We start from the raw sequence: 54245 nt of genomic DNA on the forward strand, positions 1-54245 counted from the left end.
TGACCCTGCCACGCAGCTTTAGCCGCGTGTTGGGCCGATTGCTGACCCTACCCGCATCCGAAAGCCTGCCAGTGGCCTGCGCCGCCTATGCCCAGACAAGCCACCCGATGCAGCGTATTCTGGCCATGCGCCTGCGCCTGCGGTTGTTGCAAGAGGCCCTGGATGCGTCGAACAAACCCGCCCCGCCGCCGGTCAAGGTCAAACCCGATCCCCTGCCGCTTCCCACACCAGAGCCAGAGCCAGAGCCGGAACCAGCTCCCCCTCCCAAACCGGCCAAGGCCAGCAAACTCGTCAGCCTCGATCTGGCGGGGGGCGCGCTCAGCATGATGATGAGCGAACTGGGTAGTGATGAGGACGAGGATGATGACTTCTTTGGAGATGACTAAGTTGTTGAAATTTCTTGTATCTTTGGATATCAATTTTATCTTTTTCCACCACGGAAAAACCTTTGCGCGCTTTATATTGCAGCGGGATCATGGGATTATGACTGTAGTTTCAAGGCGACCAGGAGATACGGAAGTGAAACAGTCTGCATCGCAAATGACCCTGAACCATACGCATCGTATGAGGCAAGACACCAATGCCCCCCTCCATCTCCCCAGTGGATGGTGGATTGCCCCGATGATCGGTCTCGGGATCGCGATGTGGTACTGGATCATTTCCGGATTTCTCTCACTTTTGAGCTGATGCTCCCTCCAGAGTTGACAACAGTTGTCGCCCGGTCGCTCCAAACGACCGGGCGTAACTTTTTTGATGACAGGATTTGCAAGCGACTGGCGATACTGCGGTCTAATTTTGCCCGCAGGTCTCGGGGCGAACGTCGCGCGGCACCTTTGCACACCATGTGGCAAATTCAACGCTCGCGCGCTCCTGCACCACAAGCCGCGCCTTGGCATCCAGCCCATTCATGGCAAATTCGCGCAACGCGAGCGCGCCGCGCTCTTCAAACGCCGCCCCTAGCGTGAACCACAGCGCGGCCACGTCCATGCGCGGCGGGTTGCGCAACTGCACCTCGACCCGGCCAATCGCCGCAAACTGGTCCGGCATGCCGGTCTCAGCCTGCACGGTCAGATCATGGATCAGCCGATCCGCCAACTTGGTGCGGGCCGCATCCGTAAGACGCCCGAGCAAAAGGTCACTGAGTGCAATCGCCCGTATCTCACCCGCCAGCCGCGCCCGCCACGCCCAATAGGCCGCCTCTTGATCATCCTGCGGAAGACCCTGCCCTTTGGCTTGCAACACCGCAAAGTTGACCTGCGCGGCCCGGTTTCCATCATGGGCGAGATCGGCAAACATCGCCGCTGCCGCTCCGGCCTTCCCGTCCCGCGCCAACGACACCGCCTGATCAAAGCTGGGGGTCGACCCGGCCGTCGCCATGGCCCCAGTCAAAACGACCGCAGAGGCAAGCACGAAACGTCGCATCTATTTTCCCGCCATCATTACAAGTTGCAGATACATCACCCGCCGCCGGTCTCCGCCTGGGCGTTGTTCATAGACCACAAGGCGATGCCGCTGTGTCTGGGTCATTTCCACCTCGATACTCACCGTGTCTGGCAGATGAATATCATGATTGGCCAAGAGCCCCTTTGGGTCGGCCAGCAACGCGGTACTGAACGCGCGATCAATCCAACTGCGCGCCAAGGCGCGGCCAAGGATCTCGGGCAAATGCCGCTCGACCAGCGTGATATCGCACAGGTTGGTACTGCGGCGCACCAGCGGGAATTCGTCCGACACCCGTCCGGGCGCGGCCTGCCCCGCGTCTTTGCGAAGGTTCCTGAATCTCGACAAAGCGTCTGCCAACCTGCCCGATCCTTTTGAGTCCATCCTGCCGATCCTGCGCCTGTCCGCGAACCGAAAACCGGCCCCGAAGACGATAACGGCAAAAAATCCGGCCAGTTTAGGGGCGCTTGGCCCGATCCTTGCTGTTCAGGGATCATGACTGAGCTTTCTTCCCGCTTTCGGCTACTCGCCTTTGTGTTGCCTGCAAGTCTCGGGCCAGTTGTGCTTGGGCTGGCAAGTGTCTGGGTCATGCACGAGACTCCACTCTTATCATTCCCTTCAGAAACAACCGAAATCGCAGAAGATCCCCCCCACCAGCCAGAGCCACGCCGCTATCTGGCACTCGACCTGCCTGTGACGGCATCGCTCGCCAATGGCGGCGGCACGCTCACTGTCAGCCTCGGCATCGCGCTCCGCGAAAAGGGCAGTCTGGCGCTCATGGCCCGGCTCAGCGACCGCCAACAAGAGGCCCGGGCAGGGTTGGCCGATGCTGTGCTGCGCACCGCCGAAGGACTTGCGCCCGAGACCGGGCTGGATGCGCTTCGTGCAGCCTTGCCCGAACGCCTCATGCAGGTGCTGAACGCAAAATTGGTCTCAATGGGCGAAGCGCCCGCCATTCTCGAAGTTCTTATTCTCGAATGGGCGCACGTTCCCTGATTGGCAAGCTTCTTGCAGCCCTTTCTCAGATCCAAGCCACCGAAAAGGACCTCCCATGATCGCCCTGCGCCAAACCTTCATTCCCACCCCCGGCACCGATCCGCACAAGGTCGGGGTCGAGCTTGTGCTTTGTGACGAAAACGGTGCGCCCCGGCGTCAACGTGTCTGGGGTCTCATGCGCCTGCTGCGTCGCCGCGGCTGAAAAGCTGCGCAAACCTGCACAGCGATTGTCAGATCAGACCACGGCGCGCTCCTGCCGCCTGTGCCGCAAATGATGGCGCATGCGCCCCGCGAACACCAGCGCAGCCACGCCGCAAATCATATATCCGATCACCAGCGGCGATGGCATCAGCCGCGCCACGCCCATGGCCCAGCTTGGCTGTAGATACAGCCCGGTGATCAGAGCCCCTGCAATGGTCAGAAACCAGCGCAGCCGGTAGCATGTGGCACAGGAGGGGCCGCCCCGCCCGACGCTCATTTACCCGGCCCGGCTTTGCGATCACACTTGAGATAGACCAGATTGGCGCGTCCTTGCCCGACCTTGCGGGCGGCTTGCGTCGACAGCAAATCGGCCGTGTGTTGCACCGCCTCCAGCGCTTCGGTCAGGATGGCGATGCGCTCTTGCGCCCCATCATCCGTCAGAGACGCACCACCCACCAATGCGATCACCGCAGATCGCAGCGCGTGATCGGCGCGCGAAACCGCCGCAAGATCCCCCGTCTCGACCACTGCGATCAATCTCGCCGTCAAGAACCGGATTTGATCGCCCATGACACTATCGGTCATGTACTGCACAACGTTCGTCATAGGGCTTGTGATCTCACGTCAGAACCGATCTGTTCCCATGCGCCCAGAATGTCGCCCATCGCGGCGGCGGCCTCGGCCAAACGGGCATCTGTCTCGCCGCGCATGGCCTTGAGAACATGGAACCGTGCGAATTCATAGAGCTGGAACAGATCACCTGCCAGATCGCCACCCGCCTCAAAATCCAGACTGGATTGCAGGATGTAGATCGCGGTCAGCACCCGATTAACGTGATCCGACGGCAAGGTGCGTGCTTCCTGTTGCGTCCGGGCCAGCACGACCAGCGAGCGATTCAATTCCCGAAGCGTCACGAATATGATGTCGTAAGGGTCCTTGACCGATTCTTGCACAAGTGTCTCGGCCTGACGGTAACGGGAACGGGCGAAGGCGAAACTCATTGAAACTTCCTTTGACATGATTGCCGGGTCTGTAAATGAAAACGGCAGATCGCGTCCGGGTGTTAGCCCCGGTGGTCAATCCACCGGGGGTTTCGTCTCAGGCCGCAACGGAAGACGTAGAGGATGTTCCGGTCGCCAAAGCGCTGACCGCGACAACCATGCCGACCCCGCCGCCCGACAAGATGGCAATGCCGCTCATGTCGCGCATGCCTGACAGCACGCCCTGCAACGGGCGCAACATCACCAGTTGCTGTCCCAACAGCTCGTCCACCGGGATCGCCAGACGGACGGCATTGCTGTTCACGACCACATAGAGCTGTTCCGCTGCCTCAGTTTCCGCAAGGCCCGGCACCAGAGGATGCACCGGCACGAGAGCGCCTTCGTCGATGTTGAGCATGCGGGTTGCGCCAGAGGCCGAGACCGGCAACAGACGGTCGGTCTGCAGGATCCGGTGAATGGCATCGACCGGAAGCACGTAGCGCACATGCCCGACCCGCACCACCATGCCATCCAGCACGATCATGTGCTGCGGCACCCGCAAATGGAACCGTACTCCGGCCCCGGCTGGCAGACTGACATGGCGCAACGCGCCCTTCTTGCGGGCCATCTCATGGCCAATTTCGGCATAGGCAGCGGTCACCGCAGGCTCGGGACTGTTGTCGGTCAGTTCGACCCGCACATGGTCGCTCTCTGCCTCGACCGAAACATGGAACCGCGTTGCCGGATATTCCCCGGCCAGTCGCAGGTTGACCAGCGTCTTGAGCGGACCACGCAATTCTTCGATCAACATCTGATCGAGCATCGCATCCCCCCCCACATAGGTCAAAGAGGCATCAACGCCGATCTTGCGCGCACGCGTCGCCACATAGGCCTTGAGCGGACGCAGCAGCACTTCAGCCGGACGTGATCGTTGCGCCACACTCTCTTGTTGCAGATGCGACAGTTCCGCCGAGAGCTGTGCACCGGACTCGCTGATCTCCTGCAATCGCAAATTGTGCTGCTCCAGCCGGTCGCGCAACACCGAGCGCACCCGTTGTTCCAACTCGTCCACGCCCGCCGCGCGCAGCGCCTCCATCACATCTTGTACCAGATCGACCGAGGCGAGCTGTGTCAACTCATGCTCCAACTGGGCATGACCAGCCGAAATCGCCCCCACCGCTTCGAGCAGCGCCAGACTGTCGCCTGTATCCGAGAGCGGAATCAAATCCATGGTGTCCGACTCTGCCGCTTCAGCCTCGGGGGCCTCACGCACCCGCAGAGCCCGCGCCATGGACAGGCGCGCCCCTAATGGATCCAAAAGCGCGAGCCGCTCGACCATCCGGTCCTCTTCCAGGGTCGAGGCTACGAGGAAATCGAACAGCGTCGCCTGGTCGAGGAAAACAGTGACGTTGGTGATCATCCGCACCACGCCCGTGGTGATCCATTCCAGGAAACCCTGCGCCAGCGCATCGTCGTCATTCAGATCGGCCCGCAGCACATAGAAATGCAGCCCCTCCTTGATCGCCTCATGCGCGGTCTTGACGCTCTCGGGTGACATCACCCGATGGAATTCGGGCGGCAGCCCCAACCGGGTTTCGATGGTCTTGGCGGTCATCACGCCACTGGCCACGAAACAGGCGTTGGTCGCCTCCTCGAACATCTTTTCAATGCGCGAGGTATCGGGCGTGTCGCCCTGATCCAGCGCATCAAACACCAACTCCATCGTATCGACAAAGCCGCGTCCCATCTGGAGCAGGATCACATCTGGTGCCTTGTTATCCACGCGGACGCGGGCAAACAGGTCGATCAACGCCATCGTCAATTGCGACGCGGTGTCGATACGGTAGTTCAAACAGGCAAAGTGAACCTGCCGCATCAATGCGTCAAAGGTCGGAAACCAGTCTGCGCCATCTACAGGAGTCCGCGCTTCAAGCCCGGTACGCAAGCTGTGCAACGTCTCGAAAATATGATCCGCGCACCAAACACCCAAGAGCTGACTCGGGGCCATCAAATCATCGCCGAACACCGTCGCAGGCAGGCTGCGTTCGATGGTGACCAACTGTTCGTAGAGCCCCAGTTCAGCGGCGCGATATTGCAGGCCCGGCGGTTGCTCGGACAGGTTGACGGCGCTGTCCACCAATCGGACAAACCCTCTCGGAGCGGCCAGATCGGCAATCCGCTCGGCAAGATCACGTCGCTCCGCCAGTGTGCAGGGGGCATCCCCTTCCATCCGCATGCCCTGCTCGGCAATCAACGGATAGAGCGCAGTCATGGCCACAAAGAAAGCAGCGCCGTCTGCTGCGGGATCAAGCGGCTTTGACGACGGATCGGCAGCCTCACTGTCAGGCTGAAAATCACTCTGATAGCGCGCGCGCATCGCCGCGATATGTTTCATGGTGCTTGCGCGGGTGATCTTATCGGATGCGGCGAACGCATCAAGGGTCGCAACCCAATCGGCTAGGTTGATCTGGCGTGCGGCATAGCTCAGATCATCAACCTGCTTGCGTGCGATGGCTGGGCTTTTCGCCTCTGACCAGTCCCCGCAGAGCGCGTCCAGCGTATCGAGGGTCTTGGCCGTCATTTCGGCGAAAATCTTGTGATAGGTCGGATCTGGACGCAGTAAATTGCCTTCTGCGACCTCGGCCACGGGTTTGGCCACGGGTTTGGTAACCGGCTTGGGATCTTGCACGGGGTCCGGCACAAGCTCTGGTTCCCCTGTGGCAACACCCTCTGGCTCCACATTCACTTCTGGCGCGGGCTCGACAACATCTTCTGGCTCTTGTTCTGCGGCGTCTTGCACCTCAGGCACAGCCTCTTCGCCATTCAGCAACCGATCCAACGCGGATATCAGATCGCGCGTCAGCGCAGGACTGATTTCGCTGGCCTCCAGAAAAGGCTCCAACGCAGCCAGCCAATCGGCCAGACGCAACTGTCCTGCGGCATAGCAGAGATTATCCGCCTGCTTGCGCGCGGTGGCGGGGCTTGTGTCATCCGACCAGTCCGCAACAACACCGTCGAGCGCAGCCAGTGTTTTGACCGCCATATCCTTGAAAATCTGGTGATGCACCGCGTCAGGGCTCAGCAATGTTCCCTCCGTGACTTCAGCCACGGTCTTCACCTTCGACGCCGGGGCAGTTTCCGGCTCGGGTTCAGAGGTCACAGCCTCTTGTTGCTCGGGCTCGGGCTCAGGTTCAGGTTCGGATTCAGGTTCGGCTTCCAGTTCAGGTTCGGCTTCGAGGTCATCATCCTCAAACGCATCAAAATCCGCACCATCGCCTCCGTCAAGCTGATCCAGAAGCCCCGCCAAACCCATATCCAATCCGGGCATCTTGGGCTTGGGCGTCGGGGCTGGTGCATTCACCTCAGGCTCAGGTGCCTCTTGAGGCACAGCAGGCTCGGCCTCAGCCTCTTCCGGCTCGGCGCTTGCCTCGGGCGCTGCATCTTCGACGGTCTCGCCGGTCAGTCGCCCGATCATCGAACGCAAATCCTGTTTCAGCCCGGCGGTTGGTCCGGGGTCCACATCGGCGCGGGTGTCAGCGGTTTCCTCCAGCATTCCGCGCAACGCATCGCCGGTCCGCATCAGAATGTCGGTGATCTCGTCACTCAGCGGCACGCCCTCGTCGCGTACCAGTCCGATGAGATCCTCGGCCAAATGGGCCAACCCTTCGACCTGCGCCAAGCCCAGCACCCGCGAGTTGCCCTTGAAAGTGTGGACCGCCCGAAACAAAGCGCCGATATGCGCGCCCATATCGCCCACACCACTCTCCAGAGCATCCAGCGCCGCTTCCATCGCGTCTAAGGACTGTGCGCCATCATCGGCATACAGCATCCAGATTTCGTCCATCTCATCCATCATGGTATCACTCGCCCAGTGGGTTGAATTCTGGCCCTCAGGCCCCGACCAGTGCCCGCATCACGCGCGTCAACTCATCTCCGGTCTTCTCCTCAAGATCGTGCGACACTGTGCCGGAAGGCTTGGAAACCACCCCATCCGCACCCAGTTCGCGCGCCTTGGCCGCAAGCGGGGACCCCTGCACCGTCACCGAGGACAGCATGCAGATCTTGGCCCGCGTCTTGAGCTTGGCATGGCGCAGGAATTCCAGCCCATCCATCACCGGCATCTCGATATCGAGCAGGATCAGGTCCAGATCCGGCAGGTCCGGCAGCTTGTCCAGTGCCTCTTGCCCATTGGCGGCCTGTGCCACCAGCTTGAAATCCTTGCGAGACTTGAGAAAACTGGAAATGTAGAGCCGCATCATCGCGGCATCATCCACCACCATTACATTGTAAGCCATTGTTATGTCTCCGAATTGATATGCCTGGGGCTGGGCGGCACGAGGCCGCCCGCTCCGACCTTAGAAGCCGTGAAAGCCGCGCGCATCAACGTCAAGCGATCCCGAACCATTGCGCATTTCCTTGCCATTCGGCTTACCGTTCAGCATTGCCTGAATCTGCGCCATCATCTCGGGGGTCAGACCGTTCAAACCGGAAATCGGCATTGCAGTCGCGGTCCGGCGCAGTTTGAAACGGCCGATCTCGTCCTTCATCTGCTCGGTTGCCGCACTCATCTCGGCAGCCCCGGCCGCAAGCTCATCCGCCTGCTGGCTGGTATCCAACGCCGACTTGGCGATTTCGGTCATGGCCAGCGAAATCTGTGCCACGCCACGCGATTGCTCGGCTCCGGAACGGTCGATTTCCTCGACGATGTCCTTGACCTGCGTGATCTGCTGCGAAATCCCGGTAAAGGCCTCAGAGGTCTCATCCGCGATGCGCACACCGGCATTGACCCGGTTCGAGGCGTCCTCGATCAAATCCGAGGTCTCGCGCGCCGCCTTGGCGGAACGCCCGGCCAGATTACGCACCTCTTGTGCCACCACGGCGAACCCGCGCCCATGTTGACCGGCCCGCGCCGCCTCGACCGCCGCGTTGAGCGCCAGAAGGTTGGTCTGGAACGCGATTTCGTCGATCACCTTGATGATCTTGGCGATGTCCTGCGACGAGGTCTTGATGCCATGCATGGCGGTGACCATGTCCTTGATCTTGGCCGCACCACGATCAGCAAGACCCACAGCGCTGGTCACGAATTCCGACGCTTTCTGAGTAGAGTCGGTATTGGCGCGCACCTGTTGATCGGTCTGGTTGACCGAGGCTGAGACCTCTTCAACCGAGGCCGAAGAAACCTGAGAGTTGGTCGAGAGAGTCTGACTGGAATGCGCCACCTGATTGACCGTGGTCGCAACCTGATCCACCTGCTCGGCGATCACAGAAAAGGCACTATTGAGGCTGCTAAAGGCCTGTTCGAACGACTCGATCACGCTGCGGTATTCGCCATTGAACTTGGACAGGTCCGCCTGCACGTCAAGATTGCCCGCAACGATGGAGTCAGACAGACCGCGAATTTCGCTCACCACCTCGCGGAAATTGCCGCGTACCTTTTCGATGACGTTGTTGAGGAACACTTTCTTGCCCGGCATCTTCGGGAAAGGCGCATCGAAATTGCCGTTGCCGAATTCCTCGATCACGCCCATCGCCAGTTTCTTGGTGTCGATATGCGATTTGACCATCGCGTTGGTCGTCAGCGCCGCATCGCGAATTTCGGCGCTTTCGAACAGAGAGGCATCGATATAGACGTCGATATCGCCCTCTTCGTGCTTGTTCGACATATTGGACATCTGCTGCAAAAGAAGGCCGAATTGCGCCTTGACCTGCGCATTCTCGTGATCCAGCGCGACAAAGCGGGTGCGCGCGGTCTCGATGACCTCGTTCAGGAATGCTTTCTTGCCCGGCTGCTTAGGGAAGGGCGCCTCGAAATTGCCAATGCCAAACTGCTCGATCACGCCCATCGCCAGCTTCTTGGTGTCGATATGCGCCTTGATCATGGCGTTGGTCTTCACGGCTGCGTCGCGGATTTCGGCACTCGCGAACAACGAGGGATCGATAAAGACGTCGATGTCACCTTTTTCATGCTCGCGGGACATATGCTCCATCTGGGACAACAATAGGTTGAATTGCTCCTGCGCCACCTGGTTGTCATGAGAGATTTTTTCGCGCTCGGTCACATCGCGCCATTCCACGAGAATGGATTGCAGTTTGCGCTCGGAATCGAAAATTGGCGTTGCGGTGAATGCAAGCGAGATGCTCCCGACCTTGAAGTTGCCCAGATGTGGCTTGCGCAGGCCGTCCATGATGCGCCGCTGGTAAGAGGGGTTCTTGTGGAATATGTCCACGTTCTGTCCCACCACGGAATTCGCCCGGAAATGCGGCAAGTCGATTTGGATATCTGCCTCTATGCGGCGGAACATCGTGAATGCCGCATCATTGCAATAGATGATGTTGTAGTCCGGGTCGGCAACCATAACTGGGTTGTCTTGCGCGGCGAGGATTTCCACTGCGCTCATCCGCTCGAACATATTCCCGCCGCCATTGCCTGCAGGGCTATCGGTTTCCGCATTGGTCAACGGGTTTGTAATTTGTTTATTCATCTGATCTTTCCTTTCGGTGTCACCGGCTGACTGCTCCGGCGAGGGCTGAGGGGCTGAGACGTCCGTGCTCGGCAGGGCTGGTGCATGGGACGAAAATACGGGCTCGTTTGTGGAAGGTTTCTGAGTGGGCGTGGTTTTCTTCTGGGTTGCCATGGCTCAAACCTCGGCGAGTGCAGACGGGATGAGGGCATCATCCTCGACCAGCAGTTTGACATCGAGCAGGATCGCCACCCGCTCTTCCAGACGGCCAAGCCCCAGCACAAGGCTGCGGCCCTCGGCACCCGCGAAACTATGCGTCCGGTCAATCTGCTCGCCGGGAATATCCAAGACCTCATTGACGCCATCGACGATCAGCCCCACGGGCGCATCGTTGACCTGCAAGACGATCACGACGGTGCGGTCGTCGTAATCTTTTTCCGGCATACCGAACCGCAGCCGCACATCCATCAGCGGGATCACCTTGCCACGCAGGTTGATCACACCCTTGATGTAATGCGGCACATCCGGCACGCTCATGATGCGTTGCAGTCCAACGATCTCGGTCACGACACCGATCGACACGCCATAAAGCTCGGACCCAACCGGAAAGGTCAGATACATGGTTTCAATGGAATCCGACGGCTCGGCCTGAACCTCGGTCTGCGGCGTCTGCGCGTCGGCAAAATCAGTTTTAGTCATGGTCAGACTCCTCTGTGGGTCATTCGGGGGGCCGGGATGGCGGTTGCCCGGGGGTTTGCAGATGTCGTGCCAACCGAGGCCAGCAGTTGTGCCGCCACCTGATCGAGCGGCACCTGTGCCTGCGCGCCACCTTTTTCCCAGGCGCGCGCGGGCATCCCGTAAACGAGCGAACTGGCCTCGTCCTGAGCAAAGGTTTTCGCCCCGGAAAGACGCGCAGCCAACAATCCGTTGGCACCGTCGCTGCCCATACCGGTCAGCACGACGGCGCTCAGCCGAGGCGCGGCCACCTGCGCAGCAGAATTCAACAGCACATCGACCGATGGGATCGAGAAACAAACCGGATCGCCCGCCACCAGATCAACCTCAAGCCCGCCCCGCGACGTGGCGCGCAGCTTCATGTGCCGCTCGCCACCCGGCGCGATCAGGGCAACACCGGGACTAAGACGGTCGCCTTGCTGCGCTTCGCGCACTTCAATGGCGCAAGTCATGTTAAGCCGCCGGGCAAAGGCCCCGGTAAAGCCTGCGGGCATATGCTGCACGATCACCACAGGCGGACAATCGGCAGGCAGGGCATGCAACACTGTGCCCAGAGCCTGCACGCCGCCGGTCGAGGCCCCGATCGCAATCACCCAATCGCGCGCGGTGGCCGTGGCAAATGTCATCGGCACGGCCTTGGCCTCGACAGCTTGCATTCCACGCAGATTGACCCGCGCCACCGCGCGCACCCGCTCGGAAATGGCGCCCAGCGCCAGACGATCCGCCGTGCCCGGTGCCAGCCCTCGCGGCTTGGGCATAACGTCTACGGCCCCCGCCTCAAGTGCTTCGATGGTCCGCTTTGCCCCGCGCTGCGTCTGCGACGACACCACGATAGTGGGAATACGCAGCCGGGCCACGGTTTGGCGCAAAAACTCCAGCCCGCCCTGGCCCGGCATTTCCAGATCGAGCGTGATCACATCCGGTCGGCGCGCCATGACAAAGGCACGCGCCTCTTCGGCACTCCCGACCTCGCCGATCACCTCAATGGCCGGATCAATGCTCAGCGTCCGCGTCAGGAACCGGCGAAACACCAGTGAATCGTCAACAACAAGCACACGAATAGGTGCAACCGCCGCAGTCATCATGACGTCCTCCGATAGAGACCGGTTGCCACAGGCTCCCATAGGGTGCCAAGTTGACGGACGGACTCGGTGACCGAGGTCACCAGCCAGCCGCCCGGCTCGACAACGTCATAGAGTGCGTTCACCGTAGCGATCTGATCGGCCCGGTCGAAATAATAGAGCACGTTGCGGCAGAACACCGCCTGAAACGGGCGGGTAAACGGATAGGGCGTGGCCTTGAGGTTCATGCGGCGAAAGGTGCAAGCCGTGCGCAGTTCCGAAGCCACCCGGTATTGGTCAAGGCCGGTGGGCTGAAACCAGCGCTGCACCACATTCGGATCAGTCTGGGCAAACTGGCGGCGTGGGAAAATGCCCAACTCTGCCCGTTCGACCACCGGATCACTGATATCGGTACCCAGAATATGGGTCCGGTTCAGCACGGACGGACCAAGCCGCGAGGCCAGCATGATGGCCAGCGTATAAGCCTCTTCGCCAGTCGAACACGCCGCTGACCAGAATCGGAACTCGGACCGCACTTGCAATTCGGGCAGCGCAAGATCCATGAACCGGTCCAAAACTTCGGCCTCACGGAAGAAATATGTATGGTTGATCGAGGCGGCATGCAGCACCGCAAGCTGTACCTCCTGCGCACCCGTCCGGCCAAGTTCTCGCGCCAGACAGTTGAGATCGGGCAAATCAAACCGTCGCAACACCCGCGCCATACGCTGACGCAACAGATCGGTTTTCGACGGTGCAAAGGTGATCCCGCACCGCTGACTCAACCAGTCACGCAATTGATCAAACCCTGCCTGATCTGCATATACCGACATCACCGCTCGCCTCCGTTTGCCAGACGTTCGCAATCCAGCACCATCGCCACGTCACCAGAGGACAACAGGGCAAAACCCCAGCTGGCCCGCACGCGGGTCAGCGTGCCTTCGAGCGGCTTCATGACCACCTGCTGACGATCAAGAATTTCATCAACCGGCACTGCGATCGGCCCAGAGCTTGCCTCGAAGACGATGAACACCATCTCCGACAGGGGCGGCAGATCATTGCGCATACCCTGAAAGAAGTTTTCCAAGCGGCACACCGGAATGAACCGATCCCGCAGCCGCAGCATCTCGCGCCCGCCCTCGGCGGCCAGCGCCAAATGATCGCCCTCGCCGGGCTTGGCGATCTCGGCAATATCTTCAATCGGCACACAATAGAGCTGCGTGCCCAGCCGCAGGATCACGCTGTCAAGAAAGGCGAGCGAGACCGGAATATGCAGCGACACGGTCGTGCCCTTGCCCTCTTCGCTATGCACCCCGATCCGGCCGCGCAGATCCTTCATCGTGGTGTTCAGTACATCCATGCCCACACCGCGCCCTGACAGCGTGGTCACCGCCTCGGCGGTCGAAAAACCGGGCTCGAAAATCGCCTTCCAGACAACCGCATCCTCGGGTTCTTCGGTTGGACCGAACAGGCCGCGCTCACGCGCTTTGCTCAGAATCTTGCCACGGTTCAAACCGCGCCCGTCGTCGATCACCTGAATGCGCACTTCACTGCCCACTTGGGCCGCTGACAGCACGATCCGCCCGGCCGGCTTCTTGCCGGCGGCCTCGCGTTCCTGCGACGGCTCCAGCCCGTGATCCGCAGAGTTCCGCACCACATGCAGCAAGGGATCATAGAGACGGTCCGCCACCAGCTTGTCGATGGCAGTATCCTCGCCGCGCAGTTCCAGGTCGATCTGCTTGCCGGTTTCCCGCTGCAACTCGCGCACCATGCGCTTGAGGCGGCGAAACACCTCATCGACCGGAACCAGCCGCAATTCGCTGGCGGCGTCCTGCACCTCCCCAACGATCATCGTCAACCGATGCGCGGCGGCTTCGAACCCGACCAGATCGAGATCCGCCAGTTCCGGCGCATTGATGGTTTCCGATACAGAAAGCGACAGCTCTCCGACCAGATCCATCAGCCGTCCGATCTTATCCGACGACACGCGCAGCAATGCGCCACTGGACGCCGTGTCCTGTATTTGCTCTGCCCGTGCCGTCATCTCTGAAAATCCTTCAGAGGACACAGCTTTTTGGGTGACGCGCTCGCCATGGGAATTGGTCTTTCTGATCCTGTCAGCTTGATTGTCGGTTACATCTGCACGCAGCAATGCAACCGGCGTGCCAGACTAGAACTTTGCCTCAGGCTGCATCTTCTGCATTGCCATCAAAATTAAAGATGCAAACCCCTTCAAAGCCTGTGGAACGAAACAGAAAGGTCTTCTTCATTGTCTGAATGAACCCTCCATGTTTCTTCTCAAAGTTCTTGAGGTCCGCGATGCTCGGAAAGAACAGGTTGACAGAAATGTCCCCCTCTTTGCCGATCATGACTGTCAAGCCAGAGATGCGACATTCCGGAATCGCATTCCCCAGAATCTCCGTGATGAAAGGGGCCGCGATCTGCGCTGCGTCGAGGCTGGGAAATTTGAGATGATACGTTTTCGATAACATTGTTGCCTACCAGTTGAGCTCTTCTGATTAAGCAAACGGACCCTCGCCCAAAAATGTGAGTGCGGTCGTGATATATCTCCGTTGTATCTTTAGCGCGTACATGGTCGCTTTTGACGCACATCCGATCTGAAAGTATCGGATCCCCCCAAGGACAGCGACGGCGCGCCATGCGGTTGACGATGCGCCGACACCCGACGGTCGACACCCCCCGATTTTCGTCGATTTTGTGACGATTTCCCGATCTACGCGCCTGTTCTGACCCAAAAAGCCGCCCGACAGGGCAAATCCGGGCCGAAAATGGCCCAAAAACCGGATGGCACGATCTCTGCTTACTGTTTTTTGTACCGCAACCAACGAGGTTTGACATGGCTGACATCTGCATCACCGCTCCGAATTTCCCCCAGGCACAGACCCTCAAGAGCCTGCTTGATGGGCGTCGCCTGAATGTCCGCATCGGCTATCAGCCCACCTGCCACACACTGGTTCAGGGCACCCCCGTGACCGACCAGCGCGCGCTGGTGGAACTGGCACGCAAGCTGGGCGCAAAACGGATCGTGGTGATCGACGGTCAAGCCACCGAATTTGCAGTGCGCGAGGATATGGGCGGACGCATGTTGACCGTGTCTCTGCCCGATAGCGGTCTGCCGGCATTGCGCGATGCCGCTCTGATGGCGCTGGCCGATCTTCTGGCCGCCCCCTTTGCCGCGATGGTTGCCGCCGACCCAAAGTCCGGCGCATTGATCGACATGGCCCGCCGCGTGGCCCGCTTTGATGTCAGCGTCTTTATCAACGGCCCCACCGGCAGCGGCAAGGAAGTTCTCTCGCGCCTGATCCATCAGGCCTCGCCGCGCGCCGACAAGCCTTTTGTCGCGATCAACTGCGCCGCAATCCCCGAGAACATGCTCGAAGCCATTCTCTTTGGTCATGAAAAAGGTGCCTTCACCGGCGCCAACACCGCCAACAAGGGCTTTATCCGCGCGGCGGACGGCGGCACCCTGCTGCTCGATGAAATCTCGGAAATGCCGATGGCGCTGCAGGCCAAACTGCTGCGCGTGCTGCAGGAAAAGGTCGTCACCCCGTTGGGCAGCCAGACCGAAACCCCGGTCAATGTGCGCATCCTCGCCACATCCAACCGCGACATGGATGCCGAAATTGCCAAGGGCACCTTCCGCGAAGACCTTTATTACCGCCTCAACGTGTTCCCGCTCGAAACCCTGCCGCTCGCGGCCCGCGCTCAGGATGTGCCGGTTCTGGCACAGGCCATGTTGCTCCGCCATACGCCCGAAGGAGACACCACACCGCTTCTGTCGCCCAAGGCCTGCGATATCCTCGTCAACCATTCCTGGCCCGGCAATGTTCGCGAACTGGAAAACGTCATGCAGCGTGCCCTGGTGCTGGCCGATGACAAGGTGATTGAACCTGAGCACATCATGCTTGTTGCCCGTCCCGTCGCCCTTCCCACCTCGCTTGCCGCCTGATCCTGATTTGACATGAGCCTGACCGGCATCTCCTCTTCCGTCAGCATGATGCACGCCTCACAGGCGGCGCAGCGACCTGACCCAATCGTCCGCCCCAGCCCCACGGCCGAGGCGCAGGGTCCGGGCTTTGCCGAACGGTTGGGCAAGGCGGTCGAGAGCGTGAACACCCAACAAGGCAAGGCTTCGCAGGCCGCGCGCGACTTTGAAACCGGACGCACCGAGGATCTGGCCGCCGTGATGGTCGAACAACAGGTCGCCTCTCTCGGGTTTCAGATGACCATGCAGGTCCGCAACAAGGCTCTGACCGCTTACCGCGACATTATGAACATGCCGGTCTGACCCCCGGACCAGAAATACGGAAAGACCTACAATGGACGGAACGCAAAGCACCCTCCCGGCACAAGCTGGCGCCACCTCGCTGGCTCAGCGGGCGCGTCTCGCGCTTTCGGGCATGGATGGCTTTATCGCTCAGCCCGCCCTGCGCCGCGCCCTGCCCGCCATCGGCGTGCTCTTTGTCGTGACGCTCGGTCTGGCCGCCTGGCTGCTGCTCGCCCCCGCCGACCGCGTAACCCTACAGGCCGGCCTGCCCGAGGCCGAGAAATCCCGTGCCCTTGACGCCCTGACCGCCGCCGGGATTGACGCCAACCTTGATCCCTCCTCCGGCGCGCTGACCGTGGCCGCCGACCAGTTTCACAGCGCGCGCATGCTCTTGGCAACCCAAGGCCTGCCGCAAGGCGCGACCGACGGCATGACCGCCATCGACGAAATGCCCATGGGCACCTCGCGCCAGATCGAAGCCGCCCGCCTGCGCCGGATGCAGGAACTCGACCTCGCCCGCTCGATTCAGGAATTGCGCCCGGTGCGCGCCGCCCGCGTGCATCTGGCCCTGCCTGAACGCAGCGCCTTTGTCCGCGACAGCCAGCCGCCCCGCGCCTCGGTGTTTCTTGAACTGGCCCCCGGCATGCCCCTCGATCAGGCGCAGGTGCGCGCCATCGTCAGCCTCGTCGCCGCCGCCGTGCCCGACATGCCACGCAGCAATGTCTCGGTCGTGGACCAGACCGGCGCGCTTCTCACCAGCCCCGAAGAGGACCCGGTACAGGCCGAGGCCGATCGCCAGATGCAGCACCAGCGCCGACTGGAAACCGTCTACAGGGATCGCGTTCTGGCGCTCTTGACCCCTATCGTGGGTGTGGGCAATGCCGCCGTCGAGGTGACGGTCGACATGGAGTTCACCCGCTCCGAGATCACCAGCGAAGAATACCTGCCGGATACCGCTCTGCGCAGCGAGCAAAGCAGCAGCCAGCAAACCGGCGGATCAAGCGCGGGCGGCGTGCCCGGCGCCGTGTCAAACACCCCCCCGACCGAGGCAAAACTGGTCGAGGCCACCACCCAGGCGGGCAAGAGCGGCACAACCAACAGCTCCACCTCATCGACCCGCAATTACGAGGTCAGCCGCCGCGTCGAGACCCGCCAGCCCCAGACTGCACGCATAAACCGGGTGCATGCCGCCGTGCTGCTGCACCGCCTGCCCGCACCTCTCCCCACCGAGGGCGATACCGCGACAGCAACCCCCGACGCCGTTCCGCTTGAGGAAATCGAGGCGCTGACCCGGTCTGCAATCGGCTTTGACGACACCCGCGGCGATATTGTCACCGTCGCCAGCGCTCCTTTTGTCGTGACCCCCTCCATGATACCTGCCGATCACTGGTATGACGCGGCATGGCTGCCCACTCTGGGCCGCACCTTTGCGCAACTGGCGCTCTTTGGCATCATCGTGCTGGGCGTGGTGCGCCCGCTTCTGAACCGGCTTCTGCCGCCGGTCGGTGCCACGGCGGCAACCGGCATGACCTATGGCGACGCCATTGAGGTTCCCCGCGGCGAGAGCCTGTCGGCCCTGCGCCAACGCCTTGAAACCGCAGCCCCGAATGCCGAGGATCTCAACGGCGCAATCACCTATGAGGAAAAGATCGACCTCCTGCGGCAGATGGCCGGATCCGAAACCAACCGCATCGCCGGCGTCTTCAAATCCATGATCGCCCCAACCAATGGGGACCGGCCATGACCCTCGCGCTGCCCTCCCCCTCCAGCCGCCCCGGCGCGGATCTGACCCCGGTGCAAAAGGCCGCCATCCTGATGATGGTCTTTGGCGAAGACACCGCCGCACAGATCCTGCGCGCCCTCTCCCCCTCCGAAGTGCAGGTTCTGGGCGAGGCCATGTTCACCGTGCAGGGCGTGGATCACGACACCGTCGATGCCGTGCTCAACGAATTTCTGGGGCTGGTCAGCAACCAGACCGGGCTGGGCATTGGCGCGGGCAACTATGTGCGGCAAGTGCTTGATCAGGCGCTTGGCGCGCACAAGGCGCAATCCGTGCTCTCGCGTATCGTACCCACCAACAGCGAACGCCCGATCGAGATTCTCGACTGGATGGACCCCTCTGCCGTGGCCGAGCTCATTCAGGATGAACACCCACAGATCATGGCGCTGGTCATCGCTTCGCTGGATTATGCCCAAGGTGCCGAGGTGCTCAAGCTGCTGCCGCCCGAGGCGCAGCCCGAAATCATCCGCCGTATCGCCACGCTCAACACCGTTCAGCCCGAGGCGCTGCGCGACCTCGAAGAGGTCATGCGCGCCAAATTCAGGGCAAACACCACCCTGCGCGCCTCGCAGATCGGTGGGATCAAGGCCGCCGCGCGGATCATGAACTTCACCCGTCAGGACATGGAAGAGCGGATCATGAAGGACATCCGCAAGGATGACAAAACGCTCTCCGAGGACATTCAGGACAATCTCTTCGTGTTCGACTACCTGATCAAATCCGACGAACGCGCCCTGCAAACCGTGCTCCGCGAAGTCGAGAGCGAAATGTTGGTTCTGGCCCTCAAAGGTGCCAACCCGTCCCTTCGCGACAAGCTCCTGAGCTGCATCTCACAGCGCGCCGCCGCCAATATCATGGACGAAATGGAAGCGATGGGCCCGGTCCGCCTGAGTCAGGTGCAAGAGGCCCAGAAACAGGTCATCACCATCGCCCGCCGCCTGTCGGATGAGGGCAAGATAACGCTCGCCGGACGCGGCGGCGAAAAGATGGTCTGAGACAATGAGCGCCATGCCCGCCTCTGATCATTCCCCCGAAACAGCCGCGCTGACCCCCGAAGACCTTCTGGCTCTGGTGCGCCGTTCCTCACAGCAATTCCAGCGCCGCGACACGGCCATCCCCATAACACAGACCGAGAGCGGATTTGCCCCGCATCCGGTGGTGCGCCCCCTCGACACCCCCAGACCAGACCCCGCGCCCGAGATCGTCGAGACAACGCCCGAACCGGTCGCACCCGCCGCCACCTTTACCCCCGCTCCGCCGCCCGCCACCCTCGACATCGAGGCCGAGCGCCGCGCCGCATGGGCCGAAGGCCACGCGGCGGCAATGCAAGAGATCGAGACCGCCCGCGCCACAGCCCGCGCCGAGGCCTTCGAAGAGGCCCGCGCAACCGCAGCTCAAGAAATCATCGAGGCGCGCGACATCTTTGCCGCGACCCTGACCCGCCTCACCAGCGCCGAACACGAGCGTCTGGCGGATCTGACCGCTAAACTCGAACGCGCCGTGCGCCAACTGGCGACCCAACGCGCCGGGCAGAAAATCGACGAGGCTCCGCGCCCGTTTCTGCGCCGGATCGAAAAGATCACCCACCAGATCGCAGAAGGGGCCGAAACCACTGTCGTGCTGATGAACCCCGCCGATCTCATGGCGATCAAGCCGCATATCAAGGACTTCAGCCCGCTGGCCAAGGGGCGGCTTTCACCCGATACCACGCTGGGGCGCGGCGATCTGCGCATCCGCATGGAGGATATCACCTTTTCCGACGTGATCGCCGAACGCGACGGGGGGCTGGCATGACCGATCTTCTCAGTCGCCTGACGCAGGCCACCGAAACCATGGCCGCTATCCCAGCCCCCGGCTATTCCGGTCAGGTGCTGCGCTATGACGGGCTCATTCTGGAATGCGCGGGCTTCCCAGCCAGCCCCGGCACCCTCTGCCGGATCGAGACCGAGGACGGCAAGGGCGCCACCGGCGAAATCGTGGGCTTTGCCAATGGCCGCAACCTGCTGTTTCTCGACCAGCCCGGCGCACGCATCACCCATGGCTGCACCGTCCACAAACTGCGCGGTGGCCATAGTGCCGCAATGGGCCCGGCGCTGCTCGGACGTGTTCTTGATGCCGAAGGCGTACCGCTTGATGGTCTCGCCGCCCCCGATTGCCCGGAAACCCGCCCGCTCTCGGGTCGCGAACAAAACCCGCTCGCGCGACAGCCAGTCGATGCCCCGCTCGATGTCGGCGTGCGTGTGATCAACGCCGCCCTCACCGTCGGGCGCGGCCAGCGCGTCGGCATCATCGCAGGGTCTGGCGTGGGCAAATCCGTGCTGATCGAGATGATGACCCGCTACACCTCGGCCGATGTGATCGTCGTCGGGCTGATCGGGGAACGCGCCCGCGAAGTGGGCGATTTCGTCTCCAAGGTGATGACCGGCGAGAACCGCAACAAAACCTGCGTCGTGGCCGTGCCCGCCGACCGCTCGCCCCTCCTGCGCCTGCGCGCGGCGCATCGCGCCACCGCAATTGCCGAATATTTCCGCGATCAGGGCAAACAGGTCATGCTGATCATGGACAGCCTCACACGCGTGGCCCATGCCCGCCGCGAAATCGGTCTGGCGCTTGGCGAACAGCCCACCGCCAAGGGCTATACCCCCTCGGTGATCTCGATGATCCCTGGCCTGATCGAGCGTGCCGGTCCCGGCCTGCCCGGTCAGGGCAGCATCACCGCCTTTTATACCATTCTGGCCGATGGCGACGACACCACCAACGATCCCGTGGTGGACACCGCCCGCGCCATTCTCGACGGGCATTTCGTCCTGTCCCGCAATCAGGCGCAGATGGGCATCTATCCCGCCATCGACCTCACCCAATCGGTCAGCCGGGTGATGAAGGATATCGCCGAGAAACCGCACCACGCGGCCGCACTTCGCCTGCGCCGCCTCATTGCCCTTTACATGGAGAACCGCGACATGATGCTCATGGGTGCCTATTCCCCCGGTCAGGACGCAACGCTGGACGAGGCCGTAGCCCTCTGGCCCAGGATTGAGGCATTTATCCGCCAAGAGATGGACGAACCCGCCAGCCTCGACGACAGCATTGCAGCCCTCTGCGCGCTGACAGGTGGTGCCGCATGAGCGCGCGCCAACACCGTATCCTGTCGCTGATGGCCCGTCAGGAAAACCGCGAACTGGGGCATTTGTCGATGCAGCTTGGCTCTTTGCGCAACCGTGAGATGCAGGAATTCGACATGGCCGACCGTCTGGGCCAGATGCTGGATCAGACCGCGCAGGCCCCGGCCCAACCGATGACCACCGGCCAGCTCAGCACCGTGCATTTCATGGGCCGTACCCTCGTGCAACAGCTTGAATCGACCCGCAGCCAAATGGCCCGCACCAAAGAGCAGCGCGTGGCCTTGGAACAGGATTTCTCGCAGCACCAACGCCGCCAGCAGATCCTGAATGATCGCGCCGACCAAAGCCGCCGCGCCCTGCTTTCGGCGCGCGCAGACGCGCAGGAAAACACCACCCTCCCGCGCCGGACGCGGTAGGCACAAGACGTTTGGCGACACGCCTCTCGCGGGGCTTGCGCCGCGGGCGATGCGCCGTGCCCTGAGCCAGCGGTTCGATGCCTGCGGCACAGAGTCCGCACAAGGTCAACAGACGCCCTGCTTGGCACAGACCTTGCAGCTTCACACCTGACTTCAACGGAGCGCCCCTGCATGTTCGCCTTGGCATCGACCACCACCCCAGCCAACACAGGCCCGGCCCCCAGCCGCGCCGCGCCAACGCTTGCTCAAACCCCAATCGCGCCCGCTCAGGACTTTACCGCACTTTTTGACGCGGCCCAGACAGCCACCCCGGACAAGAGCCTGATCGCTCAACAAGCGGCACTCTCTCCCCCCGCGCAAAGCCCGGTGATCGCATCCCAACTCTCGCCTCAAAGCGCCGTTGATATCAGCGCGCAGAGCATGCCTCAGGACGGCCCCCAGATCACCGCTCAGGGTGAGGCTCTGACCGCGCAACCCACCACAACCGCTCCCGAAAACGACCGTCTTGTCGAACCGCAGGATGCGGGCCAGATCCCCGGGCAGATCGCGGAACAAGCCGAGCCTCAGACCAAAGAGGAACGCGCCGCCGAGGGAACACACGACGACCAAATCGCGCCCGCAGCCACAGGCACGGACACCGCCACAGGCACAGACACAGACACAGGCGCAGGCACAGACGCAGGCACAGACGCACGCATGAACGAGGGCGCGTCCGCGTCCCTGCCAACGCAGGTCCAATCGGCACCGCGCGACACCGCGCGCAGCAGACTTGATCCGAAATCCTCGCCGGACATCGCAGCCACAGACGAAAACTCAGATCTCTCCACCCTGCCCGAAGCCCCGGCCCCGGCCCCGGCCCTCTCGCCCGTGGCGCTGCCAATCGCGGCCCCCCTCACGCCCGGGACCACGCCACAACAGCCGCTGACCTCTGCAGAGGCCCCCATCGCCACAGCATCATCCGCACCAGAACCGGCGGTGATCGCGCCCGACGCGCCCATGCCAGCCGATGTCAGCCCGGCCGCTCTCGGGTCCGGGCTTGCCAGTGCAACCGTCCTGCCGCAGCCCGCAACCAGCACCGCTGCCCTTGCCACAGCGATGACGCCCTCTTTGTCTCAGCCTCTCGACTTTTCGGCGCCCTCTTGGCCCGAACAGATGGTGCAGGACATTCGTCACAGCACCGTTGGCGACATCGACGCCATGACCATTACCCTCACGCCGGAACGGCTGGGCACCCTGCAAATCCGGCTGGAGATGCAGGATGGTCTGACCCATGTCCACATCGTCACCGAAACCCCCGAGGCCGCCCGCGCCATCGCCGAGGCACACCCCCGTCTGGCCGAGGCCATGGCCCGCGCCGGGCTGGAGATGGGCAATCAATCAACCGGCACGATGGGGGGCTCCGGCACCTCTGGCGGCGATGCCAACCCCCGCAACGGCGGCCAGCCTGCGGCCGACTCCGGCATAAACACCGCCGCATCCGAACCAGATGCGGCCCCGACCCAGACCACGGCCCCGCGCCGTTCCTCGCTCTCTTCCATTGACCTGATCGCCTGAGGTTTCCCATGACCGATGCTGCACTCCCCGATCTCGACGCCCGCCCCAAGGGTAGATTCCTAAAGAAAATTCTAATGTGGCTGCTGTTCGCACTCCTGCTGGGCGGTGGCGGCTTTGGGGCTGGGTTCTATGTATCAGGCGGGCGGCTCTCGCCGTCGCAAGAGGTGCTGCGCCTGATCGAGCTGGAAACAGCCATAGCCGATGCAGACACGGAAACCGGCCCCAAACGCATCCCCCGGGAAAAGTCGGAAACCACCGCCTTTGAGACCCGTTACCACGAATTCCCCGATCCGCTGACCACCAATCTCAAGGGCTCTCGCCGGTTCCTTCAGATCGGCGTCGGGGTCTCCACTCAATATGACGAAAGCGTCATCGCTCATGTGGAAACCCATGCCATGGCGCTGCGCTCGGACATGCTGGCGGTCATCTCTGGTTTTAGCGAAGAGGATGTCGAGGGCACCGCAGGCCGAGAAGCGCTGGCCGACGCGCTCAAAACCGCAATCAACACCCGCCTCGAAACGCTCGAGGGCTTTGGCGGGATCGAAAGCGTGTTCTTTCCCTCCTTCGTTCTGCAATAGGTTCCACCATGGCCCGTTCCACCACCAACGCCACCCACAAGCTCAGCTCCAACGAAGTTGCGGCCCTCGTCGATGGCCTGCTCGACATGGAGAAAGAGCAGAGCCACGGAACGGAAAGCGTCAAGCGCTACAAGTTCGGCTCCGACAACCTGTCGATCATGGGCGATTACCACGGGCTGCGCATGGTCAACGAACGGTTTTGCCGTCTGGCACGGCCGGTGTTTCTGCCCTTCCTGCGCATGCACCCGCGCATCTCGGCCTTCCCCCCCGAGGTCAAGAGCTTTACGCATTACTGCGATGAACTTGAGAATTTCGTAAGCCTGACAACGGCCCGCGTCGACGCACTGCGCAGCAATCAGCTTATCATGCTCCCACCCAATTTCGTCTCGTTGCTGACGAATGCCTATTACGGCGGCAATATCGCCTATCTGACGAACGGGCGCGCAGAATTCACCGCCAGCGAGAGCCGGGTGATCGAGATCGTGACCAAGGGCATCTACCGCGCTCTCGAAGCGGCATGGCGCGATCTCGTGCCGCTGACCTTTGCCAGCCCGGTGCATGAGGACAATCTGCAATTCGCCACCTTCGTCGAAAGCGAAGAAAAGGTGGTTTGCTGCTCCTTCATCATCCAATTGCCCGAGGCCGACCCCGCCACGCTCGACCTCATTTACCCGCTTCAGGCGCTCAAACCCATCGCGGCCCGGCTGCGCTCCCGGATGCAGTCGGATCAGGTTGCGGACGATCTGCGCTGGCGCAGCCGCCTGCGCGAGGCGGTGATGGCGGTGCCGCTGAATGTCACGGCGCGTCTGGCCGAACCCAACGTGCCGCTCAGTGCGCTCACAGGATTGCGCCCCGGACGGGTGGTGCCGGTCGATCTGGCTCCGCGTCCGCAATTGCTGGTCGAGGGCACGCCGCTCTTTGACGCCGAACCGGGTGCCCAGAACGGGCGCGCCGCTCTCTCGCTGTCCCGCCGCATAAAACCCTGATCCCAAGGAGATCTCCAATGATCGACCAAACCCCCGACAGCACGACGAACGATATGCCCGACATGGAGCCGCACAATGTGGATCTGGGCCTTCTGGCCAATGTCCGCGTCAGCATGACCGTCGAAGTGGGCAACACCCAGATCACCCTGCAAGATCTCTTGCGCCTCAACGAAGGCTCGGTGGTCGAACTGGACCGCATGGCGGGCGATCCGCTCGACATTCTGGTCAATGGCACCCCCATCGCCAAGGGCGAGGTGGTCGTCGTCGGTGAGAAATTCGGCATCCGCTTTGGCGATATCGTCGATCCGAAACAGCGCATCGAAACCGTCTGACCCCACCGCACCGCGTGGCACGAAACCTGCAGGGATTGGATCAACCATCCCTTGCAGGAGAGACCCACGTGGAACTGCTGACCCCCGAGCGCATCCTGACCCTGGCGGGCTTTCTGGGCCTTCTCGTCCTTATCTGGGCCGCTATCCGCCTCAACCGCGCACCGCTTGCGGCCCGGCTTGGCGCAGGCCGCAGCCTTGAGTTGGCCGAAACCCTCAACTTGGGCGGCGACAGCCGCGCCGTTTTGTTGCGCGCCCAGGGACAAACCGTGCTGGTGGTGATGAGCCGCAAATCCGGCACGGCCCTCACCCTCCTGTCACCGGCCCCCGTGACGGAGGACGCAGCATGATCCGCCTCGCTGCGCTTTTGACCTTTGTCCTCTTGCTGCCCGCGCCGGTGCTGGCGCAACAGGGCCTGCCTGCAATCACCCTCTCGGATGAGGGCGGCACCACCTATTCGCTTTCGTTGCAAATCCTCGCGCTGATGACGGCGCTCACGGTGCTGCCGTCGCTGGTGCTGGGCATGACCGCCTTTACCCGCATCATCATTGTCCTGTCGATCCTGCGTCAGGCCATGGGCACCCAACAGACACCCCCCAATCAGGTGCTGATCGCCATTGCGCTCTTTTTGTCGTTCTTCGTCATGCAACCGGTTCTGACAGATATCTACGAGACCTCGCTCAGCCCCTATCTCGACGGCCAGATGGCCCCGGATCTGGCCATTCGCGGCGCTTGGGACAAACTGTCAGGCTTCATGCTCGCCAATACCCGGCAAAATGACCTGCTGATGTTCTCTGAACTGGCAAGTGATGCGCCCTATGCCAGCGATGCCGAGGTGCCGGTCGCAGTGCTCTTGCCCGCCTATATCACCTCGGAACTCAAAACCGCCTTCCAGATCGGTTTTTTGCTCTTCCTGCCGTTTCTGGTGATCGACATGGTGATTGCCTCGATCTTGATGGCGCTCGGCATGATGATGCTCTCGCCGATGATCGTATCACTGCCGTTCAAACTGTTGTTGTTCGTGCTGGTCGATGGTTGGGCGCTGACCATGGGCTCGCTCGCCTCCAGCTTTCAAGGGGCGCTCTGAGCCATGGATTTCGACGCCAACATAGAACATCTGCGCATGGCCTACTGGAATATCCTGCTGACGGCGGGACCGGTATTGCTGGTGGCGCTCGCCGTGGGTCTTGTCATCGGCATCCTTCAGGCGGCCACCTCGATCAACGAATCCACGCTCAGCTTCGTGCCCAAAATGGCCATCGTGATCCTGACCATGGGGCTGATGTCGGGATTCATGCTCAGCACGATGTCCGATTACTTCCTGCATGTGTTCGACACCATCGCGACGATGCACTAAGATGCTGCCGGATTTCGCCCCCTCCGCCACTGGCCTGCCAGGTCTGGAACTGACACAGCTGACGGGGCTGGCACTGCAATTTCTCTTTGCCATGCTGCGCATCGGGGCCTTTGTCCTCTCGGCACCGCTGTTTGCGGCACGCTTTATCTCGTTGCCGGTGCGCATCATCATCTCGGTTTGCCTCACGGTCCCGCTTATGGGACAGGTTCCGATCCCGGACCCCGATACGCTCGCCTCGCTCTCAAGTGTTGTCTTTGCGATGCGGGAACTGGCGATCGGGCTTTCGGCCGGGATGGTGCTGCAAATCCTCTTTGCTGCGGCGGTCATGGCCGGGGACCGCATCGCCAATACCGCCGGTCTCGGTCTCGCGGCACAGGTCGATCCCTCCACCGGCACGCAATCGCCGGTGATCGGGCAATTCTTCACGCTGCTCTTGCTCGCGATCTTTGTCACCGAGGATGGTCATCTCACCGCCATTCGCCTCATCCTCGACAGTTACCGCTTCATTCCAATCGGCACGCCGATCAACGGCACTGTGCTTTTGGATGCAGGCATGACCGCCACAACCGCCATGTTTCTCAATGCGGCGCAATTGATGATGCCGGTCGTGTCGGTGCTCTTGCTGCTGAACATGGTGATCGGCGTGATCACCCGCTCCGCGCCCTCGCTCAATATCTTCGCCTTTGGCTTTCCACTGACCATGACAGCAACGCTGCTGTTGCTTTTTCTCACTGTCACCAGCCTTGGCCCCGCCCTTTCGGAACGGGTGGCACAAGCCTTGCAGCATCTCTTGCAGATGTTGAACGGATTACCCAATGGCTGACGCAGACGACGGACAGGAAAAAACCGAGGAACCAACCCCGAAACGCCGCCAAGAGGCGCGCGAAGAAGGCCGGATCACCACCTCGACCGAAGTCTTCGTGCTGGTCACGATGGGCATGGGCGCGCTCGTCCTGAGCGCCGGGCAATGGGCGTTGCCGGGCCTGACGGGGGTCTGGGCACAGGGGCTGGTCTTCGACGGGGCGCAATCGCTGGACGCCATGATGTTCGAGCGCACGCGCAGCATGATGCTCTGGATGCTTGCGGCCGGGCCGGGGTTTGGCCTGTCGCTGCTCGCCGCCGTTCTGGTCGCGCAAGGCGCCATGGGCGGGCTCAACTTCGCCCCCAAGGCGCTCGGCTTCAAGCCTGAAAAAATCAACCCGATGACCGGGCTTGGGCGCATGGCCTCAATGAAATCGCTTGTTGATCTGCTCAAGGCCGTGCTCAAGGTCACGCTCTTGCTGACGGCAGGCGTGCTGATGCTTAAACCTCTGCTGCCCGCGCTCGAAAGGTCATCCTCCCTTGCCACTGGTGATGCGATGGTGCTCTTTGGCACGGCGATGCTGCGGGTTCTGGGCGGGCTGCTGATCGGCCTCGTGGGGATTGCCGCGCTCGATCTGGGCTGGCAGATCCACTCCAACACCAAATCAATGCGCATGTCGCGGCAGGACATCAAAGACGAATCCAAGGAATCCGAAGGCTCGCCCGAGCAAAAAGGGGCGATGCGCCGTCGCCAGATGCAGGCCTCGCGCCGCGCCTCGGAACGCAAGGCGCTGGCCGATGTGCCACTGGCCACCGCCATCATCACCAACCCCACGCATTTCGCCGTGGCCCTGCGCTATGAGCCGGGCACCGATTCCGCGCCGCGCATCCTTGCCATGGGCAAGGGGCCGATGGCAAAGGACGTGATCCGCCGGGGCCGCCGCGCAGGCGTGACCACACTTCAGGTGCCGCCATTGGCCCGTGCGCTTTACTTTACCGGCGCAATCGGCCGCGAAATCCCCGACGCTCTCTTTTCCGCCGTGGCTGTGATCCTCGCCCATGTCTGGCGACTGGAACAGGGGCAGCCCGCCCCGATGCCCGATGTGGATCTGCCACCCGATCTTACCCTCGACGAATTCGGTCGCCCCCTCAAATGGAGAACCCAATGACACACCGCCGCCGCTCAACCGGAGAGATGATCTCGACCCTCTGTTTCATCGGTGTGGGCCTGTGGTCGCTGGGCACCGCGCTAGAGGCTCCACAACCCAAGGCCGTGCTGCTCATCCTGTGTGCCGTGGCCTGCCTTCTGGGCGCCGCACGCCACCTGATCGCCCGACAGTTCGACCGTAGTTAGACCACACCACCCCTATATTTCGCCCCCTTCCCCGAATAAATCGCAACAGTTGCCAAAGGATTCCCCCCCAGCCGCACCGAAACTATTGAACTTCACCCAAGAATAGCTATCAAATGGATTAGGTTTACGGTGTGCAGGGCTGGGGTAGTGTCACTAGGCCGAGATTGAAAATATAGCGCAGGACAACCCAGGCAATGTCTATGAAAATTCTACTTGCAGATGACCATAACCTTCTGGCCGAGGCCGTGGGCAACATGCTCAACGCGCAGCCCGGCAACGTGGCGATCACCACCGATTCTTATGATGGCATTCTCAGCCTGCTGGCAGAGCATTCCGATATCGACATCGTGCTTCTTGATCTCAAGATGCCCGGCATGGTCGGCCTCGCCAGCGTCAAGAGCGTTATCGAAAAATCCGCCCCGGCCAAGGTGGTGCTGTTTACAGGCATGGTAGACCGGCATTTCCTGCAAAGCGCGCTGGAACTTGGCTGCAAGGGGCTGATCCCCAAAACCATGCCACTGCAATCCCTCAACAGCGTGTTGCAACTGATCATGTCGGGACAAACCTTTGTGCCGATGGATGCAGGGACACCCAGCCTCGACAAATCCAGCCACGATCACGACCTGTCGGAAAAAGAGTTGTTCGTACTGCGCCTCGCAGCCGATGGCCTGACCAACAAGGAAATCGCGCGTGACATGAGCACCAACGAGGTCACGGTCAAAATGCACATGCGCTCGATCTGCAAAAAACTGGGGGCCCGAAACCGCGCCCATGCCGCGATGATCAGCCGAGAACGCGCGCTGATCTGAGCGCGGCCCGGCCAAAGCCAACGCACAGGATGCTAGTCCGTCAGTGAGCCCGCGTGAAACACCATCTCGCGGCCTGCGTCATTGGACAGGATCAGGATATCGCCCATGACCTCGACCAATGTCATGTCACTCAGGGCCCGCAGATACCGCGCCTCAGCCTCCAATTCCGGACAGGCCCTCTTGGTGACGGTGACAGCTTCGGCTGAAAACCACGGATAGGGTGCGGTCTGTCGCCCGGAATAGCTGTTGCAGGGGGCCGTTCCGGTCAATGCACCCTCATCCGGAAGGCTCAGCGTGGCCTGCGCCGCAAACGCCACACCATCAATGCTCTTGAGCCGCCAGATTACATCAGCCCCGCCATGTCCGGTGACGGTCTCATCCTTGCAATAGCCCAGCATCGACAGGGCCATGACCGCTAGGGCCAGCCGCATCCGCCCTACCTCAGCGCCAGAATAAGATCGACCAGCGATCCGATCGCCGGGGCAGCCTGATCCTGTGCCGGATCGCGCATCGCCTGCATGCCAATCGCCGACGCATAAAGAATCCGCGCCATCTCGGCATTGCCGATGTCGCAGGCGGACAACAGCCGATGCAACCGCTTGAGCCGCATGTCATCCACCGCACGCACCGCCTCAGCCGCAAGGGAATCTCCCCCCGCCCAGGCCCGGATTGCTGATTCGGCCCGCAATGCCAGACGGTCGCCCTGCGCAGTGGCCGCAATGCGTTGCACGGTGTCGCGCAGCTGCGCGGTATCCGTGCCCGCCTCTGATGCGGCGTCCAACGCGGTGGCCGCATCCGCCTGCCACATGGCCAAAAGCGCCCGATGATAGGCGGGAACATCGACAAAATGCCAGTAAAACGAGCCTTTGGTGGCCCCCAAGCGCCGCGCCAGGGGCTCTGCCCCCAAGGCTCCCGGACCAGCCTCGCACAACGCTTCGAACCCGGCCAATAGCCAGTCATCTTGCGTCAAACGGGGGCGGCGGATCGCACTCATGGGCTCAGCCATACGCAGCCAGCCCTTGGGCCGCAAGGGGCGGCAGTGTCACGGCCCGCCCGCACCCCCTGCCCGGCCAGCGCCACAGGACGGCTGTGGCGCAAACGCCACCGCAAGACCGAGAGCCCAAACCGACAGGCGGCCATAGAATGAGTATTTTTGGAACGATGAAACGAGGGAGATCCGCCATTTCCTGCATCTGCGCGCCGAAGTTTGCCGGAAGCGCGGGAAGAGGAAATGCAGGAATTCAGCGCGCCGTACCGCGTTGGCATCATCAACCCGAAGCCGCTTTGACAAGGGCGAAATCGGCGCGCATAACGGGCGCAACTTCAATCGCTTGCCCCGGAGGCCCCGATGACCCAACCGCTGTTTTCCTTGCCCAGCCCCCCCTTGGTGCCGATCACAGGCCAAGACAAAGGCTACCCGGTGCAGCGCATCTTTTGTGTCGGGCGTAACTATGCCGCCCATGCGCTTGAAATGGGCAATGAGGTGGACCGCGAGGCGCCCTTCTATTTCAACAAAGCGCCGCAAACCCTCTGTTTGAGCGGCGCCAGCATCCCCTATCCGCTGGAAACCTCGGATTGCCATTACGAGATGGAATTCGTCGTGGCGCTCAGCGCCCCCGCGTTCCGCGTCAGCGCGTCCGAGGCGATGGACGCGGTTTATGGCTATGCCTGCGGCATCGACCTCACCCGCCGCGATTTGCAAGGCGTCGCCAAGGAAAAACGCCGTCCGTGGGACATCGGCAAGGATTTTGAAAACGCCTCGATCATCGCCCCGCTCACCCCCAAAGCCGAGTTTGGTGCCATCGCCGATCAGGCCATCCGCCTGAGCGTGGACGGACGCACCCAGCAAGAGGCGACACTGGCCGATATGATCTGGTCCGTGCCCGAGATCATCGCGCATCTGTCGCGCTTCTATCATCTGGAACCGGGCGATCTGATCTATACCGGCACCCCGGCGGGCGTGGGTCCGGTGCAACCCGGTAACGTGCTCTTGGGCGAAATCGACGGTCTGGCGCCGCTGCATCTGACCATCATCGCCCCAGAGTGATCGGATGACCGAACCGGCCCAATCCCGCCTGCAATATGTCCCGGTCACGCTCTTTACCATCGTCATGGGGCTCTGCGGCTTTACCCTTGCCCTGCGCGCGGGCGAATCGGCATTGGGCCTCTCCCATGCGGCCTCATGGGCGGCGCATGGGTTGACCATGACGGTCTTTGCCGCCGTAGCGCTTGGCTATCTCGCCAAGGCAATCCGCCACCCCGGCGCGGTGGCCGCAGAATGGCGCCATCCGGTCAAACTGGCGTTCTTTCCGGCGATTTCGATCGCGCTGGTGCTGATGTCCACCGTCATGCTGGCCCCCGCACCGGGCATTGCGCATGTCATGTGGCTGACCGCCGTGCCGATGCAACTGGTCCTGACCCTTGCCGTGGTCAGCGGCTGGATCAGCGCGCGCGCCTTTCAGCACGGACATCTCTCACCGGCATGGTTCATCCCGGCGGTGGGCAATGTGATCGTGGCCATCGCGGGCGTGCCGCTCGGCTACCCCGAGATAAGCTGGTTCTTCACCAGCATCGGCCTCGTCTTCTGGATCGTCCTGCTCACGCTGGTGATGAATCGCCTGATCTTTCACGATCCGCTGCCCGAGCGCCTGCAACCCTCGCTGGTGATCCTGATCGCGCCCCCCTCGGTCGGGTTTCTGGCATGGGTGCAACTGGTGGGCGGCGTCGATGCCTTTGCCCGCGTTTTGCTGAATTGCGCGTATCTCTTTACGCTCGTCGTCGCGGTGCAACTGCCAAAGCTTTTGAAGTTGAAGTTCTCTCTGGCCTTCTGGGCGCTCAGCTTTCCGATGGCGGGCGTCACCATCGCCAGCTTTACCTATGCCGAGGCAGCGGGATCACCGGGACACCGCCTGATCGGCCTCGCGCTCCTCTTCGCGCTCTGCGTGATCATCGCGGGCCTTTTGTGGCGCACGCTCAAGGCGTTGCAGGCAGGTGCGATCTTTCAACCGGACTGAGACGGGCGCAGGCCCCGATCGAGGAGCCGCGCATTTGAGACCGGCACCAGCCCCTTACCCCAGCAACCTGCGCGCAATCACCTGCGCCTGAATCTCTGCCGCCCCCTCAAAAATATTGAGAATCCGCGCGTCACAGAGAATCCGGCTGATCTTGTATTCCAGCGCAAAACCGTTGCCGCCGTGGATCTGCAACCCGTTATCCGCCGCAGCCCAGGCGACACGGGCCCCAAGCAGCTTGGCCATTCCTGCCTCCAGGTCGCACCGCCGCCCGTGATCCTTTTCCCAAGCCGAGAAATAGGTCAGTTGCCGCGCCACCATGATCTCGACCGCCATCATCGCCAGCTTGCCCGACACGCGCGGAAACGCGATCAGCGCGCGGCCAAACTGCTTGCGGTCCTGCGCATAGCGCATCGCCACATCCAGCGCTGATTGCGCAACCCCCACGGCGCGCGCGGCGGTCTGAATCCGCGCACTCTCAAAGGTCTCCATGAGCTGCTTAAAGCCCTTGCCCTCTTCGCCACCCAGCAGGTTCTCGCCCTTGACATGGAAATTGTCGAAACCAAGCTCGTATTCCTTCATGCCCCGGTATCCCAACACCTCGATCTCGCCGCCGGTCATGCCGGGGGTCGGGAACGGCACATCATCCGTGCCGGGGGTTTTCTCAGCCAGAAACATCGACAGCCCGCGGTGATCGGTGGTGTCGGGCACCGTGCGCGCCAGAAGCGTCATCACATGGGTGCGCGCGGCATGGGTGATCCATGTCTTGTTTCCCGTCACCTTCCAATCGCCTGCCTCGTCCTTGACCGCACGGGTGCGCAGACTGCCCAGATCCGATCCGGTGTTGGGCTCGGTGAAAACCGCCGTCGGCAGGATTTCGGCGCTGGCCAGCTTGGGCAGCCACTGCGCCTTCTGCGCGTCCGTGCCGCCGCAGAGGATCAATTCGGCGGCAATCTCGGACCGGGTACCCAGCGACCCCACCCCGATATAGCCCCGGCTCAATTCCTCGGACACTACGACCATTGACGCCTTGCTGAGGCCGAACCCACCGAACTCCTCGGGGATGGTCAGGCCGAATACGCCCATCTCCGCCAATTCCTCGATGATCTCCATCGGAATGAACTCATCCTTGAGATGCCAGTCATGCGCATAGGGCTCGACCTTCTCGACCGAAAACCGCCGGAACTGCTCGCGGATCATTTCCAGCTCTTCATCCAGCCCCGTGCGCCCCACGGTGATCTCGGCGGCGCGTTCCTGCATCAACTCCACCAACCGGCTGCGCGCGGCTTGGGTATTGCCTGCCTGCATCAGCAATGTGGCAGCGGGGTCCATCATCAGCTCCGCATCGTCCGGGCCAAGGCCCAGATCCTGCAGACGCACCATCTCACCCTGATTCATCTGAATCCCGCCAGCGATCTGGCTCAGATACTCACCGAACGCGATTTGCAGGATCAGCTGTTCGACCTCGCCAAACTGATCCTTTTCCTCCAGCCGCGTGGCCCAGTTCTGCATCTGCCGCAGCGCCTCGACATAGGTCGCCAGCCACGCCAGCCCGTGTGCTGCGGTCTGGTTGGCCTCGATCGCAGCCCCCGATACGCGTCCCTCGACAGTGACCGTTGCGCGCACAGCGTCCTTGGCCCGTTCCAACAGCGCCTCGGCAGGGACAAGCGCTACACTGGTCATCGCCAGCAGGTCGCCCAGAATGATCGGTTGTGCCATCGCAAGATCCTGTCCGTCATGTGCCATGAATCGCATCCTTTTTCTAATCTCGTGCCTTTTATCTATTATGCAGGTGCAGCGCAACTATTATGCCTTTTGTCGCAGGTTTTTGTTCTAAAGTTGCGCGTTTATTTTCCGCACTGCAGCACTACCCACGGGCCAAAGCCCTGTCAGACCGGGTGGCAAAGGCGATCAGTTCAAAATTGCCTATCCCCATGGTGCCCCGCATGTTGAGGGTTTCACCGGAACGCCGAACATCTATAAGACTGCCACATGGAAGCATTTTTTGACATAGACCCAACTTGGGGTTGGACCTTGGCCTTCATCGTGGCGCTCTGCGCCGGGATGGTCAAGGGCGTGGTGGGCTTCGCCATGCCCACGGTGATGATTGCCGGGCTCAGCACGGTGATGTCCCCGGAACTCGCACTTGCCGGGCTCATTCTGCCGACGCTGGCCACCAATCTCTGGCAGGCGCTGCGACAAGGCGCAGGCCCGGCCGTGGCCTCGGTCACCCGCTTCCGGGTGTTCCTGATTGCGGGCGGCGTGGTCATGGTCTGCGCGGCGCAACTGGTGCCGGTGCTGCCGCCCTCGGTGATGCTGCTCTTCATCGGGCCGCTGATCACACTCTATGCCGCGTCCACCCTCCTTGGGCGCGGCCTGCGCCTGCCCCCGGAACCGGGGCTAAAGGGCGAGGCAGGCATGGGCGCGCTCGCGGGTCTCTTTGGTGGACTCTCGGGCATCTGGGGGCCGCCCACCGTCGCCATGCTGATCGCGCGCAGTACCGAAAAGACCGAACAGATGCGGGTGCAGGGCGTGATCTACGGATTGGGTGCGCTGGTGCTGCTTGGCTCGCATATCGGCTCGGGCGTGCTGCGTGCCGAAACCCTGCCACTCTCCGCCGCCATGGTCGCCCCGGCGCTCCTTGGCATCTGGATCGGGTTTCGACTTCAGGACCGATTCGATCAGGCCACCTTTCGCAACATCACCCTCTGGGTGCTGCTGATGGCCGGGCTCAACCTGATCCGGCGCGGGGTGATGCTGCTCTGATCCCAAAGACCTTACAAAATACGGCTCAAACCTTACAGAGCTTACACCGTCTCAGCCCCGCTCAACCCGCGCCGCCATGCGGGCCACGAACCGCGCGCGCGCCTCGGGCAGCGGCTTATTGCCCATCTGCGGCGCCAGATGGGCACTCAGAAAATGCCCCGTCACGGTAAATCCTTGCAGGATTTCCGCATCCGGTGCTGGCCCGTGCCCCATCAGACACGGCGGCAATGGCAAGAGCCTGTCCACCCATTCCCCCGCCCCTGCACGCGACACCGCGCGCCCGGTTTTGGGTGATATGTAACTGAGATCATTTGCCTTTTCTCCCATTACCGCACAGGTGCTCAGGTCCAGACCGAACCCCAAGTCCTCCAATAGCGCCAGTTCCCAATGCAGATAGGCCAGTGGCCAGACCTCTGCCTCCGCCAACAGATCGAGAAGGGTCTCGGTGCGCCGATAGAGCGCGTCATGCGCCTCGCGTTCGGGCAAGGCAAACAGCAACAGCGCACAAACCGCATTCAACCCGGCAAGGGTCAACGGATTCCCCAACACCCCCGCCCGCGACCGAACAGGCTCCACCCGGAATGTTCCGATATGATCCTCCAGCCGCGCCCGCCATTCCAGATCAAGCTGCGCACCGGGCTGTAGAACAGGGGCCATGCGCCGCGACGCGCCACCGCGCACCACACCCGCATGACGCCCGCGCTCCGGCGTAAAAACCTCAATGATAATAGAGCTTTCCCCGTGGCGTCTGCTGCTCAGAAGGATGCCCTGATCGCGCCACTCCATCGGTTTCTCACGCCTCCAGCCCGTCATGATCAAGCAGGTGACGCCCCTCCCGGTCCTCTACTTCGATCACCCAGAGGTCGGGATCATAGCCCCGCTGCCGGAGAATTGCGGCATCGACCGCAGCCTCATCTCCCTCAGCCAACACAACCCAGACCCGCGCGCCGGTGCTCAGATCAAACGACCGCTGCCAGACCCGCGCCTGACCGTTGAGCGTGTTGAGCTTGACCAAAACCGCGCCGCCGGTGTCATCGCCATGCGCCACCACAAAGGCCGGAATCCCCATCAACCTGAGCCGCGCCAGATAGGCATCGACCCAAAAGCGCGCGATCAGCCGGGCCATGCCACCCCGGCCACAACCTGTGTCGCACGGTCGAACTTCAGTAATTTCACGAGCAAGACCAAGCGCATACGCCTAGTTCCCATCCTTGAAATCCAACCCCATTTCGGAATACCGCTCGGATTCTTCCTGCCAGTTTTCACGCACTTTCACCTGAAGAAAGAGATGAATGCGGCGACCAAGGAATTCTTCCAATTCCTCGCGTGCCGCCTTGGACACGGCCTTGATCGTCTCGCCCTTGTTGCCCAGAACGATACCCTTGTGCCCATCCCGCATCACATAGACCACCTGATCAATCCGGGCCGACCCATCTTTGCGTTCTTCCCAATGCTCGGTCTCGACGGTCAGCTGATAGGGTAATTCCTGATGCAGCCGCAGCGTCAGCTTTTCACGCGTCATCTCGGCGGCGATCATCCGCATCGGCAGATCGGCGATCTGATCCTCTGGATAGAGCCACGGCCCCTCGGGCAGCTCGCCCGCCAGCCAATGCCGCAGGTCGTCCACCCCATGCCCCTTTTCAGCGGAAATAAGGAACGTCTTTTCAAAGGCAAAGCGCTCGTTCATGTCCTTGGTCAGGGCCAGCAGAACCGGCGCCTGCACCCGGTCGATCTTGTTGATGGCAAGCGCCACCTTGCGCCCCTTGGCAATGCCGGTCAGCCCTTCGAGGATCCGTTCCACGCCTTCGGTCACACCACGATGCGCCTCGATCAAGAGGACCACCACATCGGCATCCGACGCGCCCCCCCAAGCGGCGGCAACCATCGCCCGATCCAGCCTGCGGCGCGGTTGAAAGAGGCCGGGTGTGTCGACGAACACCAGCTGACTCTCACCTTCCATCGCCACGCCCCGAATGCGCGCGCGGGTGGTTTGCACCTTGTGGGTGACGATGCTGACCTTGGCCCCCACCATGCGATTGAGCAGGGTGGATTTGCCCGCATTGGGCTCTCCGATCAGGGCAATAAATCCGGCGCGGGTGGTCATGGGATGGGTCTCGACTGTTATGATTGACAGGCTCTAGCCGATTTGACGCGCCACGACCAGAGCCGAGCGTCAGTTCCCACAGCCAAAGGGCACAAAGGTGCGGGGCCCGCCCCCATTCATCGTCAGCTTGGCGCGCATCTCCACGAGCGCGCAACGCAGCGCCCGGACCCAGCACTTGATCGTCAGCCCGCGCAACAGGCCCCCCGGCAACAACCGCACGGCACTCACCTGCAAGCGGCGCATTGCCTCAGTCCGCCTGCAACTGCCCAAGCAGCGCCTTGGCGGCTGACTGCTCCGCCTGCCGCTTGGACCCGGCGGTTGCCTCGGCGCTCTCGCCGCTCTTTAACTGGGCCGAAATGGTAAACACCGGCGCGTGATCCGGCCCCTTGCGGGCCAGCTCGACATAGTTGGGCGGCGGCAGGCCGCGCGCCTGCGCCCATTCCTGAAGCGCTGTCTTGGCATCGCGCGCATCTTTTTTGACCGCACCGATCCGCGCGCCCCAGAGCCGGAGCACAACGCCGCGCGCCGCCTCGAACCCTGCATCGAGATAGACGGCAGCGATCACCGCCTCCATCGCGTCACCCAAGAGCGCCTCTTTGCGCCGCCCGCCCGAGAGCATCTCGGAGCGCCCCAGCTTGAGCACGGCCCCGAGATCAATCTCACGCGCCACCTCGGCACAGGCCTCTTTGCGCACCAGAGCATTGAACCGTGGTGCAAGCTGGCCTTCGGTCGCCCCGACATCATGCGACAACAGCGCCTCGGCCATCACCAGCCCCAGCACCCTGTCGCCCAGAAATTCCAGCCGTTGATTGTCATCCCGGTTGGCCGTCACCATCGAAGAATGCGTGAGCGCGCGAATGAGCAACTCCGCCTTGGTGAACGCATGCCCAAGCCGCGATTGAAACGCCTTTATCTCAGCCGATAACTTCACTCCAACCTCTTGAAGAAGCGGTCACCGCGCCATGTCCAGAATGCCAGCATCGAACTGCCCCCGGATGAGAAGATAACCCGATTGGCTCGACCGATCAGGTTCTCGAACGGCACAAAACCAACACCGCCAACCGCCTGAGGAAAGCGCGAGTCGGTGGAATTGTCCCGGTTGTCACCCATGAAGAAATAATGCGCCTCGGGCACGGTAAAGACGCCGGTGTTATCGGAGCGTTGATCACCGATATTGATGATCGAATGCGACCGGCCATTCGGCAGGGTCTCGGTCTGGCGCGACTTGATGCAATCGGCCCCTTCCCCCACCACGCCGTTTTCACAACGCGGGCGGATGCCCATCGGCCCTTGCCGCGCGAATTCCTCGACGAAATCACCGGCAGGTTCCAGCCCGACAGCCACGTCGTTGATATGCAACACGCCATCCCGCATCTGGATGCGATCCCCCGGCAGGCCGATCACCCGCTTGATGAAATCGGTGCCGTCGGTAGGCTGACGGAATACGATGATATCACCGCGCTCGGGCTCTGAACCAAAAATGCGGGTGTTGTCGCCGTCAATGAAACCGCAGATATCCTGCGCATCAATATTGAGCCCCGCAAAACGGATCGATGGGCAGGACGCATAGGAATAGCCATAGGCCATTTTGTTGACAAAGAGGAAATCGCCAATCAGCAGCGTGTCCTTCATAGACCCCGACGGAATCCAGAACGGCTGAAAGAAGAGCGTGCGAAACAGCCCCGCGATCACAAGGGCCCAGAACACCGTCTTGACGGTTTCCCAGATAGAGCTTGATGTTTTGCCTTCGGCGGCCATTTGGCGTCCTCCGCTACCTCACCGGCGCTACATGCGGGGCCGGGACGAAGGTGTCAAGCCAGTGGCAAGGGCGCGCAGGTGTTGCGGGCCCAAATTCCTTTGCGCTCTGCGGATAAGACCGGGGCGGTCACCGCCAACGACGACCGCCCCGCGCAATCAGAAGGCCGCCTTCCATTGCTCCGTATCGATAAACCAGCGTTCTTCGGCAATCTTATCGCCTTCGAACCGAAACAGCACCGCAAGACTGCTGCCACCCGGTAGCTTGTCACTGGTCCAGTCCACGATCGACACCACCTCACCCATCTCACCGATCTGCCGGATTGAGGCGATGGCGAAACCAGCCGGCAAAGCCGCACCCAAAGAGTCGAGCGCGTCGCGAAACGCCTGCCGCCCCTTCAGGACATCGCTCTGCCCCGGCATGATGAAAACCATGTCCTCGGTGTAATCCGCGATCAAGACGTCCCAATCCCCGCGTCCAACCGTTGCCCACCCCTGCGCGACAATCTCGGCATGAGTGGTCGTTGTAGTCTTCTCCATGGATTCCATGACCGTTCCCCCCTGTTTTGAACATGATCTCACATTAAGGCCGTGCCGCCCACAACAATTGAACCCCAATTGTTCGCTGGCCTATTGCGGCCCTGGCACGGTTCCGGGTCTTGTGGGCCGGGTTGATGAGGCAATTGAAAATCGACGGATCGCATTCCGCTCAAGAACGCGGTGAAAAGGAAAGAGTTTCGCGATGGCCTGCGCCGGGCGGGTCTTCCGGATTAGCCCGCCTGCACCGGCCGCGCCTCGATCACCACAAAGGCCTGTGCCCAAGGGTGATCATCGGTCAGCGTCACATGAATGATGGCCTCGTGCCCTGCGGGCGTCATCTCGGCCAGACGGTCCGCCGCCCAGCCTGTAACCCGCATCACCGGCTGCCCCGTGGGCAGGTTCGTGACCGCCATATCCTTCCACGCAATGCCCATCCGCAGACCGGTGCCAAGCGCCTTGGAACAGGCCTCTTTCGCCGCCCACCGCTTGGCATAGGTGCCCGCCACGTCGGCGCGACGCTCCGCCTTGGACTGCTCCACCTCGGTAAAGACCCGGTTGCGGAACCTGTCACCAAACCGCTCCAGCGTCCGGGCAATCCGCTCGATATTCGCCAAATCGGTACCAATGCCCAAAATCATCCCTGCCCTCCCAGAGCAAACAGCGGAATACTGACGCCAAACACCCAGACGCGGATGCGGCCACGCGCGGTGCCCGCGCTCATCACCCTTGCCTCATTGCGAGACCGAAGACCGCAGCAGCGATACCCCCGCCGCCCCCAGCGATTGCAGCCCGAGCCACAAGAGATAGACGCCGCCCATAATCTTGAGTCCGGTCAACGCCAAACCCAGCGCAAACCGCATGCCTTTGGTGCGCCCGGTGGCCATGGCCACACTTGCCGCCGCCAGATTGGCCGGACCGGGCGAGGCGGCGATCACCGCAAAGGCAAGCGCGGCAGAGAGAAAGCCCAGCGGCTCAGCCATCGCGCGCCTCATCCATCAGCCGCCGCATTTCGGCAATGGCCGGTTGCAGCCCGCGAAAAATCGCCTCGCCAATGATGAAATGCCCGATGTTAAGCTCCATCACCTCAGGGAATGCCGCGACCGGCTGCACGGTTTCATAGTTCAAACCATGCCCCGCATGCACCTCCAGCCCCAGTGAATGGGCATAGGCCGACATCTCGCGCAGGCTCTCCAGCTCGCGGTCACGGGCCTCAAAATGGCCCTCGGCATGCGCATCGCAATAGGCACCAGTGTGCAATTCGATCACCTCGGCCCCGATCCGGTGCGCGGCGTCGATCTGCCGCTTGTCCGCAGCGATAAAGATCGACACCCGGCAGCCCACCTCGCGCAGCGGTGCGATGTAATGCGCCAGCCGGTTTTCCTCGCGCGCAACCTCCAGCCCGCCCTCGGTGGTGCGCTCCTCGCGCTTTTCCGGCACGATGCAAACCGCATGTGGGCGGTGCCGCAGGGCGATGCGCTGCATTTCCTCGGTCGCCGCCATCTCGAAATTGAGCGGCACCGTCAGCACCTCCATCAGCCCGTCAATGTCCGCGTCCGAGATATGCCGCCGATCCTCGCGCAGATGCGCGGTGATGCCGTCTGCCCCCGCATCTTCCGCCAGCTTGGCCGCGCGAAGCGGATCAGGATAGGCCCCGCCGCGCGCGTTGCGCACTGTGGCCACATGGTCGATATTTATACCAAGACGTAACTTATTTGCTGCCGACATCGGCCTCTCCCGTGATTGCACTGCGACTCATGCGAACCTAGTCCGAATTGCCGCCACCGTCAGCCTCAAGCGCCTGTTTTTCCTTGGCGACCTTCTTTTCCTTCATCGCAGTCCATTTCGCCTTGAGCGCGCCTTTGCGGCGATGCTGATAGGCGGTGATCACCGGCAGGCTGATGTAATAGACCGCAAGTCCGGTCACGATCCCCGGAATGACGCCGCCCACCAGATAGGGAAAGAACACCTCGTCATAGAACACCTTGAGATTATGCCAATCCGCCGAGTGATCCATGAACATCGCGAGAAAGTTATTCTTGAGATCCTCGCCCGCATCCAGAAACTTGCCCCCGAGCGACCGGCTGATCTCGTCTTCGCCCAGCGTGCTGCGACCGAGGATCGCATGGCCCGTCTGAAGCGAAATCACCCCGATCGGCACATAGGTGAGCGGATTACCAAAGAATGTTCCCAAAAGGGCGGCCGGAATATTGCCGCGCAGAATCCACGCCAAGGTGCCGGCGACCACGAAATGCATTCCATAAAACGGCGTAAACGTGGTGAAAACCCCGGCAAAAATACCCCGCGCGATACGGTCGGGGGGATCGGGCAGACGGTGCAGCCGGTGCTTTACATAGGTGAACGCCCGCCCCCAGCCGCCTTTGGGCCAGAAAAAATCGGCAATAACCTTCCACAAGGGGCGTCTGTCACGACGTTTGAATACCACCTGTGCGGCTCCTAGGGTTCATGGCTCAGCCCGCCCCTACACGGGACGGATCACGATAGCGCTCTACTGCGGCGACATCGCTTTCCGCATCAAGCGCCGAGAGCACGCCGTGCAAATGCTCGGCATCGCGCAACTCGACATCAATCAATAGACGATAGAAATCCGGTTTTCGGTCAACGAATGTCAGGTCCGAGATATTGGCCTTCTGCTCGCCGATCAAGGTGCAAATCCGCCCCAACACCCCGGCATCGTTGCCAATGGTGAGGTCAAGTGTCACGTCATAGGCCGCCGGATGCGTGCCGGTGTGCCAATGCAGGTCCATCCAGCGATCCGGCTGTTGATCATATTGCGACAGGGTCTCGCAATCGATGGCATGGATCACAACGCCGCGCCCGCGATAGGTGATCCCGACAATCCGCTCGCCCGGCAGCGGCTGACAACAGCGCGCCCGCTCAAAGCTCTGATCCGCGCCCAGACCGATCACTGCGCGGTCGCGGGCCACCTCGTTACCCGACTCGGGCACCAGATCGGGATAAACCGCGTTCAACACCTGATGCGCGGTCAACTCGGCACTGCCAAGACGCGCGCGCACCTCATCGGCATTCTTCAGGCGCAACGTGCGCGCGGCAGCCTCCAGCGCCTTGTCGGTGGCCTTCTTTCCGACATGTTCAAACGCCGAGCGCGCCAATTCGCGGCCCAGCTTGATATACCGGTCGCGGTCCAACTCGCGCAGCGCGCGGCGAATAGCGGCGCGCGCCTTGCCAGTGGTGGCGATATCCAGCCATGTTGCCTGCGGTGTCTGCCCGTCGGCGGTAATTACCTCGACCGATTGGCCGTTCTTGACCCGCGTCCAGAGCGGCACACGCATGCCGTCCACCTTGGCCCCGACACAGGCATGTCCGATCCGCGTATGGATGGCATAGGCAAAATCAATCGGCGTCGCCCCGCGCGGCAGCTTGATCACATCGCCCTTGGGGGTAAAGCAAAACACCTGATCGGCATACATCTCCAGCTTGACCGCCTCGAGGAAATCCTCGTGATCTTCCTCGGCGTCGAACTGCTCGCTGACTGATGAAATCCACTTGGCGGGATCAACGGCAAAGGGATTCTCAGAGCGCACCCCATCACGATAGGACCAATGCGCGGCCACGCCGGTTTCGGCCACATCATGCATCGCCTGCGTGCGGATCTGCACCTCTACCCGCTTACCATCACGCCCCGAGACAGTGGTGTGAATGCTGCGATAGCCGTTGGATTTCGGCTGGCTGATGTAATCCTTGAACCGCCCCGGCACGGCGCGCCAGCGTTGATGTATTGATCCGAGCGCGCGGTAACAATCGTTCTCGGAGCGGGTGATCACGCGAAAGCCGTAAATGTCCGACAGCCGCGAAAACCCCATCTCCTTTTCCTGCATCTTGCGCCAGATGGAATAGGGCTTCTTGGCACGGCCAAAGACATCTGCCATGATGCCCGCCTTGTCCAATTCGTGCCGCATGTCGCTGGTGATCCGCTCGACCACATCGCCGGTTTCGCGTTGCAAGGTAATGAACCGGCGGATGATGCTGGCCCGCGCCTCGGGGTTGAGCACCCGAAACGCCAGATCCTCCAACTCCTCGCGCATCCACTGCATACCCATGCGACCAGCCAGCGGCCCGTAAATATCCATGGTCTCGCGCGCTTTTTGCGCCTGCTTGTCCGGGCGCATCGCCTTGATGGTGCGCATATTGTGCAAACGGTCGGCAAGTTTGACCAGAATGACCCGCAGGTCCTTGGACATCGCCATGAACAGCTTGCGAAAATTCTCAGCCTGCTTGGTCTCGGAACTGCTGAGCTGCAGATTCGTCAGCTTGGTGACGCCATCCACCAGATCGGCCACCTCGTGGCCAAACGTGTCAGAGACGATCTGGTAGGACGCCTTGGTGTCCTCGATCGTGTCATGCAACAGTGCTGTGATGATTGTCGCATCATCCAGCCGTTGCTCGGTCAGGATCGCGGCAACGGCGACGGGATGGGTAAAATAGGGCTCGCCGGAATGGCGAAACTGCCCCTCATGCATCGCGCGGCCAAAGTCATAGGCCGCGCGGATCAGCGCCTCATCTGTGCGGGGGTTGTATTGGCGTACCAGCGTGATCAGGTCGTCAACAGCGATCATCAGCTAGTGCCTTGGCTCAGTGGGCAATGCCGGGGCTCAGCCCTGACCCTGTGCTTCCATAAGGGCGCGCAACAGCTTTTCTTCTGACATATCGTCAGTGTCGGGCTTGTCCACATCGCCCCCCATCAACAGGGCCATGGAATCCTCTTCGGGTTCATCCACCTCGATCTGCGTCTGATTCGATTCGATCAAACGCTCGCGCAGCTCATCCGCCGACTGAGTTTCCTCGGCAATCTCGCGCAATGCCACAACCGGGTTCTTGTCGTTGTCACGATCCACCGTCAATGACGATCCGGCCGCAATTTCGCGGGCTCGGTGCGCAGCGAGCATCACCAGATCAAAACGGTTCGGAACCTTATCAACGCAATCTTCTGTGGTAACGCGGGCCATACGACCTCCGGAAGGGTTAGGGGCAGATTTTAAGAAGCCCTGTATTTAGGCTGTCAAGCCGGGATTTACAAGCAGAGAATCAAAGCGCTTTCACCTCATCGCGCGCGGCCTGCGGCAGGTCTTCCAACAGTTGACGAACGGAGCGTCCCAGCACCGGATGCACCCAGTCCGGGGCCACATCCGCAAGCGGAACCAGCACAAAGGCGCGGTCTTGCAGGCGTGGATGGGGCAGGATCAGCCGATCAGGCGCATGGCGCTGCTGCGCCTCGGGCGCCAGCCCGTGCCATGCCTCGAACCCGGCAAGATCCGGCAAGATCTGCGCGCCAATCGCGATCAGGTCCAGATCCAATGTGCGCTGTCCCCACCGCACTGCGCGGCTCCGGCCAAACGCCGCCTCGACCCTGTGCAACAGCGCCAGAACCTCCTCTGCGCTGCCAGCCACCCGCAGCACCGCCGCGGCATTGACGAAATCCGGCCCCGCCCCGGCAGGAAAGGCCGGTGTGCGAAAATATCGACTCACCGCCGTAATTTCGGCACCTTCACGGCGCAACTGCACAAGCGCATCCGACAGGGTTTTTTCGGGTCCCCCCCCATCAAACGGCGAGTTTCCACCCATTGCGATCAAGCATTGTTGAACTAAAGTCATCAGGCTCCTATCCTCTCCCGACGTAACATGCACTTGCATGAATACTTCGAAAGCCGTAATTCATTCCGACCATTGTCCTGCCTCCATCACTCACACCACTCACACCACTCACACCACTCCCAGGCTTGACATGACCATTCGAAAGGACATTTAAGATGTTTTACAAGGACGAGCGTTTAGCCTTGTTCATAGACGGCTCAAACCTTTATGCCGCTGGCAAGGCACTTGGTTTTGACATCGACTACAAACTGTTGCGATCCGAGTTCATGCGTCGTGGCAAATTGCTGCGCGCCTTTTACTATACAGCCCTGCTAGAGAATGACGAGTATTCGCCAATCCGGCCTTTGGTCGATTGGCTGCATTACAACGGCTATTCCATGGTTACCAAACCGGCCAAGGAATATACTGACAGCCAAGGCCGCCGCAAGGTCAAAGGCAATATGGATATCGAACTGACGGTCGACGCGATGGAACTCGCGCCGCGCGTCGATCATATTGTACTGTTTTCCGGCGACGGCGATTTCCGCCCTCTGGTCGAGAGCCTGCAACGTCAGGGCGTGCGCGTATCGGTCGTCTCGACCATTCGCAGCCAGCCGCCGATGATCTCCGACGAATTGCGCCGTCAGGCGGACAATTTCATCGAATTGTCGGATCTCAAGGACGTCATCGGGCGCCCCCCGCGTGAGGGTCAGAGCGACCGCCAAGAGGCCTATGCCGAACAGTAATGTTCTCATCCTGAACTGGCCCGGCAACAACGCCCGGATCTGCCGCACATGAGCGTGACAGATCCGGGTGTTTTGTTGCAACTGGCCGGGTTGTTCGCGGCAGCCTTTGGTGCGGCCACCATCCTGCCGTTTCAATCCGAAGTGGTTTTTGTCGGGCTGCAATTGGCGGGCACCGCCACGCTCACGTGGCTGATCCTTGTGGCCAGCATCGGCAACACGCTGGGCGCGGTGGTCAATTACGCGATGGGACGCGGCATCGAACGCTTTCGGCATCGCCGCTGGTTCCCCGCCAATGCCGCCCAAATAGCCCGCGCCCAAGGCTGGTATGCCCGCTGGGGCGTCTGGACCCTGCTGCTCAGCTGGGCCCCTTTGGGCGATGCTTTCACCGTGATCGCAGGGGTGATGCGCACGCCGGTCTGGCTGTTTGTGGTGCTGGTCACGATTGCCAAGACCGGGCGCTACATCGTGCTGGCCTGGATCACAACGCAGGCTGCGGGCTGAATCCTGGGGCATATTGCTCGAAAGCAAAGAGCGATTTTGAGCAACACGCCCTAGCCACCGGCTTCGGCATTGATCCGGTCATGCAACTGGATCACCCGCGCAGGCCATGTCGACTTGATATAGGCCAGCACCTCGCGCATCTCTGCTTCGGTTAAAACCCCGGCATAGCCCGGCATCCGGCTCTCATAACCCTGCCCGACGACCGCCGCTGTTCCGCGCCGCACGATATCGAGCAAAATCCGGTCGGGGTGATGCCAGGTATGACCGCTCTCATCATGCGGCGGCGCAGGCAGATACCCGTCGGCATCACGCGTCTGCCAGTCGGCCTCGCCCTGCAACGCCGCGCCGTGGCAGGCCGCACAGGTTCTGGCATAGATCTGCGCCCCGCGCGCCACCGCGTCGCCATCTCGGTAGGGCAATGGCCCCACAGCCCCTGCCATCGTCATCCCGGCCCACTGGCCCGCCAAGAAGATCACCATACCGATGCATTTCCGTCTCATGTCGATCCTTTCCCGATTTCGGCCTCTCTGATGCCTTCCCCCACAGGAAGGTCAAGCGACATATCCGGCAAATTTCCAACGCTCCCTTTACCTGCCGCCTCCCCTGCCTTACCTCTACCCCAAGCAGGAGACCCGCGATGACCAAGCCCCCCCTCACCCTCTATCTCGCTGCCCCGCGCGGCTTTTGCGCCGGTGTGGACCGCGCCATCAAGATCGTGGAACTGGCGCTCGCGAAATGGGGGGCGCCGGTCTATGTGCGCCATGAGATCGTGCATAACAAATATGTGGTGGACGATCTGCGCGCCAAGGGGGCTGTGTTCGTCGAAGACCTCGATGACTGTCCCACCGACCGACCGGTGATCTTTTCTGCCCATGGCGTGCCCAAGTCGGTCCCGGCAGAGGCGGCTGCCCGCCAGATGCTCTATGTCGATGCCACCTGCCCGCTGGTCAGCAAGGTGCATATCGAGGCCGAACGCCACTTTGAGGCCGGCCTCCAGATCGTGATGATCGGCCACGCGGGTCATCCCGAAACCGTCGGCACCATGGGGCAATTGCCGACAGGCGAGGTGCTCTTGGTCGAAACCCCCGCCGATGTGGCCACGCTCGACGTGCGCGACGCGGCCCGGCTTGCATTTGTCACCCAAACCACTCTCTCGGTCGATGACACCGCCGAGGTGGTCGCAGCCCTCCAGACCCGCTTTCCCGCCATTGTCGGCCCGCACAAGGAAGACATCTGTTACGCCACCACCAACCGCCAGGAGGCGGTCAAGGCCATGGCCGCCCATGCCGAGGCGATGTTGGTCGTGGGCGCACCCAATTCGTCGAATTCCAAACGTCTGGTCGAGGTCGGCGCACGCGCGGGCTGCGCCTATGCGCAGCTTGTGCAGCGCGCGACCGATATCGACTGGCGCGCGCTTGCGGGCATCTCCTCTATCGGCATCACCGCCGGGGCCTCTGCCCCCGAAGTGCTGGTGAACGAGGTGATCGACGCCTTCCGCGCGCGCTATGACGTGACGGTAGAGGTGATCGAGACCGCACAGGAAAACGTCGAATTCAAAGTGCCAAGGGTGCTGCGGGAACCGGCCTGAACCGCGCCGGGGCGCGCTCATTCCAGACTGCGTGAAATTCAGCATCTGTGCGATACTGCGCCGTCAACGGGGGAAGGACTGGCACGATGACATCAACCGGGCAGGATTATTTCGGCACCCAAGAGCAGATATCCGTTTTGCGGCGCGGTCGCGCGCTTTTTGATCTCATCGATACCGATCCGCAAATGACCTATTATGGCCGGACCGTCGGGTTGGCCGATCCCGACGGGCAATCCATGAACCGGCTGGTGTCGCTGATTAGCCTGCAAGGCAACGGTTCGATCGTTACCGTCGAGAATGGCGATATCAGCCATTGGCAAGCCGAGGCCCAACGCCGCGGCCTCACGACAACCCACTACGCCCGCTAGCGTGGTGCCCAAGACGCGACCCGTACCGCCCGCGCCGTGCTTGATCGCCATCCGTTGCCACAGGATCTCACTGTCGTGCGCCTCGGCCCGGACGCCCCGGCCGGGACCATGGCGCAACTCGCGGGCGTCGCCCTGTCCTGCGGTGTTCTTCCACCCTCGGGGGCGGTCCTGCGCGGAATTCGCAAGCCCGGCCTTGGCCTTGTGGCTCTCGACCAGAGCGGCAAGGGTGTCGCCTGTGCCGGAGCGGCCAGCTATCTGCACCCCGATCATCCGCTTGGGCGGCGGCAATGCTGGTGGGGGATGCTGGCCACCCTGCCCGAACGGCGCGGCGAACGCCTTGCCCTGATCCTTGGCGCCATGGCCCTGATCGAGATGCAGGACCGCTATGGCTTTGACGAGGTCTTTACCGGCGTCACACCGGGGAATGCCGCCTCCGAGGCGGTCTGCGCCCGCCTTGACCTGCGCGCTGAAACCACCAGCGTGTTGGCCTTTTCCGATCCCCGCCAACTGCCCGGCGGGCGCCTGACAAAATAGCCCTTCGCGCACAACGCGCTCATTGTGATCGCCGCCTTTCGCACCCGCTATGAACTGAGGCCATTGAACAGGTCGAAACCGCGCAGGAAACCATCCCATTCAAGGCGCCCAGCGGGCGGCGTCAGGCGCGTTGACCCTCACTCGGTGTCGCGCAACCACGCAGGCCGCAACACCACAATGGTAGGCCGGTCCGGCAGGGTGCGGAGCGACACTTCGATCTCGCTCACACCGGGGCGCGCAATGGCAAACTCCCCCTCCATCGCCGCCAGAAATCGCTCCAGCGTGCCATCACCAAACCAATGCATCGGCAGCACGATCGAGGCTTTGACCCGCCTGAGCACGTTTATCATGTTTTCAATGCTCATGGTGAATCCGCCATCGACCGGCGCCATCACCACATCCATCCGCCCGAGTGCCGCATATTGATCGTCCGACGGCTCGTGATGCAGATGGCCCAGATGCGCGATGCACAGACCCTCGGCCTCGAACACGAAAATCGAATTGCCCTTGGTCTCCACCCCGTCCCCTGACCGAATGTCAGTCGCAACATTGCGAACCAGCAAACTGCCCAGATCAAGGTGATGTGCGACCCCCTCGCCAAACGGCCCCCACCCCGGCAAGACATGCGCAATCGCCGGGTCAGGATAGGCGGTCCAATGCGTGTCATGCGCATGATTCATGGTGACCACATCGGGGATCAGATCAGCACTGCCAATAAACCCGGTGAAATCCGTGATCGCGTTATAGCCCCCCGCCTGAATGAGAAACGAGGCATGCGCGATGTAACGCAACCGCACGGTATTGGCAGGCAAGGGGCTACGAAAACTGGCGGGGTGCAGGTATTGTATCCCCGGGGCTGCATCGGCCAGCGCGATGCAATGGCTCGGACGGCGGTCCTGCGCCATGGCGGGTGCGGCCAGCATCAAGACAAAGACGATTAGTCGGATCATCGGCAGCCCTCCTTTCGTTGAAAGGAACATAGCACGGTTTGGCGCGGCGTCAGGGTCTTGGGGGCAAGACGAGGTCGCAGCAGCATCGAAGCCGCTGAAAAATAAGTCGCTCCTAGCCTAGATCTGACCTTGGCCCCACGCGCCTGCGCGCAGGATCAGGGCGCGCGGCGACCCGCCAACATCACCCGACATCCGTCCGCCCGCGCCGGTCCGCCCGCAGCGAAGCATAAAGAACATGCGTCCGCCAGCGCCCATTGATCTGCAAATAGCTCTGGGCGACCCCTTCGTATTTAAAGCCGCACTTTTCCAACAACCCGCGCGAGGCATGGTTTTCCGGTAGACAGGCGGCCTCGATCCGGCTCAGGTCCAGCCGGTCAAAGGCGTGATGCACCACCCCGGCAATCGCCTCTTGCATATAGCCCTGCCGCGCATGGGACTGCCCGATCCAATAGCCCAGCGTGCCCGCCTGCGCTGGCCCGCGCCGGATATTGTCCAGCGTGATCGCGCCCAACAGCACCTGATCCTCACGCCGGACAAGAAAGAGGGGCATCGCACTGCCGCTGGTAATCGACCGCTGTGCCCACCAGACCCGGTTGGAAAACCCCTTGCGCGCCAAATGATCCGCCGCCCAGAGCGGCTCCCACGGTGTCAGGAAATCCGCGCTCCCTGCTCTCAGACTGCTCCAGTCGCGAAAATCACCGATGACCGGCTGCCGCAGGGTCAGACGCTCTGTCTCGATCCTGAGCTTACGGCGCGGCAAGAGCATCATCAGGCCGCACGCCGTGCATCAAGGGCGGCCAGCGTCGGCGCCTGCTCGACCGGGCCGTAAAGCGCCAGCGCGGCAGGCGCACGCGCCACCGTGCTCTCGGCCAGCCGCCGCACATCCTCCAGCGTCACCGCATCAATCCGCGCCACCACTTCCGGCAGATCTGGCACCCGGCCCCAGATTTGCAGCATCCGCGCCAGGCGTTCGGCGCGATTGCTCGGGCTCTCCAGCCCCATCAGCAACCCGGCCTTCATCTGCGCCCGCGCCCGCTCGATCTCGGCGGCGCTCATGTCTTCGGCCGCGCGCTTCATCTCGTCGATGGTGATCTCCGCCAGATCGCCCAGCTGTTCCGCCGAAGTGCCGGCATAGATCGTCATCATCCCGGTGTCCGAATAGGCCCCGGCCTGCGCATAGATCGAATAACACAAGCCCCGCCGTTCGCGGATCTCCTGAAACAACCGCGATGACATCGACCCGCCAAGGGCCGAGGCATAAATCTGTGCGGTATAGATATCGGGATGCGCATAATCCGGGCTTTCAAAGGCCAGCGCGAAATGCGCCTGCTCCAGATCCTTGACATGCCGTGTCTCGCCCCCCGCAAACCGCGCAAGAGGCGGCTCGATCGCATTGCTTGGGATCATGTCGCCAAACATGCCCTCAGCCATACGCACCAGCGCATCATGATTCACCGCCCCCGCCGCCGACAGAACCATCTGACCGGGCCGGTAATGCTGATCGACGAACCGCTCCAGATCAGGGCGGGCAAAGCCGCGCACGCGCTCTTCAGCGCCCAGAATGGTGCGCCCCAAGGGGTGATCCGGATAGGCCTTTTCCTGCAACCAGTCGAAAATGATATCGTCGGGCGTATCCGCCGCCTGCCCGATCTCTTGCAGGATCACGCCGCGCTCGACCTCAATCTCGCGCGGATCGAACACCGGGTTGCGCAGGATATCCGCCACCACATCAAGCGCGAGCGGCACATCCTGCTTGAGAACGCGGACATAATAGGCCGTGACCTCGCGGCTGGTATAGGCGTTGATATAGCCGCCCACATCCTCAATCGCCTCGGCGATCTGCAGGGCCGAGCGCCGCTTGGTCCCCTTAAAGGCCATATGTTCCAGAAAATGTGCAATGCCGTTCTGGCTCGCCTCTTCATGGCGCGCTCCGGCCAAAACCCAGACGCCGATGGCCGCCGATTGCAGCCCCGGCATATGCTCGGAAACGATACGAAATCCGTTGGGCAGGGTGGTCAGTTGGACACTCAATGGGCAATCCGTTCCTTGATCAAAGTTTCGATGGCAGCGAGGTCATTGGCAACCCGCGTCACGCGCTCATCCCGCTCACACAGGTCCGCCATACGGGCGGGCAAGGGGGGGTGAATGGCGCTTGCCTCCTCAACCGCCGCCGGAAATTTCGCGGGGTGCGCCGTGGCCAGCGTGATCATCGGCACACCAGCGCTGCGATGGGCCTCCGCCACATGCACGCCCACGGCGCCATGCGGACAGAGCAGCTCACCACTCGCGGCCCATGTGTCACGGATCGCAGCACGGGTCTGATCCTCGTCACAGCGACCACTGTCAAACGTCTCGCGCAGCGCCTCCAGCGCCCCTTGGCTCACCGTGAACCCGCCCGCCTTCAACTCGGCCATCACCTGCGCCACAGCGCCACCATCCTGCCCATAGGCATAAAAGAGCGCCCGCTCAAAGTTTGAGGACACCTGAATATCCATGGACGGGCTGATCGACGGGGCCACGCCATCAGGGCGGTATGCGCCCGTGCTCAGACAGCGATGCAGAATGTCATTCTGATTGGTCGCCACCACCAGCCGGTCAATCGGCAGCCCCATCCGCTTGGCGATATAGCCCGCGAACACGTCACCGAAATTGCCCGTGGGCACGGTGAAACTCACCTTGCGGTCGGGCGCACCAAGGCTGACAGCAGAGGTAAAATAATACACCACCTGCGCCAGAACCCGCGCCCAGTTGATGCTGTTGACCCCGGCCAGCCGCACGCCGTCACGGAACTCGAAATCGTTGAACATATCCTTGACGCGCGCCTGCGCATCATCGAAATGCCCGTCGATGGCCAGCGCATGCACATTGCTCTCGACCGGCGTCGTCATCTGCCGGCGCTGCACCTCGCTGACGCGGCCATGCGGATAAAGGATGAACACATCCACCGCATCAAGGCCCCGAAACGCCTCGATCGCCGCCGACCCGGTATCGCCGGAGGTCGCCCCCACAATGCTCACCCGATTGCCCGAGCGTTTGAGCGAAAACTCGAACATCTGCCCAATGAGCTGCATGGCGAAATCCTTGAACGCCAGCGTCGGGCCGTGGAACAGTTCCAGCAGGAAATGCCCCGGTGCCAACTGCTTCAAAGGCGCCCGCGCCGCATGGCCAAACCCGGCATAGGCCCGCGCGATGATGCCGCGAAACTCCTCGTCGGTGAACGCATCACCGATAAAGGGCCGCATCACCCGAAACGCGGCCTCCTCATAGCTCACCCCTTCCAGCGCGCGGATGTCCGCATGGCTCATCACCGGAATGCTTTCGGGCAGATAAAGCCCGCCATCGCGCGCCAACCCTGTCAGCATCGCCTCTTCAAAACTGAGCGTGGGGGCCTGCCCCCGTGTCGAGATATATTTCACGTCTTGCCTTTCTCTGTCTGTCGCATGCGCCAGATGAAAACCCCGGTCATCGCGGCCCATATCGCGGCCAGCGAAAACCATGTGATCGCGTAACTCAGGTGATCGTTCGGAATCCCGCTCGTGTCGACCGGCAAGGGCGACACGCCCGCCTCCGGCACCGACAGCGTGCGCGCCACCACCAGCACCGGTTCGGTGCCCAGTACTTCGGCCATCTGCGCGATATCGCGGGCAAACCACATATTGCCCGCCACATCGTTCTCGGGCGTGGAACTCAGCCGATCATCAGGCCAGTGCAGATTGCCCAGCACTGTCACCATCCCCTCGGGCGGGGCCGGAATAGTCGCGCTCACCTTGACAAAGCCACGATCCAGCAGCACCCGGCGCCCGTCGGTGTCGAGCGCGGAAATCACCCGGTATCCCGGACCCACCTGCTTTTGACTGACCAGCACCCGCAGCGCCGCGTCGCCGATCCGCCCAGTCACTTCAACCGGCAGATAGCGATCCGCGTGCCGGTCCATCTCGCCCGGCAGTTGCACCGGCGGCGCACTGATATGCGCCGCGATATCAGCGAGCACACCCTCTTTCCACGCCAGCCGCTCGACCTGCCATTTACCCAAGCCAAGGAGTACCGCCACACCGGCGATGCCAAAGATCAGGGGGATCAGAACGCTTTTCCGCATGTTTCACTCTCAAAAGGAAAATGCGGGGAAAGGAAACCCCCCGCATCTTCTTCTTGGTTCAAATACTCGGGCGCGCCGCGCCGATTTTTCTAAGAAAAATCTCAGCTGCCCCAGATGTAGACGGCGGCAAACAGGAACAGCCAGACCACATCCACAAAGTGCCAGTACCAGGCAGCGGCCTCAAAGCCCACATGCTGCTCAGGCGTGAAATGCCCCTTCATCACCCGAAGCAGGCAGACAAAGAGGAAAATCGTGCCGATCACCACATGCGCGCCGTGGAACCCGGTCGCCATAAAGAAGTTGGCGCCATAGATATTCCCGGAGAAGCCAAAGGCGGCGTGGCTGTATTCGTAGGCCTGAAACACGGTAAAGATCGCGCCCAGAGCAATCGCGATGATCAGCCCGCTCTTCACGTCTTTGCGGTTGTTCTC

Annotated in this window: 67 protein-coding genes (2 of these 67 running past the window's edge); 30 read left to right on the forward strand and 37 right to left on the reverse strand. The window is 61.8% G+C overall.

Translation table 11 applies throughout. The features are described from left to right. Positions 1-386, forward strand: the 3' portion of a protein-coding gene (locus ACN0SW_RS06110) for a hypothetical protein (RefSeq protein ID WP_417727026.1). It extends 40 nt beyond the left edge of the window; 386 of the gene's 426 nt are visible here — the last part of the coding sequence; its start codon lies beyond the left edge, outside the window; it ends in the stop codon at positions 384-386. Positions 387-390: 4 nt separating this feature from the next. Then, positions 391-687 carry a hypothetical protein gene (locus ACN0SW_RS06115; RefSeq protein WP_417727027.1) on the forward strand — a complete coding sequence of 99 codons (297 nt, stop codon included), beginning with the start codon at positions 391-393 and terminating at the stop codon, positions 685-687. A gap of 102 nt (positions 688-789) precedes the next feature. On the opposite strand, the gene ACN0SW_RS06120 is transcribed toward ACN0SW_RS06115, so the two are convergent. Together ACN0SW_RS06120 and ACN0SW_RS06125 are read right to left on the reverse strand one after the other, a co-directional pair. Next, entirely contained in the window at positions 790-1422 is a 633-nt protein-coding gene (locus ACN0SW_RS06120) for a sel1 repeat family protein (protein ID WP_417727028.1), read from the reverse strand. Beyond that, on the reverse strand, positions 1423-1824 hold the full coding sequence (locus tag ACN0SW_RS06125; protein ID WP_417727029.1) for a hypothetical protein: 402 nt from the start codon (positions 1822-1824) through the stop codon (positions 1423-1425). Between the two features lie 111 nt (positions 1825-1935). Between ACN0SW_RS06125 and ACN0SW_RS06130 the strand changes: the two genes are divergently transcribed. Continuing rightward, on the forward strand, positions 1936-2436 hold the full coding sequence (locus ACN0SW_RS06130) for a hypothetical protein (protein WP_417727030.1): 501 nt from the start codon (positions 1936-1938) through the stop codon (positions 2434-2436). A 55-nt stretch (positions 2437-2491) separates the two neighbouring features. Further along, positions 2492-2638: a hypothetical protein gene (locus tag ACN0SW_RS06135; protein WP_417727031.1), complete on the forward strand. Its 147-nt coding sequence runs from the start codon at positions 2492-2494 to the stop codon at positions 2636-2638. Positions 2639-2671: 33 nt separating this feature from the next. Here ACN0SW_RS06135 and ACN0SW_RS06140 read toward each other — a convergent pair whose 3' ends face one another. The 11 genes from ACN0SW_RS06140 to ACN0SW_RS06190 form a co-directional block, all read right to left on the reverse strand. Further along, the gene (locus ACN0SW_RS06140) at positions 2672-2914 is read right to left on the reverse strand and encodes a hypothetical protein (RefSeq protein ID WP_417727032.1); all 243 of its coding nucleotides are present in this window, start codon (positions 2912-2914) and stop codon (positions 2672-2674) included. Continuing rightward, positions 2911-3243 carry a hypothetical protein gene (locus ACN0SW_RS06145; RefSeq protein ID WP_417727033.1) on the reverse strand — a complete coding sequence of 111 codons (333 nt, stop codon included), beginning with the start codon at positions 3241-3243 and terminating at the stop codon, positions 2911-2913. The genes ACN0SW_RS06140 and ACN0SW_RS06145 overlap by 4 nt, the downstream gene beginning before the upstream one ends. After that, complete coding sequence (fliS, locus tag ACN0SW_RS06150; RefSeq protein WP_417727034.1) at positions 3240-3638, reverse strand: flagellar export chaperone FliS; 399 nt, start codon at positions 3636-3638, stop codon at positions 3240-3242. The genes ACN0SW_RS06145 and fliS overlap by 4 nt, the downstream gene beginning before the upstream one ends. 97 nt (positions 3639-3735) lie before the next feature. Continuing rightward, on the reverse strand, positions 3736-7473 hold the full coding sequence (locus ACN0SW_RS06155; RefSeq protein WP_417727035.1) for a chemotaxis protein CheW: 3738 nt from the start codon (positions 7471-7473) through the stop codon (positions 3736-3738). Between the two features lie 34 nt (positions 7474-7507). Beyond that, the gene (locus ACN0SW_RS06160; RefSeq protein ID WP_417727036.1) at positions 7508-7912 is read right to left on the reverse strand and encodes a response regulator; all 405 of its coding nucleotides are present in this window, start codon (positions 7910-7912) and stop codon (positions 7508-7510) included. A 60-nt stretch (positions 7913-7972) separates the two neighbouring features. Further along, positions 7973-10099: a methyl-accepting chemotaxis protein gene (locus ACN0SW_RS06165; RefSeq protein ID WP_417727037.1), complete on the reverse strand. Its 2127-nt coding sequence runs from the start codon at positions 10097-10099 to the stop codon at positions 7973-7975. Positions 10100-10255: 156 nt separating this feature from the next. Then, a complete protein-coding gene (locus ACN0SW_RS06170) occupies positions 10256-10777 on the reverse strand; it encodes a chemotaxis protein CheW (RefSeq protein WP_417727038.1) in 522 nt (173 codons plus the stop codon). A 2-nt stretch (positions 10778-10779) separates the two neighbouring features. Continuing rightward, positions 10780-11898 (reverse strand): chemotaxis-specific protein-glutamate methyltransferase CheB, encoded by a 1119-nt coding sequence (gene cheB / locus ACN0SW_RS06175; RefSeq protein WP_417727039.1) that lies wholly within the window; start codon positions 11896-11898, stop codon positions 10780-10782. Then, entirely contained in the window at positions 11895-12704 is an 810-nt protein-coding gene (locus tag ACN0SW_RS06180; protein ID WP_417727040.1) for a CheR family methyltransferase, read from the reverse strand. The genes cheB and ACN0SW_RS06180 overlap by 4 nt, the downstream gene beginning before the upstream one ends. Continuing rightward, complete coding sequence (locus ACN0SW_RS06185) at positions 12704-13915, reverse strand: chemotaxis protein CheA (protein WP_417727041.1); 1212 nt, start codon at positions 13913-13915, stop codon at positions 12704-12706. The genes ACN0SW_RS06180 and ACN0SW_RS06185 overlap by 1 nt, the downstream gene beginning before the upstream one ends. Before the next feature lie 139 nt (positions 13916-14054). Then, entirely contained in the window at positions 14055-14240 is a 186-nt protein-coding gene (locus ACN0SW_RS06190; RefSeq protein WP_417727042.1) for a hypothetical protein, read from the reverse strand. 488 nt (positions 14241-14728) lie between these two features. Here ACN0SW_RS06190 and ACN0SW_RS06195 point away from each other — a divergent pair, with 488 nt between their 5' ends. The 18 genes from ACN0SW_RS06195 (at position 14729) to ACN0SW_RS06280 (ending at position 29245) form a co-directional block, all read left to right on the forward strand. Continuing rightward, positions 14729-15841, forward strand: a complete 1113-nt coding sequence (locus tag ACN0SW_RS06195; RefSeq protein WP_417727043.1) for a sigma-54 interaction domain-containing protein — start codon at positions 14729-14731, stop codon at positions 15839-15841. Between the two features lie 12 nt (positions 15842-15853). Then, entirely contained in the window at positions 15854-16180 is a 327-nt protein-coding gene (fliE, locus tag ACN0SW_RS06200) for a flagellar hook-basal body complex protein FliE (RefSeq protein ID WP_417727044.1), read from the forward strand. 31 nt (positions 16181-16211) lie between these two features. Beyond that, positions 16212-17903, forward strand: a complete 1692-nt coding sequence (fliF, locus tag ACN0SW_RS06205) for a flagellar basal-body MS-ring/collar protein FliF (RefSeq protein WP_417727045.1) — start codon at positions 16212-16214, stop codon at positions 17901-17903. Further along, entirely contained in the window at positions 17900-18934 is a 1035-nt protein-coding gene (fliG, locus tag ACN0SW_RS06210; RefSeq protein ID WP_417727046.1) for a flagellar motor switch protein FliG, read from the forward strand. Before fliF ends, fliG begins: the two co-directional genes overlap by 4 nt. A 4-nt stretch (positions 18935-18938) precedes the next feature. Beyond that, positions 18939-19733, forward strand: a complete 795-nt coding sequence (locus ACN0SW_RS06215) for a FliH/SctL family protein (protein ID WP_417727047.1) — start codon at positions 18939-18941, stop codon at positions 19731-19733. Then, positions 19730-21064, forward strand: a complete 1335-nt coding sequence (locus ACN0SW_RS06220) for a FliI/YscN family ATPase (protein WP_417727048.1) — start codon at positions 19730-19732, stop codon at positions 21062-21064. The genes ACN0SW_RS06215 and ACN0SW_RS06220 overlap by 4 nt, the downstream gene beginning before the upstream one ends. Continuing rightward, positions 21061-21477, forward strand: coding sequence for a hypothetical protein (locus ACN0SW_RS06225; protein WP_417727049.1), 417 nt, complete (start codon positions 21061-21063; stop codon positions 21475-21477). Before ACN0SW_RS06220 ends, ACN0SW_RS06225 begins: the two co-directional genes overlap by 4 nt. Before the next feature lie 171 nt (positions 21478-21648). Beyond that, on the forward strand, positions 21649-23031 hold the full coding sequence (locus ACN0SW_RS06230; RefSeq protein WP_417727050.1) for a flagellar hook-length control protein FliK: 1383 nt from the start codon (positions 21649-21651) through the stop codon (positions 23029-23031). Between the two features lie 8 nt (positions 23032-23039). After that, positions 23040-23609, forward strand: coding sequence for a flagellar basal body-associated FliL family protein (locus ACN0SW_RS06235; protein WP_417727051.1), 570 nt, complete (start codon positions 23040-23042; stop codon positions 23607-23609). An 8-nt stretch (positions 23610-23617) separates the two neighbouring features. Further along, a complete protein-coding gene (gene fliM / locus ACN0SW_RS06240) occupies positions 23618-24595 on the forward strand; it encodes a flagellar motor switch protein FliM (protein ID WP_417727052.1) in 978 nt (325 codons plus the stop codon). A gap of 53 nt (positions 24596-24648) precedes the next feature. Next, on the forward strand, positions 24649-24927 hold the full coding sequence (gene fliN, locus ACN0SW_RS06245; RefSeq protein WP_417727199.1) for a flagellar motor switch protein FliN: 279 nt from the start codon (positions 24649-24651) through the stop codon (positions 24925-24927). Positions 24928-24995: 68 nt separating this feature from the next. After that, positions 24996-25274 carry a hypothetical protein gene (locus ACN0SW_RS06250; protein WP_417727053.1) on the forward strand — a complete coding sequence of 93 codons (279 nt, stop codon included), beginning with the start codon at positions 24996-24998 and terminating at the stop codon, positions 25272-25274. Then, the gene (gene fliP / locus ACN0SW_RS06255) at positions 25271-26011 is read left to right on the forward strand and encodes a flagellar type III secretion system pore protein FliP (RefSeq protein ID WP_417727054.1); all 741 of its coding nucleotides are present in this window, start codon (positions 25271-25273) and stop codon (positions 26009-26011) included. The genes ACN0SW_RS06250 and fliP overlap by 4 nt, the downstream gene beginning before the upstream one ends. Before the next feature lie 3 nt (positions 26012-26014). After that, a complete protein-coding gene (fliQ, locus tag ACN0SW_RS06260; RefSeq protein ID WP_417727055.1) occupies positions 26015-26281 on the forward strand; it encodes a flagellar biosynthesis protein FliQ in 267 nt (88 codons plus the stop codon). A 1-nt stretch (position 26282) separates the two neighbouring features. Then, positions 26283-27104 carry a flagellar biosynthetic protein FliR gene (fliR, locus tag ACN0SW_RS06265; protein ID WP_417727056.1) on the forward strand — a complete coding sequence of 274 codons (822 nt, stop codon included), beginning with the start codon at positions 26283-26285 and terminating at the stop codon, positions 27102-27104. Then, a complete protein-coding gene (locus ACN0SW_RS06270) occupies positions 27097-28251 on the forward strand; it encodes an EscU/YscU/HrcU family type III secretion system export apparatus switch protein (RefSeq protein WP_417727057.1) in 1155 nt (384 codons plus the stop codon). Before fliR ends, ACN0SW_RS06270 begins: the two co-directional genes overlap by 8 nt. Beyond that, a complete protein-coding gene (locus ACN0SW_RS06275) occupies positions 28248-28436 on the forward strand; it encodes a hypothetical protein (RefSeq protein ID WP_417727058.1) in 189 nt (62 codons plus the stop codon). The genes ACN0SW_RS06270 and ACN0SW_RS06275 overlap by 4 nt, the downstream gene beginning before the upstream one ends. 200 nt (positions 28437-28636) lie before the next feature. Next, on the forward strand, positions 28637-29245 hold the full coding sequence (locus tag ACN0SW_RS06280) for a response regulator (protein WP_417727059.1): 609 nt from the start codon (positions 28637-28639) through the stop codon (positions 29243-29245). Between the two features lie 32 nt (positions 29246-29277). Here the strand turns inward: ACN0SW_RS06280 and ACN0SW_RS06285 are convergent, their stop codons facing one another. Together ACN0SW_RS06285 and ACN0SW_RS06290 are read right to left on the reverse strand one after the other, a co-directional pair. Then, positions 29278-29676, reverse strand: coding sequence for an META domain-containing protein (locus tag ACN0SW_RS06285; protein ID WP_417727060.1), 399 nt, complete (start codon positions 29674-29676; stop codon positions 29278-29280). 5 nt (positions 29677-29681) lie between these two features. Then, positions 29682-30251 (reverse strand): TetR/AcrR family transcriptional regulator, encoded by a 570-nt coding sequence (locus ACN0SW_RS06290; protein ID WP_417727061.1) that lies wholly within the window; start codon positions 30249-30251, stop codon positions 29682-29684. Between the two features lie 342 nt (positions 30252-30593). On the opposite strand from ACN0SW_RS06290, the gene ACN0SW_RS06295 reads away from it, so the two are divergent. Beyond that, positions 30594-31292 (forward strand): fumarylacetoacetate hydrolase family protein, encoded by a 699-nt coding sequence (locus ACN0SW_RS06295; protein ID WP_417727062.1) that lies wholly within the window; start codon positions 30594-30596, stop codon positions 31290-31292. Between the two features lie 4 nt (positions 31293-31296). After that, complete coding sequence (locus ACN0SW_RS06300) at positions 31297-32259, forward strand: SLAC1 anion channel family protein (RefSeq protein ID WP_417727063.1); 963 nt, start codon at positions 31297-31299, stop codon at positions 32257-32259. A 54-nt stretch (positions 32260-32313) separates the two neighbouring features. Here the strand turns inward: ACN0SW_RS06300 and ACN0SW_RS06305 are convergent, their stop codons facing one another. Continuing rightward, positions 32314-34002 (reverse strand): acyl-CoA dehydrogenase family protein, encoded by a 1689-nt coding sequence (locus tag ACN0SW_RS06305; protein WP_417727064.1) that lies wholly within the window; start codon positions 34000-34002, stop codon positions 32314-32316. A gap of 246 nt (positions 34003-34248) precedes the next feature. Here ACN0SW_RS06305 and ACN0SW_RS06310 point away from each other — a divergent pair, with 246 nt between their 5' ends. Further along, complete coding sequence (locus tag ACN0SW_RS06310) at positions 34249-35022, forward strand: sulfite exporter TauE/SafE family protein (protein WP_417727065.1); 774 nt, start codon at positions 34249-34251, stop codon at positions 35020-35022. Positions 35023-35073: 51 nt separating this feature from the next. Here ACN0SW_RS06310 and recO read toward each other — a convergent pair whose 3' ends face one another. From recO to folK, 14 genes are all read right to left on the reverse strand, one after another. Continuing rightward, complete coding sequence (recO, locus tag ACN0SW_RS06315; protein WP_417727066.1) at positions 35074-35808, reverse strand: DNA repair protein RecO; 735 nt, start codon at positions 35806-35808, stop codon at positions 35074-35076. Positions 35809-35815: 7 nt separating this feature from the next. Continuing rightward, entirely contained in the window at positions 35816-36148 is a 333-nt protein-coding gene (locus ACN0SW_RS06320) for a DUF1491 family protein (RefSeq protein ID WP_417727067.1), read from the reverse strand. Between the two features lie 72 nt (positions 36149-36220). Then, positions 36221-37126 (reverse strand): GTPase Era, encoded by a 906-nt coding sequence (gene era / locus ACN0SW_RS06325; protein WP_417727068.1) that lies wholly within the window; start codon positions 37124-37126, stop codon positions 36221-36223. Between the two features lie 69 nt (positions 37127-37195). Next, positions 37196-37369 carry a hypothetical protein gene (locus ACN0SW_RS06330; protein WP_417727069.1) on the reverse strand — a complete coding sequence of 58 codons (174 nt, stop codon included), beginning with the start codon at positions 37367-37369 and terminating at the stop codon, positions 37196-37198. A 4-nt stretch (positions 37370-37373) separates the two neighbouring features. Next, positions 37374-38057, reverse strand: a complete 684-nt coding sequence (gene rnc / locus ACN0SW_RS06335) for a ribonuclease III (RefSeq protein ID WP_417727070.1) — start codon at positions 38055-38057, stop codon at positions 37374-37376. After that, a complete protein-coding gene (gene lepB / locus ACN0SW_RS06340) occupies positions 38054-38884 on the reverse strand; it encodes a signal peptidase I (RefSeq protein ID WP_417727071.1) in 831 nt (276 codons plus the stop codon). Before lepB ends, rnc begins: the two co-directional genes overlap by 4 nt. Before the next feature lie 156 nt (positions 38885-39040). Beyond that, positions 39041-39421, reverse strand: coding sequence for a nuclear transport factor 2 family protein (locus ACN0SW_RS06345; RefSeq protein WP_417727072.1), 381 nt, complete (start codon positions 39419-39421; stop codon positions 39041-39043). Between the two features lie 230 nt (positions 39422-39651). Then, positions 39652-40059 carry a holo-ACP synthase gene (gene acpS, locus ACN0SW_RS06350; RefSeq protein ID WP_417727073.1) on the reverse strand — a complete coding sequence of 136 codons (408 nt, stop codon included), beginning with the start codon at positions 40057-40059 and terminating at the stop codon, positions 39652-39654. Positions 40060-40152: 93 nt separating this feature from the next. Next, positions 40153-40401 (reverse strand): hypothetical protein, encoded by a 249-nt coding sequence (locus ACN0SW_RS06355; protein ID WP_417727074.1) that lies wholly within the window; start codon positions 40399-40401, stop codon positions 40153-40155. Beyond that, a complete protein-coding gene (locus ACN0SW_RS06360; protein ID WP_417727075.1) occupies positions 40394-41146 on the reverse strand; it encodes a pyridoxine 5'-phosphate synthase in 753 nt (250 codons plus the stop codon). The genes ACN0SW_RS06355 and ACN0SW_RS06360 overlap by 8 nt, the downstream gene beginning before the upstream one ends. 37 nt (positions 41147-41183) lie before the next feature. Beyond that, on the reverse strand, positions 41184-41864 hold the full coding sequence (locus tag ACN0SW_RS06365; RefSeq protein ID WP_417727076.1) for a DUF2062 domain-containing protein: 681 nt from the start codon (positions 41862-41864) through the stop codon (positions 41184-41186). 25 nt (positions 41865-41889) lie between these two features. Continuing rightward, positions 41890-44016: a RelA/SpoT family protein gene (locus ACN0SW_RS06370; RefSeq protein WP_417727077.1), complete on the reverse strand. Its 2127-nt coding sequence runs from the start codon at positions 44014-44016 to the stop codon at positions 41890-41892. 36 nt (positions 44017-44052) lie between these two features. Beyond that, a complete protein-coding gene (gene rpoZ / locus ACN0SW_RS06375) occupies positions 44053-44406 on the reverse strand; it encodes a DNA-directed RNA polymerase subunit omega (RefSeq protein ID WP_417727078.1) in 354 nt (117 codons plus the stop codon). 79 nt (positions 44407-44485) lie between these two features. Continuing rightward, a complete protein-coding gene (gene folK, locus ACN0SW_RS06380) occupies positions 44486-45052 on the reverse strand; it encodes a 2-amino-4-hydroxy-6-hydroxymethyldihydropteridine diphosphokinase (protein ID WP_417727079.1) in 567 nt (188 codons plus the stop codon). A gap of 155 nt (positions 45053-45207) precedes the next feature. Between folK and ACN0SW_RS06385 the strand changes: the two genes are divergently transcribed. Further along, the gene (locus ACN0SW_RS06385; protein ID WP_417727080.1) at positions 45208-45777 is read left to right on the forward strand and encodes an NYN domain-containing protein; all 570 of its coding nucleotides are present in this window, start codon (positions 45208-45210) and stop codon (positions 45775-45777) included. A gap of 48 nt (positions 45778-45825) precedes the next feature. Continuing rightward, a complete protein-coding gene (locus tag ACN0SW_RS06390) occupies positions 45826-46278 on the forward strand; it encodes a YqaA family protein (protein WP_417727081.1) in 453 nt (150 codons plus the stop codon). Between the two features lie 50 nt (positions 46279-46328). On the opposite strand, the gene ACN0SW_RS06395 is transcribed toward ACN0SW_RS06390, so the two are convergent. Then, positions 46329-46778 (reverse strand): c-type cytochrome, encoded by a 450-nt coding sequence (locus tag ACN0SW_RS06395; RefSeq protein ID WP_417727082.1) that lies wholly within the window; start codon positions 46776-46778, stop codon positions 46329-46331. A 137-nt stretch (positions 46779-46915) separates the two neighbouring features. Here ACN0SW_RS06395 and ispH point away from each other — a divergent pair, with 137 nt between their 5' ends. The 3 genes from ispH to ACN0SW_RS06410 all read left to right on the forward strand — a co-directional run bounded on the left by ispH (position 46916) and on the right by ACN0SW_RS06410 (position 48768). After that, positions 46916-47866 (forward strand): 4-hydroxy-3-methylbut-2-enyl diphosphate reductase, encoded by a 951-nt coding sequence (gene ispH / locus ACN0SW_RS06400; RefSeq protein ID WP_417727083.1) that lies wholly within the window; start codon positions 46916-46918, stop codon positions 47864-47866. An 86-nt stretch (positions 47867-47952) separates the two neighbouring features. Further along, a complete protein-coding gene (locus ACN0SW_RS06405; protein ID WP_417727084.1) occupies positions 47953-48234 on the forward strand; it encodes a hypothetical protein in 282 nt (93 codons plus the stop codon). A gap of 75 nt (positions 48235-48309) precedes the next feature. After that, complete coding sequence (locus ACN0SW_RS06410; protein ID WP_417727085.1) at positions 48310-48768, forward strand: hypothetical protein; 459 nt, start codon at positions 48310-48312, stop codon at positions 48766-48768. Between the two features lie 137 nt (positions 48769-48905). On the opposite strand, the gene ACN0SW_RS06415 is transcribed toward ACN0SW_RS06410, so the two are convergent. The 6 genes from ACN0SW_RS06415 to ACN0SW_RS06440 form a co-directional block, all read right to left on the reverse strand. Then, entirely contained in the window at positions 48906-49718 is an 813-nt protein-coding gene (locus ACN0SW_RS06415; RefSeq protein WP_417727086.1) for an MBL fold metallo-hydrolase, read from the reverse strand. A gap of 181 nt (positions 49719-49899) precedes the next feature. Further along, positions 49900-50484, reverse strand: coding sequence for a GNAT family N-acetyltransferase (locus ACN0SW_RS06420; RefSeq protein ID WP_417727200.1), 585 nt, complete (start codon positions 50482-50484; stop codon positions 49900-49902). 2 nt (positions 50485-50486) lie between these two features. Beyond that, positions 50487-51749, reverse strand: a complete 1263-nt coding sequence (locus tag ACN0SW_RS06425) for a M16 family metallopeptidase (protein ID WP_417727087.1) — start codon at positions 51747-51749, stop codon at positions 50487-50489. Next, on the reverse strand, positions 51746-53134 hold the full coding sequence (gene thrC / locus ACN0SW_RS06430) for a threonine synthase (RefSeq protein ID WP_417727088.1): 1389 nt from the start codon (positions 53132-53134) through the stop codon (positions 51746-51748). The genes ACN0SW_RS06425 and thrC overlap by 4 nt, the downstream gene beginning before the upstream one ends. Then, a complete protein-coding gene (locus tag ACN0SW_RS06435; RefSeq protein ID WP_417727089.1) occupies positions 53131-53814 on the reverse strand; it encodes an SURF1 family protein in 684 nt (227 codons plus the stop codon). The genes thrC and ACN0SW_RS06435 overlap by 4 nt, the downstream gene beginning before the upstream one ends. Before the next feature lie 101 nt (positions 53815-53915). Further along, positions 53916-54245: the end of a cytochrome c oxidase subunit 3 gene (locus ACN0SW_RS06440; RefSeq protein ID WP_417727090.1), read on the reverse strand. It continues 471 nt past the right edge of the window; 330 of the gene's 801 nt are visible here — the last part of the coding sequence; its start codon lies beyond the right edge, outside the window — the gene reads right to left on this strand; it ends in the stop codon at positions 53916-53918.

The organism is Roseovarius sp. (assembly GCF_048262375.1).
GTDB lineage: Bacteria > Pseudomonadota > Alphaproteobacteria > Rhodobacterales > Rhodobacteraceae > Roseovarius.

Coding starts and splice junctions, on each gene's coding strand:
- fliF (WP_417727045.1), top strand. CDS start 16,212: ATGGACGGAACGCAAAGCACCCTCCCGGCACAAGCTGGCGCCACCTCG.
- recO (WP_417727066.1), bottom strand. CDS start 35,808: ATGGAGTGGCGCGATCAGGGCATCCTTCTGAGCAGCAGACGCCACGGG.
- acpS (WP_417727073.1), bottom strand. CDS start 40,059: ATGATTTTGGGCATTGGTACCGATTTGGCGAATATCGAGCGGATTGCC.
- ACN0SW_RS06160 (WP_417727036.1), bottom strand. CDS start 7,912: ATGGCTTACAATGTAATGGTGGTGGATGATGCCGCGATGATGCGGCTC.
- ACN0SW_RS06435 (WP_417727089.1), bottom strand. CDS start 53,814: ATGCGGAAAAGCGTTCTGATCCCCCTGATCTTTGGCATCGCCGGTGTG.
- ACN0SW_RS06310 (WP_417727065.1), top strand. CDS start 34,249: ATGGAAGCATTTTTTGACATAGACCCAACTTGGGGTTGGACCTTGGCC.
- ACN0SW_RS06215 (WP_417727047.1), top strand. CDS start 18,939: ATGAGCGCCATGCCCGCCTCTGATCATTCCCCCGAAACAGCCGCGCTG.
- fliP (WP_417727054.1), top strand. CDS start 25,271: ATGATCCGCCTCGCTGCGCTTTTGACCTTTGTCCTCTTGCTGCCCGCG.
- ACN0SW_RS06190 (WP_417727042.1), bottom strand. CDS start 14,240: ATGATCGGCAAAGAGGGGGACATTTCTGTCAACCTGTTCTTTCCGAGC.
- ACN0SW_RS06290 (WP_417727061.1), bottom strand. CDS start 30,251: ATGGCTGAGCCCATGAGTGCGATCCGCCGCCCCCGTTTGACGCAAGAT.
- rpoZ (WP_417727078.1), bottom strand. CDS start 44,406: ATGGCCCGCGTTACCACAGAAGATTGCGTTGATAAGGTTCCGAACCGT.
- ACN0SW_RS06330 (WP_417727069.1), bottom strand. CDS start 37,369: ATGCGCCGCTTGCAGGTGAGTGCCGTGCGGTTGTTGCCGGGGGGCCTG.
- fliN (WP_417727199.1), top strand. CDS start 24,649: ATGCCCGACATGGAGCCGCACAATGTGGATCTGGGCCTTCTGGCCAAT.
- ACN0SW_RS06300 (WP_417727063.1), top strand. CDS start 31,297: ATGACCGAACCGGCCCAATCCCGCCTGCAATATGTCCCGGTCACGCTC.
- fliR (WP_417727056.1), top strand. CDS start 26,283: ATGCTGCCGGATTTCGCCCCCTCCGCCACTGGCCTGCCAGGTCTGGAA.
- ACN0SW_RS06185 (WP_417727041.1), bottom strand. CDS start 13,915: ATGACGGCACGGGCAGAGCAAATACAGGACACGGCGTCCAGTGGCGCA.
- fliG (WP_417727046.1), top strand. CDS start 17,900: ATGACCCTCGCGCTGCCCTCCCCCTCCAGCCGCCCCGGCGCGGATCTG.
- folK (WP_417727079.1), bottom strand. CDS start 45,052: ATGACTTTAGTTCAACAATGCTTGATCGCAATGGGTGGAAACTCGCCG.
- ACN0SW_RS06385 (WP_417727080.1), top strand. CDS start 45,208: ATGTTTTACAAGGACGAGCGTTTAGCCTTGTTCATAGACGGCTCAAAC.
- ACN0SW_RS06125 (WP_417727029.1), bottom strand. CDS start 1,824: ATGGACTCAAAAGGATCGGGCAGGTTGGCAGACGCTTTGTCGAGATTC.
- ACN0SW_RS06370 (WP_417727077.1), bottom strand. CDS start 44,016: ATGATCGCTGTTGACGACCTGATCACGCTGGTACGCCAATACAACCCC.
- ACN0SW_RS06235 (WP_417727051.1), top strand. CDS start 23,040: ATGACCGATGCTGCACTCCCCGATCTCGACGCCCGCCCCAAGGGTAGA.
- ACN0SW_RS06415 (WP_417727086.1), bottom strand. CDS start 49,718: ATGATCCGACTAATCGTCTTTGTCTTGATGCTGGCCGCACCCGCCATG.
- ACN0SW_RS06165 (WP_417727037.1), bottom strand. CDS start 10,099: ATGAATAAACAAATTACAAACCCGTTGACCAATGCGGAAACCGATAGC.
- lepB (WP_417727071.1), bottom strand. CDS start 38,884: ATGGCCGCCGAAGGCAAAACATCAAGCTCTATCTGGGAAACCGTCAAG.
- cheB (WP_417727039.1), bottom strand. CDS start 11,898: ATGATGACTGCGGCGGTTGCACCTATTCGTGTGCTTGTTGTTGACGAT.
- ACN0SW_RS06225 (WP_417727049.1), top strand. CDS start 21,061: ATGAGCGCGCGCCAACACCGTATCCTGTCGCTGATGGCCCGTCAGGAA.
- ACN0SW_RS06355 (WP_417727074.1), bottom strand. CDS start 40,401: ATGGCTGAGCCGCTGGGCTTTCTCTCTGCCGCGCTTGCCTTTGCGGTG.
- ACN0SW_RS06195 (WP_417727043.1), top strand. CDS start 14,729: ATGGCTGACATCTGCATCACCGCTCCGAATTTCCCCCAGGCACAGACC.
- ACN0SW_RS06180 (WP_417727040.1), bottom strand. CDS start 12,704: ATGTCGGTATATGCAGATCAGGCAGGGTTTGATCAATTGCGTGACTGG.
- ACN0SW_RS06130 (WP_417727030.1), top strand. CDS start 1,936: ATGACTGAGCTTTCTTCCCGCTTTCGGCTACTCGCCTTTGTGTTGCCT.
- ACN0SW_RS06405 (WP_417727084.1), top strand. CDS start 47,953: ATGACATCAACCGGGCAGGATTATTTCGGCACCCAAGAGCAGATATCC.
- ispH (WP_417727083.1), top strand. CDS start 46,916: ATGACCAAGCCCCCCCTCACCCTCTATCTCGCTGCCCCGCGCGGCTTT.
- fliM (WP_417727052.1), top strand. CDS start 23,618: ATGGCCCGTTCCACCACCAACGCCACCCACAAGCTCAGCTCCAACGAA.
- era (WP_417727068.1), bottom strand. CDS start 37,126: ATGACCACCCGCGCCGGATTTATTGCCCTGATCGGAGAGCCCAATGCG.
- fliS (WP_417727034.1), bottom strand. CDS start 3,638: ATGAGTTTCGCCTTCGCCCGTTCCCGTTACCGTCAGGCCGAGACACTT.
- ACN0SW_RS06280 (WP_417727059.1), top strand. CDS start 28,637: ATGAAAATTCTACTTGCAGATGACCATAACCTTCTGGCCGAGGCCGTG.
- ACN0SW_RS06145 (WP_417727033.1), bottom strand. CDS start 3,243: ATGACGAACGTTGTGCAGTACATGACCGATAGTGTCATGGGCGATCAA.
- ACN0SW_RS06295 (WP_417727062.1), top strand. CDS start 30,594: ATGACCCAACCGCTGTTTTCCTTGCCCAGCCCCCCCTTGGTGCCGATC.
- fliE (WP_417727044.1), top strand. CDS start 15,854: ATGAGCCTGACCGGCATCTCCTCTTCCGTCAGCATGATGCACGCCTCA.
- fliQ (WP_417727055.1), top strand. CDS start 26,015: ATGGATTTCGACGCCAACATAGAACATCTGCGCATGGCCTACTGGAAT.
- ACN0SW_RS06140 (WP_417727032.1), bottom strand. CDS start 2,914: ATGAGCGTCGGGCGGGGCGGCCCCTCCTGTGCCACATGCTACCGGCTG.
- ACN0SW_RS06395 (WP_417727082.1), bottom strand. CDS start 46,778: ATGAGACGGAAATGCATCGGTATGGTGATCTTCTTGGCGGGCCAGTGG.
- ACN0SW_RS06120 (WP_417727028.1), bottom strand. CDS start 1,422: ATGCGACGTTTCGTGCTTGCCTCTGCGGTCGTTTTGACTGGGGCCATG.
- ACN0SW_RS06270 (WP_417727057.1), top strand. CDS start 27,097: ATGGCTGACGCAGACGACGGACAGGAAAAAACCGAGGAACCAACCCCG.
- ACN0SW_RS06155 (WP_417727035.1), bottom strand. CDS start 7,473: ATGATGGATGAGATGGACGAAATCTGGATGCTGTATGCCGATGATGGC.
- ACN0SW_RS06390 (WP_417727081.1), top strand. CDS start 45,826: ATGAGCGTGACAGATCCGGGTGTTTTGTTGCAACTGGCCGGGTTGTTC.
- ACN0SW_RS06275 (WP_417727058.1), top strand. CDS start 28,248: ATGACACACCGCCGCCGCTCAACCGGAGAGATGATCTCGACCCTCTGT.
- ACN0SW_RS06420 (WP_417727200.1), bottom strand. CDS start 50,484: ATGCTCTTGCCGCGCCGTAAGCTCAGGATCGAGACAGAGCGTCTGACC.
- ACN0SW_RS06345 (WP_417727072.1), bottom strand. CDS start 39,421: ATGGAGAAGACTACAACGACCACTCATGCCGAGATTGTCGCGCAGGGG.
- ACN0SW_RS06320 (WP_417727067.1), bottom strand. CDS start 36,148: ATGGCCCGGCTGATCGCGCGCTTTTGGGTCGATGCCTATCTGGCGCGG.
- ACN0SW_RS06135 (WP_417727031.1), top strand. CDS start 2,492: ATGATCGCCCTGCGCCAAACCTTCATTCCCACCCCCGGCACCGATCCG.
- ACN0SW_RS06285 (WP_417727060.1), bottom strand. CDS start 29,676: ATGCGGCTGGCCCTAGCGGTCATGGCCCTGTCGATGCTGGGCTATTGC.
- ACN0SW_RS06230 (WP_417727050.1), top strand. CDS start 21,649: ATGTTCGCCTTGGCATCGACCACCACCCCAGCCAACACAGGCCCGGCC.
- ACN0SW_RS06170 (WP_417727038.1), bottom strand. CDS start 10,777: ATGACTAAAACTGATTTTGCCGACGCGCAGACGCCGCAGACCGAGGTT.
- ACN0SW_RS06360 (WP_417727075.1), bottom strand. CDS start 41,146: ATGTCGGCAGCAAATAAGTTACGTCTTGGTATAAATATCGACCATGTG.
- ACN0SW_RS06220 (WP_417727048.1), top strand. CDS start 19,730: ATGACCGATCTTCTCAGTCGCCTGACGCAGGCCACCGAAACCATGGCC.
- ACN0SW_RS06305 (WP_417727064.1), bottom strand. CDS start 34,002: ATGGCACATGACGGACAGGATCTTGCGATGGCACAACCGATCATTCTG.